Source organism: Lederbergia graminis, from assembly GCF_042655485.1.
In the GTDB taxonomy this organism is placed as follows: Bacteria; Bacillota; Bacilli; order Bacillales; family Bacillaceae_C; genus Lederbergia; species Lederbergia graminis.
The window spans coordinates 115343-173013 of record NZ_JBHSMC010000027.1 but is presented as its reverse complement, the minus strand read 5'-3'; the positions used below and the strand labels follow the sequence as shown (position 1 = coordinate 173013).

The window sequence follows — 57671 nt, the reverse complement described above, 5'->3', positions numbered from 1 at the left end:
CTCCTTCACTTAATGCAACTTTTATTAAAGTATACAGCATCTACTATTGCTATTCAGTAAAATCTTTTTTTTTGAAAAAATATATTGAAAGCGATTACTGAAAGTGCTATAATAGATTCATAGAAACGTTTCAATAAATATCAAGGAACTAAAGTATTATTTTTTTTAGACTATTTCGAAACGTTTCGAGCTAGAGCAACAGGAGGGATATTGCAGACTTAAATGGGGGAACTATAAGGTGTTTTATTCTAGTAAAATTATAAAAATAGGGGATGATATTTCATGAAAAAGGTATTTTCATTATTAGCTATTTCGGTACTTATTTTCGTTTTAGCGGCTTGCTCTGGCTCTGAATCGTCAGGTAAAAATGACAGCGGTAACAAAAAAGGAGATTCCAACGACAAGAAAGAAGAAGTGACAATTTCATATGCACACTGGAATCTTGGAACAGAAGAAGAAATGAACTTAGAACGCCTTATGTTAGAACAATTCCAAAGAGACTATCCGCATATTAAAGTTGAACTTTATGAGATTTCCGGAAACTGGAATGAACAATTAGCTGCGGCAGCAAGTGCAAATAATATGCCGGACGTTTTTGCTGTTCCTGACCTTCCACTAGCACTATCAAATGATTGGGTGTTAGATGTTACGGTAATGGCAGAAAATGATACTGATTTTGGTAATGTACCTCAAGTTGTACGTCAGTCAACAGAATATAATAAGCAAATTGTAGCTTTACCTTTTGCACAGCATTTCCTTGGATATTTTGTTAACAAAGACCTTTATAATGAAGCAAACTTAGATTATCCAACAATGGATTCTACAGTGGAAGAATTTGAAGCTGCAGTAAAAGATATTACAAATGTTCAAGCAGGAGTAATTGGACTTCAAAATGCTGGATCTATTGCTGACTGGTATCCTGCTGCTGCAAATCCAGATTCGGGTTGGTACACATACACAGATGGTAAGTATGAATTAAATAGTTCAGAATACATTGCAGGTGTAAAATTTGCAAATGAAGTAGTAACAAATGGCTATTCCTATGATAATTTAACAGATGAACAAAAAGCAAACTTTAAAGGTGAAGATGGCAACCAAGTTTGGTTTGAAGGTGACATTGGTATTAAATGGGATGGTTCTTGGGCAGTAAGTAGTTTAGTTGAAAATTCAAGCTTTGAATTTGACTTTATCGGAATTCCAGGAGGTAAGATTGTAATTACAAATGACTTACTTGGAATTTCACAAACAACTAAGCATGCAGAAGAAGCATTTATCTTTGCTAAGTATATGTCCTTTGGTAAAGAAGGATTTATGAAGCGTATGGAACTTGCAGCTGAGAATGGTAAAGTCGTAAACACATTACCAGTTAATACTGATCAAGAAATTTTAGACGAATATTTTGCACAAGCTCCAGTACCTGGTATTCAAAAGGCATATGAGAGATTAGATGAGGCAATTCTAGAGCCTGTTAAAACAGTTCCAGGTTATGCACAATCAAGATGGCATGCTCCAACTGGCGTAAAAGTTGGCGAACATGAAAATGCTACTATTGGGCAGTTACTTGATGCTATCATAAAGGGCGAGTTGAAAATAGAGGATTACGCAACACAGCTTAATGATCTTGCAAATGCAAAATATGAAGAAGCAGTAGCTGCTTTAGAAAACTAAGTTAATACGTTTAATGACCTCCGGTAATATAAAATCGGGGGTTGTTTTTCTTAGTGAGTTAATCAAATGTTTCTATATATAAAGTAGTGGAAGTATATTGTTTAATAGAATTGTATAATAGTTGAAAACAGTACCAGGATATGTTCAATCTAGATGGGCAGCTCCAACAGGTATTAAAATTGGTGATATTGAAAATGCTCCAATGTCTGATCTAATCAATGAATTTATTACTGGTGATATAAAAATCGAAGATTACGCATCAGAAATCAATAGAATTGCAAATGATAGATATCAAGAAGCTTTAGATGCATTAAAATAACAAATGTAGACAAAAGGTCCTATTTTATATAGAGCCTTTTGTCTATAAAAATATAATAAATTTCAAATATAAATATTGAAAGCGTTTACTCCCTGTGATATAATATATCTATAGAAACGTTTCGAAATAATATGAATTGTATATTTTTTACATTCATTTTGAAACGTTTCACATAATCTTGGGGGTGAAGGGATAGTATTTGCTTTCGCTGGTTAATGCTATGAGAGCGTTGGGGGGCCCTGAAAAGGGAATAATCATTTTGGCATAAAAAAATAGAGCAGGAGTGATTTTAATGAAAAAATTGTTCTCGTTATTAGCTGTTTTATGTTTAGTATTTGTCCTAGCTGCATGTTCTGGTTCAGAGAAGACAGAGAAAAAAGATGAAGGTAAAAAAGGGAATTCAGACGAAGAGAAAACAGAGCAAGTGACAATCTCATATTCTAACTGGAGCGTTGGAACAGAAGAAGAGATGAACTTAGAGCGTCTTTTAATTCAACAGTTTCAAAGGGATTACCCAAATATTAAGGTAGAAATTAAAGAAATCACTGGAGATTGGAATGAGCAATTAGCGGTAGCAGCTAGTGCGAATAATATGCCGGATGTTTTCGCTCTTACTAATATGCCATTAGGACTGGCGAATGATTGGTTATTAGATATAACTGTGATGGCAGAGAATGACCCGGATTTCCAAAACGTTCCGCAAATTGTTCGTCAATCAACAGAATTTAATAATCAAATTGTTGCAGTACCACATTCACAAAGTATGTTAGGATATTTTGTTAATAAAGATCTTTTTAACCAAGCAAATATAGATTATCCTACGATGGATTCATCTGTAGAGGAGTTTGCACAAGCTATTAGAGATATAACAAATATTAGTGAAGGTAAAATTGGAACGCAAGATGCAGGATCTATTCCTGATTGGTATCCAGCAGCAGTTAATCCAGATTTAGGATGGTATACGTATAATGATGGTTCCTATCAATTAGATAGTAAGGAGTTTATTGCAGGTGTGAAGTTTGCTACTGAACTAGTAACTAACGGTTATGCATATGCTTATTTAACAGATGAGCAGAAAGCTAATTTCTCAGGTGAAGATGGAACTCAAGTTTGGTTTGCAGGCGACATGGGCGTTAAATGGGACGGTTCCTGGGCTGTAGGTGGTTTTACAGAAAATGCTGATTTTGATTTTGACTTTATCGGACTTCCTGGAGGAAAAGTTGCGATTACGAACGACCTTCTAGGTATATCTAAAACTACAAACCATCCGGAAGAAGCATTTTTATTTGCTAAGTACATGTCATATGGTAAAGAAGGCTTTATGAAACGTATGGAAATCGCTGCAGAAAATGGAATGGTGGTTAGTGGATTACCTATTAACACGGATCAGGAGATTTTAGATGAGTATTTTGCTCAAGCACCAGTTCCAGGAATTCGTAAAGCATATGAAAGAATTGATGAAGCTATTTTAGAACCATTTAAAACCGTTCCTGGCTATATCCAATCAAAATGGGAGGCACCAACTGGTGTAAGTGTTGGAGAACACGATAATGCAACGATTGGCCAATTGATGGATGCGATATTGAACGGGCAATTGAAAATTGAAGATTATGCGGATCAATTGAATAAATTAGCAAACGACAAATATGCTGAAGCAATGGCTGAATTACAGTAATATATACAATAGAAACCCCTAGGAATTCAATTTCCTAGGGGTTTCTATTGTTCGTAATACCGCTTTCAAACTTTCTTTTTATGAAAGTTTTTGAACCGATTCTCCTTCTAATAATTCCACTGAAATTTTTTGTCGTTCTGTTTTTTCTTTCTTGATTAGTTTTAAAAGCTGTTCAGCTGCTGCTTTTCCCCAATCTTCTTTTGAATAATGAATAGTGGCAAGACGTGGACGTGTATAGTTAGATAGTTCGATATTATCAAATCCAATGATATGAACATGTTCACCAACATTGTATTGAGATTGTTCTAAGTAGTTATATATTCCAATTGCCATTTCATCATTAAAACTAAATACTGCAACTGGCTCCGCATAATTTGCAAGGATGTGTTTAGCTGCTCTTTCACCAGATGCTTTGTCAAAGTCACCTGGAATTATGGTGAGGTTAAGTGAAGGGTATCGAGAAAAAATCTCCTTAACAGCTTTTAATCTTCTGTTAGAGTCATATGATTCCTTAGATCCAGTCAAGATTACAAAGTTTTTATGTCCATTATTTAATAGGAAGTTAATTGCTAGTTCTGCACCCATTTCATTGTCTAATAGAACACGTTCAATATTAGGATGATCTATTTCACGGTCTAACACGATAATACGGTGACCTCTATCAGCATACGTAATGATCTCTTCATCGGGGAAGTGAGCATCTAATATAATGGCCCCATCAATAATACCTTCTGGGAGAAAGCGATGCGATTCTTTTCCAGTACATACAATTAAATCATAGCCTTTTTCGTTTAATGTTTTACGCATACCTCTTAGTAATTCCCCAAAGAAGGAACCACCATAATCTGTTAAGAAAGCACCGATAATTTTTGTTTTTCGTTTTTTTAATGTTCTTGCTGCTGCATTTGGAACGTAATTTAATTCTTTTGCAACGGCAAGAATTTTTGCGCGTGTTTCTTCTGTTACTTTTGGACTGCCATTTAGTGCATAAGAAACAGTTGAAATCGCGACACCTGCTTGCTTTGCAATGTCTTTAATACTTACCATTATTACATTCTCTCCAATCCTACAATACCACCTATATTAAATCCTAAATCTATTCACAATATTTTACAATAGCAGAACGGTCATTTTTAACGAAAAAGCGACGGTATTGTGAACCGCCGCCTTTTAGATGTGCTTAAACCAGAAGATTACATTGAGATTTCAATAACATTCTTCTCGTTATTTAATAATGCTTCGTAGTTCTCTTTTGTAATGCTTAGTCCGCCTTTACGGTATGTGTTACCAATTCTTTCTCCTTCTACCGCTTTACCATTAATCTTAACAGAGAAGTCGTTACCGCTAGTTAAGTGGTAAACGAAAGTTACTGGCTTACCAGCAATTTCAAAGTTGAAGTGTAATCCATCAAGGTTTTCAGGAAGTACTGGGTCGATAATTAGATTTCCACCTTCAAAACGAATACCTAGTACGTTAGAAACTAATTGATTAACGTAGATTCCAGGGCCGCTTGAGTAGATTCTCCATCCACCTTTAACTGGTACAGAACCAGCTCTTAGTTCACTGAAACGCTCTTGTGCTTCATATCGTGTATTAAATTTACCATCAGAACTACTGAAGTAAGAATTACTTTGACGATATTCAGCGTTCGGAACTGCTTTCTTAATGCTAACTGGGTTAACTACTTCAAGGGCTTTCCATGCGTCTGTAGCTTTTCCTAGTTTCGCCATTGCTTCGATATAGCGAAGATGAGCGTGAACGTAAAGTACACCAACTTCACGACCGAAGTTTGCTGCTTGTTCTGCACGTTGGAAATGAGTACTTACTCCACCTTTGTAGTTTGCAGGGCGATCCATTAAGCGTACACCGTCAGGGCTAAGGAATTTTTCTTGAATAAGTTGATAATTTGCTTCCGCTTGTTCTGGAGTTAACATTTCACTAATAATTCCACGTTTTAATGGAAGTAAGCGATATTTAATTCCAGTTTTTGTATCATCTGGATGTAGCATTTTTTCTGGTTTATCTGGTGTTTCCATGTAGACAAATCCAGGAATGACTTTAGATGGTTCCATATATTTTTGGAAGTCTGCTTTAATATTCTCAGCAAGCTCGTGTAATTCTTTCGCTTCTTCTGGTTTATTGCTTTCTAATGCATTAGCAAGTTTGCTTATTGCTTGGTAAGTCAATGCAACAGTCCAGCTACTTGCCATATATTTCTTCAATTGTTGATTAGCTGGTTGTAATGTATCATCCCAGTCACCATCACCATAAGAAGATAAATACGTATCATGAAGGAAATTATTTTTAATATATTCAATTTCCTTTTGTGCATGTTCATAAATAGTTGCTGTTTCTTCTGTGAATTGGAATGAACCATGTTTCGTGTAAGGGACTTTTTCTTCTAAAATGCTGAAGTCTTTTGTAACAGCTAGATAGTCACCTAATACTTTCAATGGCCATACGATAATGTCACCATGGCTTTCGCCAGCTTGAATGTTTTGATAACGGTCAAACATGAACCATTGTGGCCAGTTACCATTGTCAATCCATTGGTGAGAATATACTCTTTTCAGAATAGTTTTTACGACATCCATTTTTTGAGTTGCCGTGAAGTATTCTACAGGTCCTTGCATAACATCACGTGTACCCCATGCAGCACCACTATATTGCTCTAGACCATGTGGTACAGAGTAATGTACAAGCATATTATGTGTATACCACCATGCAGTTGTATTGAATTTTTTAACTTCATCTGGAGTAGATTCTCCAAGAGTTAATTCAAAGCCATTCATTGTTTCTCTGAAGAATTCACGGTAACGCTCAATTTCCGTATTTTCATCAGCTTCTACTAATTCAGTTTCTTGACCATGAAGTAAACCTTGAATTGTAATCGACCAGTTTGCAGATGATTTTACATCAAGTACAAGTAATGATGCAGCATTTGGCTCTACACCTTTAGCAAAAACTGTTTCGTCTGCAACAGCGAAATCTGCACCAGATACACGAAGGCGATATGCTAATTCAGGATATGCATTTTTATTTAGTGCACCTTCTCCAGCAGTAAATGTTAATGTGTCATTATCTTGTTTCATTACATATGGTGCTTCATATTCATTAGCACTCATAATTACTTGATCAGTTACAAAGTATTCATAAGCTTTTCCACTTGCAGTACGAACGTTTAATTGAACTTGTTTTGTATCTACTGTTGTAAAGTTTGTAATGATAAATGTTTCTTCTTCTGTTTTGTAATACCATCTAGTATAGTTAAAGCCAATTTCAAATAGGGAAGGCATTGTTAGTAAGTGATATTTGTCACCTAATTTTACGTAGATGCGTTCGCCTGATGTTTTCATTACGTTTAAATGACTACGTGAATTTGTATTGAACTTATTGAATGAAGTGTTTCCAATAACTAATTGGCTGTTGAAAATACCATACATATAGGACGTAGTTGTAATCACTTCATCGATATTTTCAACATTATTACCACTCATTAAAATATGTCCATGTGGACGTTCAACTAATAACTCTTTTTCTTTTAACACTACATGCTCATGTGTATCTGTGAAGAATGCTAGTAATGTATCTCCGTCATATTCTTCTTGATGACGATTTGGGAATAGTTCTTTTACTTCGTCACTTGTCATGGAAACAGTTTGAAGTGGCTCTCCGAAAGTGGAAGTTTTTTCTACTTTATCAACAGCAGTAAAAGTAGGCTCTGGTTGTCCACTTACTTCTTCCCATGCAGCGGAAAGCTCGTCTTGGAATTCTAATGAAGTAACTGCATCATCATGAGTTTCTTTATATAGGCCATAGAAAACAAATTGTTCAGTACCTGAAAGAGTTACTTTTTCTGTTTGTAAAGCTGTATAAGCAAATTCATATTGATATACTTCGTTAGCAAGACTTTCATTATATAGAGCTTCTGGTTTATTTGTTTCTTTATAGGATTTTCCAAAGAATTGGAAACCATCTGTTGAATAACCAACAATTTTAGATAAAGAACCTTGTTGTAAGTAAGAGAAACCAGCTGGTTGACGTTGGTTTTGACGTGAGCAAACAATGTAGCCACGTTGGTCATCGTTAAAAATAGCATGGTCAATATATTGAGATACATATGCTTCGTTGTTACGAACTGCACCAATGCTAGCAATAGCAAGGTCTTGACCGTAAACGACGTCAATTTCTACGTCTGATCCTTCGACTTTTACATCCCAGAACCAAATACCTTTATCAGTAAGTGTAAAAGTAACTTGATAGCTTACACCTTTGTATTCACCTTTCCAAGCTACTTGATTGTCAGCTTGAAGGAATGTGCTTGGGGAATTTACGCCAAGTAAAGGAGTAACGTCGATATTGTTACCGTTGTGTATACGTAAGTAAATATTGTTTAAAGATCCGTCAAGTGGATTCGCAATCCATTGGTTAATCATTAAATGTTCATGTGTTGCTACTTTTAAGTCTCCGCTATTTAAAAAGGAAAACTCAATATTAGCAGCTTTAACGTTTTTAGTAGTCATGTCTATCTCCCTTTATAACATTGTTTTTTAATAGCCCTGTTGAAACAATAGGTTGTTGAGTTATAACATTGATTGGAGCGGAAGGCACGAGACTCCTGCGGGATAAAGGGTCAGGGTGAGACCCCACAGACGCGTTAGCGTCGAGGAGGCTCACCGAACCTTGTCTAGTTCAGGCTCCTAGTGGCTAGTGAATTTTCGGACACTTCCCTACGATAAGTCATCATCGACTCGTACCTCGTCGTGATTCCTTTATCTCAGTCAGTGTCCTAGAAAATTCATACGCCACTAGACAGTCGCCTTCACTTTTCGTAGCCCGCGGAAAGCGAGTGCCTGGCAGGCTAAAGTCGCCACGTCCTGTGGCAACGCCTGCACTAGCACATCCTATGCTTCGCAGCGGAAATCAACAACACTCTAAATAACCGTTATTTTTTTAATACAAAAGATAATGTTTCAACGTCACGGCTATTTGTACCGATGAATACTTCAAATCTTCCAGCATCACTTGTGAACTCAAGGTTGCTATGGTAATAACGAAGTTGTTCCTCTGTAATTGTGAATGTTACCGTTTTTGTTTCACCAGGTTGTAGAGTGATTTTTTCATAACCTTTTAGTTCCTTCATAGGACGTACAACTTCGCCAGCTACATCACGAATATACAATTGAACAATTTCTTCACCGGCAACTTCACCTGTGTTTGTCACTTGTACGGAAGCTGTAATGGAATCATTAACAGTTAATACATCACCTGATAAAGCGTGGTTACTATATTCAAATGTTGTATAACTTAAACCATAACCAAATGGAAGTAGTGGTTCATTTGGAATATCGAGGTACTTCGTAACATAACCTTCACCATTATTCAGATTTGGACGGCCAGTATTAAAATGATTGTAATAAACAGGAACTTGACCAACAGAGTGTGGGAAGGACATTGTAAGTTTCCCGGATGGATTTACATCTCCATATAAAATGTCTGCAATTGCAGCGCCACCTTCTGTTCCAGGGAACCATGCTTCTAATAAAGCATCTGCCTCGTCAATTACTCCGTGTAAATCAATAGGACGACCATTGAACAACACAATTGCGATTTTCTTGTTTAGTTTTTTCATTTCTTTAATCAATGTTAATTGTGCTTCAGGTAAGCGGATGTCTGCAAGACTAGCTGCTTCACCACTCATTCCTGGTGACTCACCAAGAGCTAAAACGATTAGTTCCGCATCTTTTGCAACTTCTAGAGCTTCTTGAATATCTTCCCCATTGTATGCCTCAATATCACAACCTTTTGCAACAGAGAGAAGGGAAGGATCAATTTTCTGCTCAATTCCTTGTTGAATTGTTACAGCATCTTCTGGTTGACCATGCCAAGACCAAGCACCAAGGATATTACCGCTATTAGCAAACGGACCAATAAGTGCAACTTTTGTATCTGTTGATAATGGTAATACTTGTTCATTCTTTAAGAGTACACAAGATTTTGCAGCTAATTCACGTGCAACTTTTCTATGTGGCTCAGAAAGGATAACTTCTTGTTCTAGTTGTTCATCTGCTCCACGATATGGGTTTTCAAATAAACCAAGTTTATCTTTCAATGTAAGAATTCTAAGAACTGCTTCATCCAGTAAAGCAACATCTAGCTCACCTGATTCAATTAGATCCTTAACGTTATTGATATAACACTCTGTCATCATTTCGATATCTACACCAGCACGTAATGCTTTTAACGCTGCTTCTCTAGTATCTTCGGCAACACCGTGTGGGATTAATTCCTTCACAGCTCCCCAATCAGAGATCATAACACCGTCAAATCCCCATTCATCGCGAAGAATATCGCGCATTAAGAATTCGTTACCTGTTGCAGGGATACCATCAACTGTATTAAAAGCAGTCATTACCATTTCACAGCCTTCATCAAGTGCTGCTTTATAAGCTGGTAAATAAGATTCACGTAATTGGCGTTCTGACATGTTTACTGTGTTATAATCACGTCCACCTTCAGGAGCACCATATGCAGCAAAGTGTTTAACACAAGCAGCAACATGATTTACATCTTCTTTAAGGTTCTTGCCTTGGAACCCTCTAACAAATGCTCTTGCATATTCACTATTTAAATATGGATCTTCACCAGTTGATTCCATCACACGGCCCCAACGAGGATCGCGTACAAGGTCCACCATTGGTGCAAATGTAACATGTACACCAGAAACAGCAGCTTCCTTAGCAGCAACCTCAGCACTTTTTTGTGCTAAGTCTAGGTCCCATGAGCTACCAATTGCTAGCGGTATAGGAAAGATAGTTTTAAATCCATGAATGATATCTGCCATCATTAATAGTGGGATACCGAGGCGATTATTTTTTAAGTGGGCATCTTGAATGTTTTTTACTTCACGCGCACCTGAACCACCAAGTACAGAACCAGTATTACGAACGTCTTCTTCTGTAAGTCCCATTTCATTCATTGGCCCAGTTATATGACCTCTATGTGATGCACCTTCAAAGAAAGGCATTGCAAGCTGGAGGAGCTGGCCAACTTTTTCGTCAATCGTCATTTTCTTTAATAAATCTTGCAATTGATTTTCTTGCATGAATAAACCTCCAAAGTATAATAACGAACATTATCGAAACGTTTCGACATAAGTCAAGTATATACGCTTTCATTATAAGAGTCAACGTATTAGTGAAACGTTTTTATTATTTTTTTTATGGGAAAATTACAACATTATTATTATGCTACTTTTTTTATTATTTTATGAATGTATACTAGACATAAATAGGTTAAAATTATGATAAAAGCTAGAGTATAGAATGGTGGGAAATGATATGGAAAAAGTGAAAACCGGTATTATAGGTTGCGGTATGATCAGTGAGATTTATATTAAAAACACAAGCTCCATCTATCAAAATCTTGAAGTAGTAGCTGTTGCGGATATTGATATCGAACGAGCGAAAGCAAGAGCAGAGCAATTTAATATTTCCAAAGCTTATTTACCAGAAGAATTATTGGCGGATGATGAAGTTGAAATGGTGATAAATCTAACCATTCCAGTTGCGCATGCACCAGTAACATTAAAAGCGCTAGAAGCCGGAAAACATGTATTTGTGGAAAAACCATTAGCTATTAAAAGAGAAGAAGGTTTAAAGATTCTCGAAGTAGCAAAGGAAAAAGGGTTATATGTAGGATGTGCGCCTGATACATTCCTAGGTGGAGGATTACAAACTTGCCGTAAACTAATTGATGATGGTTGGATTGGAGAGCCTTTAGGGGCTACAGCCTTTATGTTAGGGAGTGGTCCGGAAGGGTTCCATCCAAATCCTGACTTCTTCTATGTAGAAGGTGGAGGTCCAATGTTTGATATGGGGCCGTATTATTTAACAGCACTAGTACATTTATTAGGTCCGATAAAACGAGTGACTGGTTCTACAAAAGCTACATACTCAGAAAGAACAATAGGATCAGGACCTAGAAAAGGTCAAAAGGTACCAGTAGAAATTCCTACACATATCTCTGGGGTATTCGATTTTGAAAGTGGTGCAGTTGGTTCCATTATTACAAGTTTTGATGTATGGGGATCGCAACTCCCAAGGATTGAAATATATGGGACGAATGGAACGTTAATTGTTCCAGATCCTAATACGTTTGGTGGACCAATTTATATAAAGAGACCAGGAGATCCTGACTGGTCGTCTGTTCCATTGACATATGGCTTCACTGAGAATAGCAGAGGTATAGGGGCTGCTGATATGGCTAATGCCATTAGAACAGGTGGAGAGAACCGAGCAAGTGGTAAACTTGCATTTCATGTACTAGATGTAATGCATGCTTTCCAAGATTCTTCTGAAGCTGGAACACATATTACAATTACGAGTGGTTGTGAACGACCTGAACCACTACCAATGAATCAGTATCGACTTTTTGAATAATGACATATATGCCCTGTTATCGAGTAACAAGATAACAGGGTTTTTTTGTTAGATATATAGGATGTGATGTTGCTTTATGTTATTATTAAAGAGTATAACATCACTATGTATTTGGGGAGGGTGTAAGATTCGATGACTTATAGTTTTGTTTCGCATCTCTATTGTCCAAAATGCACAAAAACTTACAACTTAGAATCAACACACCAATTATGTACATGTGGTTCACCATTGTTAGTAAAATACAACTTGCATTTACTTACACAGGAATTGAAACCGTCTGATTTAAAAGGAAGAAGAAATGATCTTTGGCGTTACCATGAGCTATTACCAATAAAAAAGGAAAAAAATATTGTATCCATGGGAGAAGGAATGACTCCTTTGCTTCCTATGGATAGAATTGGAAAGCAAATGGGGATTAAACAATTGTTTATGAAGGATGAAGGAATTATTCCGACAGGGACTTTTAAAGCACGTGGGGCTGCCGTTGGAGTATCCAAAGCAAAAGAACTCGGAGTGAAACAGTTAGCAATGCCGACAAACGGGAATGCGGGTGCAGCATGGTCACTGTACGCTACACGTGCTGGAATCTGTGCAACAATTGTTATGCCAATGGATGCACCGAAAATTACAAGAAATGAATGTGCAGTTGCTGGAGGAAATCTTTATTTAGTAGATGGATTAATTAGTGATGCTGGAAGGATAGTAGCGGGGTTAGTACAGTCATCTGATATATATGATGCATCCACGTTAAAGGAGCCCTACCGGATTGAAGGAAAGAAAACAATGGGGTTGGAAATAGCAGAACAATTTAATTGGGAAGCTCCAGATGTTATTCTATACCCGACAGGTGGCGGTGTAGGTTTAATAGGGATATATAAAGCATGGAAGGAATTACAAGAGCTCGGATGGGTTCATAAAGAGAAAATGCCACGTTTAGTAGCTGTTCAAGCAGAAGGTTGTGCACCAATAGTAAGAGCATGGGAAGAAGGCAAGCGAGAGTCGGAGTTTTGGCCAGATTCACAAACAATCGCTTTCGGAATTAATGTTCCGAAAGCTTTAGGTGACTTCTTAGTATTGGAAGCATTATACGAAACTAATGGTTGTGCAGTATCTATAGATGATCGTGAAATTGTAGCTGAGCAAAAAATAATTGCTGAGAAAGAAGGTACATTCATTTGCCCTGAAGGTGCTAGTGCATTTGTAGCAGCACGCAAATTACGGAAGCAAGGGTGGATAAAAGATAATGAACGTGTTGTAGTCTTAAACACTGGAGCTGGAATAAAATATCCGAATACCGTGAATGTGGAAGTACCAATATTACAGAAAGGTGACTCCATTCCAATTCGAACAAATATATAATTATAAAATGAGGAGAAGGAAAAAATATCCTTCTCTTTTTTATATGAAAGCGGGAATAAATAATATTATTTATATGATTTTTTAATTAATTCAATCAATCAACTTGTTAAAGTACCGAGAGAAATGTATGATAAAATCAAAATATGAAGAATGCTGACTGTTTTCCTGCAAATCAGTCACAGGATTTACTCACAACAGAGGGAGGAAGTTTAGTATCATGGCAAAACAGCAAATTGGTGTTATCGGTCTTGCAGTAATGGGTAAAAACTTGGCTTTAAACATTGAGAGCCGTGGATATTCGGTTGCAGTATTCAACCGCTCATCAGAAAAAACAGAAGACTTCATGCAAAACGAAGCAAAAGGTAAAAATTTCGTTGGTGCATTGTCGATAGAAGAATTCGTAAATTCACTAGAAAAACCACGTAAAATTTTACTTATGGTAAAAGCTGGGGCAGCAACAGATGCAACAATTGAAACTTTAAAACCTCATTTAGATAAGGGCGATATTTTAATTGATGGAGGTAACACGTTCTTCCAAGATACAATTCGTCGTAATAAAGAATTAAGCGAAGCAGGATTACACTTCATTGGAACAGGGGTTTCAGGTGGAGAAGAAGGTGCACTAACTGGTCCTTCCATTATGCCAGGAGGTCAAAAAGAAGCTTATGAGCTTGTAGCTCCTATTTTTGAAGCAATTTCCGCTAAAGTGGATGGAGATGCTTGTACTACATATATCGGTCCAGACGGTGCAGGTCACTATGTGAAAATGGTTCACAACGGTATTGAGTATGGCGACATGCAATTAATTTGTGAAGCATACTTTATTATGAAGCATGTATTAGGTCTTGGTGCTGAAGAGCTTCATGAAGTGTTTGCTGATTGGAATAAAGGTGAATTAGATAGTTATTTAATCGAAATTACTGCAGATATCTTCAAGAAAGTGGATGAAGAAACTGGAAAACCACTAGTTGATGTTATCCTTGATACTGCAGGCCAAAAAGGAACAGGTAAATGGACAAGTCAAAACGCGCTTGACCTAGGTGTTCCACTACCACTAATTACAGAGTCAGTGTTTGCACGCTTTATTTCTGCAATGAAAGAAGAACGTGTAGCTGCTAGCAAAGTATTGGCTGGTCCAGAAGTAGCACCTTTTGATGGAGATAAGAAAGAACTCATTGAAGCAGTACGTAAAGCACTTTATATGAGTAAAATTTGTTCCTATGCACAAGGTTTCGCGCAAATGCGTGTAGCTTCTGAGGAATATGGCTGGGATTTAAAATACGGTGATATTGCAATGATCTTCCGTGGTGGTTGTATTATCCGTGCGCAATTCTTACAAAAAATTAAAGATGCATATGACCGTGATCCAGAATTAGCTAACTTAATGCTAGACCCTTATTTCAAAGAGATTGTGGAGAGCTACCAAAAAGAATTACGTAAAGTAATTTCTATCGCTGTAGAGCGTGGAATTCCTGTACCATCATTCGCAAGTGCAGCTGCATATTATGACAGCTACCGTACAGAAACGTTACCTGCAAATCTTTTGCAAGCACAACGCGATTACTTCGGTGCACACACATATGAGCGTATTGACAAAGAAGGTATCTTCCATACTGAATGGATGGATAAATAATATACAACAAGAAGGCTGCCCTCTAAGTAACAAGGGCAGCTTTTCGTTTATAGAATAGGAGGTGGGGATTATATGGAATTAGTCGTTGGTTTGGATATTGGAACAACGGCAGTGAAGGCTGTTCTTTTTCAACGTGATGGTACAGTGTTGGCGATAGCGGAAAAGTTGGTAACCACTTATTATCCAGAACCAGGTTGGGCAGAGCAAGATCCTGTTGAGGTGGAGAGCAAAGCACTTGAAGCATTACGTGATGTAATCCAGCATAGCGCGGTCAAGCGTGAATCGATAAAGGCAATCGGTATTTCCTGTGCGATGCACTCACTTATTTGTGTCAATGAAACTGGTATTGCATTATCCAACGCGCTTATTTGGTCAGATGGAAGAGCAAAAATGCAAGCGGATGCATTATCAAAGAAGGAAATCGGTGCACGTTTGTATGACAAAACGGGAGTTCCAATTCACCCAATGTCTCCTCTTGTAAAACTAATCTGGATGAAAGAAACTGGATTTAATGCATATAAACAAGCAAGCCACTTTATATCACTGAAAGAATATATTTTATTTCATTGGTTTGGTGAAAGAATGATAGATTATGCGATGGCGTCTGCAACAGGTTTATTTAACAAAGATACATTAAGCTGGGAGCAAGAAGCGTTGGTATTAGCGGGGATTACGGAAGCGCAGTTGTCCAATGTTGTAGCCCCTACAGAAGTATTGAATGGCATAAGAGTGGAAGTGGCAGAAAAAATAGGGATTCAAAAAGAAACTCCTTTTGTCATTGGAGCTGCAGATGGACAATTAGCCAATTTAGGTATAGGAGCAATTTTGCCTGGAGAAGTAGCGATTACTGTTGGAACGAGTGGAGCAGTGAGACAGCTTGTGAAAGATTCTCGTCTAAGTAAGCAGCAGGGAACATTTTGTTATGCTTTTACAGAGCAATATAAAATTGTTGGTGGACCGACAAATAATGGCGGGATTGTAGTGCAGTGGTTAAAGGAAGTATTACATAACGAAGATGAGATGGAGGATTTTCTAAAAAAAGCTGAAACTGTTAACGTAGGGGCAGATGGTTTGTTTTTTATTCCGTATATTAATGGGGAAAGAGCACCAATTTGGAACCAAAACGCTACGGGAAGTTTCTATGGTCTAAAAATTACACATACACAAAATTTTATTATTCGCGCAGTGTTAGAGGGGATTACACTCAATTTATATGAAATATATCAAGATGTTAAACAAATTGCTGGCGAGCCCGAGCGGATTTTTGTAAATGGGGGGTTAGCTAGATCAAAGACTTGGTTGCAATTAGTAGCCGATATATTTGGAAAAGAGGTTTGTATTGCAGAGAGCCCGCAAAGCTCTGCATGGGGAGCGGCATGGATAGCACTTGTTGGTATAGGCGTTGAGCATACGTTGGAAGCAATTAAAGACTCCATCCATATTGAAAAAGTTATAAAACCAAATGTTGAAAATCACTCCAAATACAAAAGAATATATGAAGAGTGGAAGAAACTCATACCAAAATAGGTAGCAACATTTCGTTGCTACCTGTTTTTGTATTAAACTTCGCTAGCTTTTAATTCAACTTCGCTCAAAGGAATTCCAAGTGCATCTGCTACACCTTGGCCATATGCTGGATCAGCAAGATAGCAATGCTTGATGTGACGCAATTTAATATGCTTTTCAACACCTTGCATATTACGAGCAGTATTTTCGAACAATACTTGTTTCTGTTCATCACTCATTAAGTTAAATAGTTTTCCTGGTTGTTCGAAGTAATTATCATCATCTTCACGGAATTCCCAACGGTTTGCATTTCCGTTAATAGCAAGATCTGGCTCTCTATATTCTGGTTGATCTCGCCATTCTCCGTAACTATTAGGAGCATATGCAAGTCTACTTCCATGGTTGCCGTCGACACGCATCGCACCATCACGATGGAAGCTATGGAATGGACATTTCGGTTGGTTTACCGGAATTTGATGGTGGTTTACGCCAAGACGATAACGCTGTGCATCACCATAAGAGAATAGTCTTCCTTGTAACATTCTATCTGGCGAGAAGCTGATTCCTGGTACAACGTTAGCTGGTGTGAAAGCAGCTTGTTCTACTTCAGCAAAATAGTTTTCTGGATTACGGTTAAGTACCCACTCTCCAACTTCGATAAGAGGGAAGTCTTTCTTATACCATACTTTCGTTAAATCAAATGGATTGTATGGCATGTTGTTTGCTTGTTCCTCGGTCATCACTTGAATATACATTTTCCATTTAGGGAAATTACCATTCTCAATTGCTTCATATAGATCTCTCTGATGGCTTTCGCGGTCTTTACCAACAAGATCTGTTGCCTCTTCGTCCGTTAAATTCTCAATACCTTGTTGTGAGCGCATATGGAATTTTACCCAAACACGTTCATTTTTATCATTAATCATACTAAAAGTATGGCTTCCAAATCCATGCATAGTACGGTAAGACTTTGGAATTCCTCGGTCACTCATTACGATTGTAACTTGGTGTAATGCCTCAGGTAAGGATGTCCAGAAATCCCAGTTCGTATTAGCGTTTCTCATATTTGTGCGTGGATCACGTTTTACCGCATGGTTTAAGTCAGGGAAAATTAACGGATCTCTAAAGAAGAACACAGGTGTGTTGTTTCCAACAAGGTCCCAGTTACCTTCCTCTGTATAAAATCTCATTGCAAATCCACGAATATCACGTTCAGCGTCAGCGGCACCACGTTCACCAGCAACGGTAGAGAAGCGAACAAACATGTCAGTTTGCTTACCGATTTCAGAGAAAATTTTTGCTTTCGTATATTTCGTAATGTCATTTGTTACTGTAAAAGTACCGTATGCACCTGAACCTTTTGCGTGCATACGACGTTCAGGAATTACTTCTCTATCAAAGTGAGCTAGTTTTTCTAGTAACCAAACATCTTGTAATAAAATAGGCCCACGAGGTCCAGCTGTCATAGAATTTTGATAATCAGTAACTGGAGCACCAGCAGCTGTAGTTAATTTCTTTTTATTATTATTATTCTCATTTACGCTCATTTAATGAGCACCTCCTAGAATATTAATCTCTTACTTTATAATAATTATTATATCAGAGTGAATTTAAAAATGCTAGACTAATCTTTACAGTATTGTGAATTTGCTAGATTACCCTGTAATTCAAGCTTTCTCAATAACAATCGACATTCTCAATTGCAAATTCGACACAATACTATGTTAAAACTAATATAAATTGGCGAAAACAATAAAAAAGTGTCTGACCCGAAACAATTTTAAATTGTTCAGGGTCAGACACTTACATTATCAATCGTTATTTAGTTTTAATACGTTTAGTATTTTAAAGAAGATACTTAGGAGGATTGCTACGATAGTTGCAAGACCCATTCCTTTTAATTCAACATCACCGATATTAATAACTGCACCGCTAATTCCGATTACGAGTACAACACAAGTTAAGATTAAGTTTTGTGAATTACTATAGTCTACTTTTGATTCAACAAGCATGCGGATCCCGCTTGCAGCGATGATACCGAATAGTAGTAATGAAATTCCACCCATTACTGGACTTGGGATACCTTGAATAAGTGCTGCTAACTTACCGCAGAAGGAAAGTACAATGGCGATAACTGCTGCACCACCGATAATCCAAGTAGAATATACACGCGTAATTGCAAGAACTCCGATGTTTTCTCCATAAGTTGTATTTGGTGTAGATCCAAAGAAACTGGAAAGCATCGTGGAAACACCGTTACCAATCATAGAGCGATCAAGTCCAGGATCTTTCACTAAGTCTTTCTTTACAATATTTCCTGTTACAACTAAATGTCCAATATGCTCTGGTATTAAGACGAGTGCAGCAGGTAGTATGATTAAAATATCTGACCAGTTAAATTGCATTTGATAATATGTTGGCATGGAAATCCATGCTGCTTCTTTCACAGCAGTGAAATCTACAAGTCCGTAGAAGTAAGCAATGATATATCCAGAAACAATACCGAGTAAAATTGGAATGATTTTCAAAAATCCTCTTAATGTTACCCAACAAACAATTGTAATTAAGAGTGTTAATAAGCAAACGATAATATAATCAGGATTTGCAATCCAATCTTCTGCTGCATCAGAAGGTTTAATTAAATGTCCCATTCCTGCAGCAACTGGAACAAGTTCAAGTCCGATAACTGCGACAATTGCACCCATAGCCGCTGGTGGGAAAATAACATCAATCCATGATGTTCCTACTACTTTAATGAGAAGACCGACAAGTGTTAATACAAGACCTACGACAAGGAAGCCGGCAAGTACATAACCATATCCATCGCCACCTGCATATTTACCTAATACAACGGATACTGGTGATATGAATGCAAAGCTAGAACCAAGATACGCAGGGATTTTACCTTTTGTAATAAAGATATATAGTAATGTTCCAATTCCGTTCATTAAAAGAATAGTTGCTGGGTTTACACCAAACAAAACAGGTACTAAAACTGTAGACCCAAACATTGCGAATAAGTGCTGTAAGCTTAATGGTAAACTTTGTAATAATGGTAGTCGTTCATCGACTTGGATTTCTCTTTTCATCCGAAATCTCCTCCTAATCATTGTTGGCTGAGATCAGATTGTGCCATTGGTAAGGTACAGCAAAAAGCACCTTGCCCAATGACTGGCAAGGTGCATAAATGAGCGGAAAATAATAGAATAACCGTTCTATGCAGAATTCATGCGCACAAAAAAATATTACGCATGCAACCTTGTCAGCCTCACGGGACTGTTTTAAAGGCAATCTGATTCATTTGTCATATGTATTATGACAAGGACAAAAGCGAAAGTCAACAACTTTTTTAAAAGTGTCTTCACAGAAATAGATTTCATTTGCTTGTGAATAACAAGGGGAATCCTAGCATACATTGGATTTACTCACCATATATCCCATCATACTGAATCTTCACAAATGTATCATCGACTTGAACAGCAAGTGCTTCTTTCTTACTAACATCCTTAATTTCATAAATCTTTGTTCCTTTTGTAAAAGTATTGGAACTGACAGTTTTGCCATTTATATCAGCATCAAATTCGTTATCAGAATAGAAGGTAACCTTTCCGATGGAGGGACCTATATCTTCTTTATCAATATATTCCAATGTTTCGATGTACTTAGCTCCATCATTCAACACTACAAATCCATTTTTCCAGTCAGGACTACTATTTTTGTTCGAACAACCTGAATAAATAATACAAGCTACCAGGAACAAGGGAATGAGCTTTTTATACATAACGAACCTCCTATAAAAGGTGATTTATGTCAGTGGATGAGCCATTATAGATTTTTTTGTAGTACTAAAACAATATGTCTTCTAATTACCATTATGTACCATAATTTAAATATATTGAATGATTGATGACATTACTAGGGGTGTTGTTAAAATATGACCTAAAAGAGGTTGGGGCAAAGGAATATGGTTGCAAACAAAAACCGAACTATAACTTGATCTCAGGACAAGGTAGTTCGGTCGTTTTATGAATAATAAAAATTTTTTAGTTACCAGCGGAGGAAATACACGAAGACTCCTACCATGGAAATAAAGCTTTAAAAAGTTAGCTCTGTTAAACACTGTTGTTGATTTTCGCTTCTGTACACTCGCTTTCCGCGGGCACGGCCTCAGCTAACTTGGCAAAGAAAACCGCTTTGCCAAGTGGATCTTCAGCTCGTGCTGTTCCCGCAGGAGTCTCGTGTACATCCGCTACAATCAACTAAATTGTCAACAACAATGAACTTTAACAGAGCCAAAAAGTTAAATCTAACTTATACATGCATCGTATAGACCTACCCTAGCACATTTCCATTCCCTGTGGTGTATTTTTGGATACATGGTTGACTGCGGGATGTACGATAGCCGGGAGACCCCACAGGCGTGTTCAGCGCCGAGGAGGCTCCCGAACCGCCCGCGGAAAGCGTAGTGTATTTCCGAAGCGGTATAGTACACTTACATTCAATTTATCTTACAATTATGCCCGTTCCTCAAATAAGCTTGCAATCTTCACAATGACTTGAACAGCTTTTTCCATATTCTCAACTGAAATAAATTCATATGGTCCATGGAAGTTCTCTCCACCAGTAAAAATATTTGGTGTAGGGAGCCCCATATAGGAAAGCTGAGACCCATCTGTACCACCGCGAATTGGTTCAATTACTGGTGTAATATCTAGACTTTTCATTGCATCAGAAGCAATCTCGATAATTTCTTTCACAGGTTCAATTTTTTCACGCATGTTGTAATATTGATCGTTCATATTGATAATGATGCGGTCGTGTCCATATTTCTCGCGCAGGTGTGCGACTATTTTTTTCACATTTTCTTTTTTTGCTTCAAACTTATCGCGATCAAAGTCACGAATGATGTAGTTGAGTTTTGTTGTATCTACATCACCATGGAATGAAAGTAAGTGGTAGAAGCCTTCGTATCCTTCTGTTAATTCAGGTGCTTCCTCGGCTGGCAGGGAATTATGAAACTCCATAGCAATCTTAGCTGCATTGACCATTTTTCCTTTCGCTGTACCAGGGTGGATGTTTGTTCCCTTAAAAGTAAGCTTTAATCCTGCTGCATTAAAACTTTCATATTGTAGTTCGCCTAGAGGACCGCCATCGATTGTATATGCGTAGTTGGCACCGAATTCATCTACATTAAATTTATGTGGTCCACGGCCGATTTCCTCATCTGGCGTAAAAGCAACTCGGATCTTGCCGTGTTTAATTTCTGGATGTTTGATTAAATAATCCATTGCCGTCATGATTTCCGCAATTCCGGCTTTATTATCGGCACCTAGAAGCGTTGTACCGTCAGTTGTAATTAACGTATGACCTTTATAGTTTGTTAGAGCAGGGAAGTCCTTTGGAGTAAGAACGACATTATCATTTAGCTTAATTTCTTTACCATCATATTGCTCCACTATTTGTGGGTTAACACCTTCACCAGTAAAATCTGTTGCCGTATCAACATGTGCTAAAAATCCTATAACAGGAACTTGCTTTTCAGTATTGGCTGGAAGTGTTGCCATGACATAAGCATTTTCGTCGATCGTAACTTCCTCCATGCCAATCGCCTTTAACTCATCAACGAGCATTCTTGCAAGCGTCCATTGGCCGTCTGTGGAAGGACATGTGTCGGAGTTCTCGTCTGATTGTGTATTTACTTTTACATATGAAGTGAAGCGTTGAATAATATCCTGTTTCAATGTGCTAATCCCCTTTACGATTAATTAACTACATATTACCTTAAATGTTAGCTAAAAATAAAGAAGCCGGTACTTCTGAATGAAGTACCGACCTAATCATTATTCGTAACTTTCTCGTTCTCTATTTCAATCCAATCTTGTCCCCATTTTTCAATCTCTTTCATTAATGGTGCCAGTGCTAGGCCTTTTTCCGTTAATGAATATTCAATACGGACAGGGGTCTCAGGATATACTTGGCGTAAAACAATTCCTTCTTGTTCCAAGTCTTTTAATCTTTCGGATAGAACGCGTGCGCTTATTGGCATTGCGGCTTCCACTGTACAAAAACGTTGTGGTCCATTTAGTAATTGATAAATTATTAATCCGGACCAGCGTTGTCCTAATATACTCATTGCCTTTTCAAATCTTGGACACATAGTTGGTGTATTCAATATAATCACCTCTCTTACTTAATTATATCACGATAGATATTGATTACCAACTTTTATTTCGCGCTAAAGTTACTTGACTAAATCTAATTTTTAATATATAGTTACTTACATAAAGTAAGTAAAAGAGACGGAGGAAAAATAAATGAACCTTAAACAACATCCGGTTATTAGTAGTGTTAATTTGTTAGTAGAAAATTTACAACGTACGATGAAGTTTTATATAGATGTACTTGGTTTTAAAGTACTTGAAGAAACAGATACGGAAGCTACATTAACAGCTGACGGTAAAACTCCAATCTTAACCCTGGAACAACCAAGTGATATTCAAAAACGGACGCGTTCTACTGGATTGTACCACATTGCTTTTTTGCTACCAAATCGCTCTGATTTAGCAGATATTATTCACTATTTTATTAAAACGCAATATCCATTACAAGGTGCATCTGACCACCATGTGAGTGAAGCACTATATCTTGCGGATCCTGAAGGGAATGGAATTGAGATTTATATAGACAGACCTACAGATCAATGGAAGTGGGATGGTGATCAAGTGCATATGACGACAGTAGCACTTGATATTGAAAGCATATTAAGGGAAGCATCGACAGAAGGCTGGAAAGGAATGCCGGAACAAACGTTAGTTGGTCATATACATTTACAAGTCAATGAATTGCAAAAAACAAAACAGTTTTATTGTGACTTACTTGGTTTTGAACCAGTATTGAACTATGGAAGTCAAGCTCTGTTTATTTCAAAACATCGTTATCATCACCATATTGGAATGAATACATGGGGAAGTGCAGGTGCACCAGCTCCAGCAGAAAACAGTGCAGGATTAAAATGGTTTACAATCTTAGTACCAGATGAAAATGAGTTGCAAGCAGTGAAAGATCGTTTGCAAGCTGCTGGTGAATATATAGCAGAAGAGCAGGGAAGCTTCATTACGAAAGATCCTGCGGGAATTCGTGTGCGATTATCAGTAAAATAACAATGTCAGAGTGTCGATATAATGGCACTCTCTTTTTACGTTGATTCAGAATACCGTAATGACATTGTTTCGCTTTTCTTATGCTATAATGGGGGCAAACAAATAAAGGAGAGAACGATAGTGGCTGAAAAATACATAGGTTATGCAGGAACGTATACAAGACAAAGCAGTGAAGGAATTTATCGTTTTGTTTTAGATGTAGAAGCAGGGAAACTAACAAATGTAGAAGTTGCTGCAAAAGTTGGAAGTCCAACATATGTAGCAGTGAGTGAAGATAAACAATATTTATATTCAGTAGCACAGCAAGATAAATTAGGTGGAGTAGCTGCATATAGCATTAAAGATGGAGAGCTAACTTTTATCAATGAAGATCTTCAGGAAGGTGCACCGCCATGTCATTTGGAGATCCATGACGATGCGTTAGTTACAGGGAATTATCATAAAGGTACGGTTAGTTTATACAAAACAAAAGAAGATGGAGGAGTTCAACCTTTAGCATTTGAAGTGCAGCACGAAGGGACAGGCCCTCATCAACGCCAAGAAAAATCACATGTGCATTTTACAGGCTATACACCAGATAAAAAGTACTTTGTAGTTGCTGATTTAGGTATTGACGAAGTAGTTACATATAAAGTAGTTGGGGATAAGCTAGAGAAAGTTAGCACGTTAAAAGTTAAAGCAGGAAGTGGCCCGCGCCATCTTACATTCCATCCAAATGGAAAAATTGCTTATTTACTAACAGAGTTAAGCTCTGAAGTAGTCGTGTTAGATTATGATGCAGAAACTGGTGTTTTTACAGAAAAGCAATATATCCGTGCAATTCCAGAAGACTTTAACGAAACAAACGATGCAAGTGCAATCCACATTTCAAAGGATGGCCGTTTTGTTTATACAGGAAACCGCGGTCATAATAGTATCGCAGTATTTTCAGTCGATGAAGCTTCAGGCGAATTAACGTTTATTGAACATACTCCTTCTGGTGGTGAGTGGCCACGCGATTTTGTATTTGATCCAAGTGGTGCATTTTTAGTAGCTTCTAACCAACATACAGGCAACTTAGTATTATTTGCTCGAGATCAAGAAACAGGGAAGTTAACAAAGCTGGATTCAGAAGTAGAAGTGCCAGAAGTAGTTTGTGTAAAATTTTTATAAGTCGATAAAATAAGAGTACCCCGAACCTTTGGATGTTCGGGGTATTTTATTTAGATTCGATTTCCTTGGTCGCATGATGTAATTAGGGATAGGTATGTGAGCGATAGTTATGAGAAGTGGTCGAAAGGGAGATTGTTATACGACGGGTTTGGGCAAGGATATGAGTTGAACTGGTCGAGAGGGAGGTTATCACGACGGATTTGCGTTAGGTTACGGGATGAAACGGTCGAGAGGAAGCTTGTCACGACGGGTTTGGGCAAGGTTACGGGATGAAGAGGTTGAGAGGGAGGTTGTCTCGACGGTTTTGAGCTAGGTTACTTGGTGAACTGGTCGAGAGGGAGGTTATCAAGGCAGGTTTGGGCTAGGATATGAGTTGAACTGGTCGAGAGAGAGGTTATCATGACGGGTTTGAGCAAAGTTGTAGGTTGAAATGGTAGAGAGGAAGGTCATCACGACGAGTTTGAGTTAGGTTACTGGTTGAACTGGTTGAGAGGGAGGTTGTCACGACGGGTTTGAACTGGGTTACTGGTTGAACTGGTTGAGAGAGAGGTTATCATGACGGGTTTGAGCAAAGTTGTAGGTTGAATTGGTCGAGAGGGAGGTTATCAAGGCGGGTTTGGGCTAGGATATGAGTTGAACTGGTTGAGAGGGAGGTTGTCACGACGGGTTTGAGCTGGGTTACTGGTTGAAATGGTCGAGAGGAAGGTCATCACGACAATCTGAACTAGAATACATAATGAAATCGTCTTGATAAAGCTTCTCTAAACGAGTATCAACTATTATTCTATGAAAAGTGGTCGTGACGATGGTATCCACGACTACTTTTCATAAATAATCGTCATAGGACATTTATAAAACTATTTTTTCCTTTCTTGTGTAGCTTTTACCTGGATGATGATCAGGAAGTTGTGGGCCAGCACCAAATAAGTTACCTCTTAATGTTGTTTCCTCATATCCAATTGGCACTCTGCCTCTAGCTTGTAAAACAGGTACAACAAGTTCGGCGAAGTCCTTGAACGTTCCTGGTGAAACTGCATATGCAATGTTAAATCCATCTACACCAGCTTCATTTACCCATTCTTCAATTAAATCTGCAATTTGCTCTGGAGTTCCAACCATATTGATTCCCATGCCGCCAATCCCAATCTGTTCAGCAATTTCCCCAACAGTCCATTGGCGTGTAGGATCCACTTTCGTATAATTTTCTAGAGCGGAGCGGATAGAGTCGTTTTCCACATACTTTACAATTGTAGAAGGGTCATAACCAGATAAGTCGACACCAGTCCAACCTCCAAATAAAGCAAGAGCACCTTCATAGCTAATATGCTTTTTATACTCATTATATTTTTCTTGAGCTTCTTCTTCCGTTCTTCCAACAACTGGAGTGACCATCGTTAATATTTTCACTTCATCGGGATTTCGACCATACTTAACTGAATCATCTCGTAATTTTTTCACTGTTGCTTTGGCAATAGTAAGTGTCGGTGCTCCAATAAAAACTAGTTCAGCATTCTTTACAGCAAATTCTCTACCTTTGTTTGATGCACCTGCTTGGAAAAGTACTGGTGTTCTTTGTGGGGAAGGTTCACATAAATGAGCACCAGGAACTTTATAATATTTCCCTTCATGGTTAATATCATGGACTTTATCGGGGTCCGTATATATACGATTCTCTTTATCTACTTTTACAGCATCATCTTCCCAGCTGCTCTCCCAAAGTTTATAGCAAACTTCTAAATATTCCGCAGCAATATCATAGCGTTCATCATGATTAATCTGGTCTTCTAATCCCATGTTTACTGCAGCACTTTTTAAGTATGATGTAACGATATTCCAACCTACTCGTCCTTTTGTTAGGTGATCTAGAGTCGACATTCTCCGCGCGAATGTATAAGGGTGTTCATGTGTAACCGATGCAGTAACCCCAAAACCAAGATGTTTTGTTACGGATGACATAAGTGGAACGACAAGCAGTGGATCATTGACTGGTGATTGTGCTCCTTGGCGAACGGCCGCATCCCTTGAACCATTGTATACATCATATGTCCCTAGTACATCTGCAAGAAAAACAGCATCAAAACGTCCTTTTTCCAAAATTTTGGCGAGTTCAATCCAATAATCACTATCCTTATATTGATGGGAGCGGTCGTCTGGATGTGTCCATAGTCCAGGTGATTGGTGGCCAGCACAATTCATTTCAAATGCATTTAAATAAATTCTTTTTTTGGTCATCATTATTCTCCTTTGTTAAATGGTATAGTGTTCCGGGATTGGGTTGCTTTGTTTTTTGATAATTTCAGTAAAATAATCAAGTTGTTTTTTGGTTCTTGCTAATGTGTCAATGTCTAATATAGGTTCTAAGCTTTCCTTATCCACTTCCTGATCTGTCAGGTATATTCCCTTTAAGTTTTGGCCTTTTAGTGTTGCTAATAGCGGTTTTAGGGAAAACTCTAGTGCTAGTAAGTGGGACTTGCTGCCACCAGTCATTAAAGGTAAAACTGGTTTTCCTTCTAAAATTTCTTGCGGTAAAATATCAATCAATGTTTTTAATACTCCAGAAAAAGCAGCTTTATAAACTGGAGAACCGACGATGATGCCACTCGAATCACGGATTTGTTTAGCGATTCTTTCTACTACTGGGCTATTGAAGTTTGCGAAAAATAAATCATTATGTGGTACGTCACGAACGGAAATATGTGTAACTTGAAAGCCCTTTTGTTGTAATAAGCGCCCTAAGTATCGGAGTACTTGATCTGATCGCGAACTTTCAAATGGACTACCAGATAGAATTACAATTTCACTCATTGAAAATTCCCTCCTTTATAATTAACTAAACATAGATGTATACTTGGATTTTTGTGAATAAATTTACAATAAAAAAACCTCCTCTCAAAAGATGAGAGAAGGGTAGGGGATTTGAAGGAAATCAAACCATAACTGTTCTCATCTTTAGAATACAGTGTATTCTTCTGAAATTAGCACCATGCAATGTTGCTGGTTGCTGAGGTTTCGCAGGGTCAGTCCCTCCACCTCTCTTGATAAGAGTAAAATATTGGATTTTCTTACTGGTTTTTATTATAAGTAACTCAATCGGATTAATCAACAAATAATTGTCGACAAGATTCGAGTTACATCTTTTTGAAAAAAGATAAAGGCCCCGTACTAGGAGACCTTTATCCTCGAATGATCTTATTTTTTTCTAATAAACCAAACAATCAGCGAAATAACAAGGGATACAATTGTATAAAATGTTGCCCAACCAAATAGCGCTTGCCAACCAACGTTCTGGACCATTGGTAGAATGATAGTAAGGATATTAAGACCAATGAATAGAATAATTGGTACGATAAAGTAGCGTTTAAATTTAATCGTTACCAACAAAGAAAAAAGTAAAGTTGCAATCGGCGCTACTATTCCATAAAAAGCAATTTCCCACATGAAAAATCACCATTCCTTTTTATTTTTATTTTGAATGTTCATTAATAACACGTAAGGAGATATCAGTGTCCTTATCGAAGTTTACGGTGTATTTAGCGTAGTCTTTACTTCCTTTTGCATAGACAAAACCCTCAATCTTTGCATCATTATAAGGATATTTACCATTATTCAATGTTTTTTGAATTACTTGAACTACTTCTAAAGTTTGCTCCTTTGAAAGATTTGTTACATCAAGCGAAAAGTTAATATCAAACGGTTCAATTAACTCTATATCATGACTCCATTTTGTATCAGGAGGGTATTTTTCCTCTAGTACATCAAGATAAAATTCAATCTGTGTGACAATCCCTGGTATTTCTGAATCTATTCCTTCGTAAAGCTGCTCTTTAATTTCTTTTCCGAACTTTGCTCCTAGCTCATAATCAGTATTAACAGGATAGTAGTGGATGTCTGTTGGCTTCACCGCTCCCCACACTTCAAAAACATACTCGATTTCGTCGTCCCCTCGAAACTCTGTAACATCAAATCCATACATGCCAAAAGTAAAATCATAAACCCCATCACCATTTATGCGATACTCTGAATCAGGAAATTCTTCTTCCAAAAAATCTTCTAACCCAGCTTTTAAATAATGTTTTGAGACGGGATTTCCGTTGAAGATTTGATATAGGAAAAGGATAATTACAACAAGGATTATTAGTAGAATGATATATAAAATCTTTTTCTTTTTAATAGCAATCACTCACTTTCATGATAAATGATGTATCTTAGCTAGTTCAGTTCCTCAGTCTTTATATTCGCTAATACTTTCTATCGTAAGTTTTGTATGATGATTAAATTTGATTGAGTAAAGGGAATATTCATCGATTCCTTTTTCGTAGCCTTCCACTCTCGCCTCTCCATAAGGATAATCTTGTAAGGTACCTTGAATGATCTGAGCCGCTTCTAGTGTTTCTTCTTTCGTTAGAGTAGTCACATCTAGTAAGAAAAGAATATCGAAGGGGCGAATCAGTTCAATATCATGACTCCATTTTGTATCGCTTGGATATTTTCCTTCTAATACCTCCGTAAAAGGTTCAATATATGTGACAATCCCTGGTATTTCCTTTTCCAATACCGCTTTAAGTTCATCTGTGATCTGATCATTAAACTTGATTTGAAGTGTTTCATCTACATTCGTAGGGTAGTAGTGAATCTCTTTTGGTTTTATTAGCCCTCTCACTTCAAACTCGTATTCAATCCTGTCATTATCCCGAAATTCTGTAACACTATAGATGTAATTTTTGAACTTAAAGTTATATACCCCATCATCATTGATCCGATATTCTGAATTTGCAAATTCAGTTTCAAGAAATTCATTTAATCCCTTTTTTAGGAAATACTTGGATCCAGGGTTGCCATTAAAGGAAAAATAAAGTAATAAAATAGGAGCAATCAAAACAATTAATAAAATAATATATATTAATTTTTTCAGGTTCATTATCATCACTCACTTTCCTTTAACTTAAGAATTAACAGGCCAACAAGAGAGCCAATAAATGCAAATATGAGATGTATTGCTCCAATGAAGAAGGCACCTGGAAACCCTAGGATTAATTGGTTGAAATTTATATGACCGTTGAAATAATTTATAAAAGAATCAACGAGTGACCATATGAATAGAGGTAAAAAAGTAATCGCTCCAACAATCCAAAAGCTCTTATAAAATAAATACGTAATAACCCCCAAAACAGTATAGGACAATATAAACTCAAGACTGTTGTTTAACATCGAAGTTTTTATTGCAAAGATAAATGATATTGCGACGATGATAATCTGAAAAATAGATAGTTTTAATTTGATTTTTGTAAACATCTTCTCATTATCAATAGTTGACTCAATTGTTTCCTTCGCCACTGGTTCCTTCGATATTTCTGCAAGTTCACGACAGTTTTCGCATGTTGCTAAGTGAGACTCGAGCCATTCGACGGTTACGTCCTGGAGTAAGCCTTCATTATATAAAGGGAGTAGATCCTCAGCGATAAAGCAGTCCTTATTCATCCTTCGACCTCATTTCCTTTTGTAGCTTTATTTTTGCACGGTGGAATGTTACACGCGTATAGTTTTCACTTTTACCTAACAATTCTCCTATTTCTTGAAAGGACAGTTCCCCATATATACGGAGAGTGACAATCTCTTTGGAGATGTCATCTAATTTATTCATGTGCTTAGCAAATTCCAAGTTTATTTCCTTCAATATATACAGATCCTCAGGGGAAGGAGGCACTGGATTCTGGTCTTCTGTAAGCATATTTTCAAGATTGCGATAATATTTTTTAGATCTGTAATATTTCTTAAGGACATTTTGTGCTATTGAAAATATCCATGTTTGAATAGATGATTTTCCTTGGAAAGATGAAAAGCCTTTTAATGCATGATAAAAAACGTCATGTGTTAAATCTTCTGCAATGGCAGAATCCGTTGTTTTTACATAAAAGAATGCGAAAATCCTAGGTTGAATTTCCACATATATTTTTTCGAGCTCGTTCATGGTGCCTCCTTTCCAACGCGCGTTCACTAAATTAGTACCACGAGTTAAATTTTCGTTACAAAAAAATAAAACTTTTTTGTGTTAACCTTTTTAGATTTATAGGTTGACACAAATGATAATATTATATTATTCTCTTAATTATAGTAAATTTACGGGGTGAGATGATGGGGAGTTTGACAGTTCATACAAAAAATAAACTTGGGGCATTGGAAATAGTGTATGTTGGTATGTTCTCTGCTTTAATGATGATCGGAGCAAATATTACTTCTTTTGTTCCATTTATGGTGATAGGTGGAGTGCCAATCACATTACAAACATTTTTTGCGGTTCTAGCAGGGGCATTTCTAGGTAGTCGTCTAGGTGCGATTTCCATGGCTGTTTATGCTTTTATTGGTTTAGTTGGTGCACCTGTTTTTGCTAGGTTTAGTGGGGGATTTGGAGAAATACTAAGTCCAACTTTCGGATTCGTAATTTCATTTATTATTACTGCATATGTAACTGGGAAGATTATCGAGAAAAACAACCATATAGTTTCTTATATTATTGCTGCTTTGGTTGGTACAATCATAAATTACCTAATTGGAACAAATTGGATGTATGCAGCATATAAGCTTTGGTTTACAGCACCTGAAGCATTTTCTTATAAAGTAGCTTGGCTATGGATGGCACTACCATTTCCGAAAGATATTGTTTTAGCTGTATTAGCGGGGATGTTTGCACATCGAATGCAGAAGTTAGTAAAAAGAAGAGGGAGCGGACTAGCGTAATCCCTCTTCAAATACAAATGTTAAAAATTAGTGAACTTTTTATTTGCATTCTAAATAAATCCATGTTATGATTAAGAAACTTAATAGGTATAATCTTATAATTCACATGTTTTCACGGAATTATATTATTAATAAATGTAAGTCGTGAAAGCATGTGAATTTTTGTTTTACATCGTTATTAAGTAACACATTTTTGGAGGTTTTTTATAATGAATCAAGGTACAGTAAAATGGTTTAACGCAGAAAAAGGTTTCGGATTTATCGAAGTTGAAGGTGGAGAAGACGTATTCGTACATTTCTCAGCTATCACTGGCGACGGATTCAAAACTCTTGAAGAAGGTCAAAAAGTAAGCTTTGACATCACTCAAGGTAACCGTGGAGACCAAGCAGCTAACGTTGTAAAACTATAATTAAACTTTAAAAGCATGGAGGAGATCATACTCTTCCATGCTTTTTTTGCGTTCTATAAGATGATGATAGGTTTGAACGCGAGCTAAAGAGTGGTTAGTGCCCTACATTAAGAATAAAAAGAGGATAGGTCACTATTGAGGCTGAATAACGCCCTTAAGAATGTGAAAATGGAGAAGAGGTAACTATTCAGCGAGAATAGTGCCCTGGATTAAGGAAATACAAGAAATAGGTCACTATTGAGGCTGAATAACGCCCTTAAGAATGTGAAAATGGAGAAAAGGTAACTATTCAGCGGGAATAGCGCCCTGGATAAAGAAAATAAAAAAAGCGGTCACTATTACATTAACGGGTTCGGTTGGCGGAGAGAAAACAATAAATAACAGTATAATTAGAGGGGGAAATCGCACTAGAATTAGCCTCTCTCTTTTTATTATTATATTAAGGTATTGTGGTTACTTAGTTATGAATTGACAAGTAAATTAGCATACTCTTTACCAAGAATACAATAAATATTGTAAAGCTTTCAAAAGGTATGTTAAATAGTTTGTTAATTGAATTGCTAATCTCTATTTTGATTGATAAATAATCTTAAATTTTCATCAATAATCTAAATACTTAGGTACAATAAATTCAGAAGCTTAAAGTAACAATAGAACAAATTACGAATAACAAATGAGGGGGATTTATATGAATTCATTTATCGAAGTAACTGATAAAAAGTCAAAAGAAAAAATACTGATTAACACCTTGTTAATAGTGGATGTACGAGGAAATTGCATAACAACAACCAGTGGTGCCACTACGAAACTAGGTTTTACTAATCACAAATACGAAACTCTAGAAACTTATGAAGAAATAATGAAAAAATTAAGCGTCAGATAATATTCTTACTGCTTCACAATTCGAACCTAAAGTGCATTAAATGAACAAAGCAGTGGACAAAATTTATTCCACTGCTTTTTTACGTTTATTTTTACTGTTAATTTCTATGCAGTTTTACTTGCTAATTTGATTGAGATTTGGATTTTTCTCTCCCTGAACCGAACCCCTTACTATTACATATGATTCCCATTAAAGGAGGAAACTCAGATGAATGGAAATCAAAGCGGTCATATGATACCCATAAGGAGAGAGCCCCAGGGAGAACGGGAAACAAAGTGCTTGTATGATTCCCATAAAACACCCAAAGCAACTAAAAGGAATCAAAGAACACATAAAATGCCAATTAAAAAAGCAATCCCTCCCTTAGGAAGAATTGCTCCTCATTAAATTACGCCTTGCATCATCATTGCATCTGCGACTCTTTTGAATCCTGCAATATTAGAACCAATTACGAGATTACCTGGTTCACCGAATTCATCTGCAGCTTTAATGCTGTTGCGATATATATTTATCATGATTTTCTTAAGTTTGCGATCAACTTTTTCGAATGACCATGGTGTGCGTGAGCTGTTTTGAGCCATTTCAAGAGCAGATACTGCTACTCCACCAGCGTTTGCAGCTTTTGCAGGTGCGAAAAGTACTTCGTTCTCTAGGAAAAGATCAATAGCTTCTAGAGTTGAAGGCATGTTAGCACCTTCACCAATTGCTTTAACTTTATTATCAATAAGGATTTGCGCTGAATTTGCATCGATTTCGTTTTGTGTTGCACATGGAAGTGCGATATCACAAGGAATCGTCCAAATGCCAGTGCTACCTTCCACATATTGTGCATGTGGATGCTCGATTACATAATCAGAAATACGACGACGTTCTACTTCTTTTAATCTTTTTACAGTATCAAGATTAATGCCGTTTTCATCATAAATATAGCCGTTAGAATCACTGCACGCTACTACTTTCGCACCGTATTCTTGTGCTTTCTCAATCGCGTAAATAGATACATTACCCGATCCAGAAACTACTACTGTGCTTCCAGCGAAAGATAGGCCTTTATCTTGTAGCATTTCTTCTACGAAATATACTGTTCCATAACCTGTTGCTTCTGTTCTTGCAAGACTTCCGCCAAAGCCAACGCTTTTACCAGTTAATACACCAGCATCGAAGTTTCCGCGTAATCTTTTATATTGACCAAACATATATCCAATTTCACGAGCGCCTACACCGATATCACCAGCAGGTACGTCTACGTCAGAAGCAATATATTTAGAAAGCTCCGTCATGAAGCTTTGTGTAAATCGCATAATTTCACCATCGGATTTACCTTTAGGATCAAAGTCAGATCCACCTTTTCCTCCACCAATTGCTTGCCCAGTTAATGCATTTTTGAAAATTTGCTCGAATCCGAGGAATTTAATAATACTTGCATTAACGGAAGGATGGAATCTTAATCCGCCTTTATAAGGTCCGATTGCACTATTAAATTGCACACGAAAACCACGGTTTACTCTTACTTTACCTTGGTCATCTACCCAAGGTACTCGGAATGTAATTAATCGCTCTGGCTCAACGATTCTTTCTAAAATTCCACTTTCCATATACTTTGGTTCACGAGCAAATACAGGGACTAATGATTGAAAAATCTCTTGTACTGCTTGTAAAAATTCATATTCATTTTCGTTTCGTTGCACCACAGTTTTATAAACACTATCCACATAATTTTGAGCCGCTACCATATTCGTATCATTTGAATTAATAACCATAGCCATTTTTTTCACTCCTTCATATATATACAATTAAAAAAATCTATCGAACAAAGTTCCTTGTTAAAAATAATTTTATCTTTTACAATTAATCTAAACAATATGGATTTGAGATAGTATTAATGCCTTCCTGAGATTGATGTCGAAAAAGGTGGTGTAAAGATGGAACTGAGACAAATACAATATTTCATTGAAGTAGCTAAACGAGAGCATATGACAGAAGCTGCAGACGCTTTACATGTCGCACAGTCTGCCGTAAGTAGGCAAATCGTAAACCTGGAAGCTGAGTTAGGAATTGATCTATTTATTCGAGAGGGTAGAAATATTCGTCTAACCCCAATTGGAAAAATGTTTTTGGATAAAATGGAGCAAGCAATGGATGTTATAGAGCAATCAAGAAGGGAAATTGAGGAACATCTAGACCCTGAAAAGGGAACTGTTCGTGTTGGATTTCCGAGTAGTTTAGCTGCACATTTACTTCCTACAGTAATATCTGCATTCCGTAAAAAACATCCAAAGGTTAAATTTCAACTACACCAGGATTCTTATCATAGTCTAATTGATTCTGTCGTAACAGGTCAAATTGATATGGCTTTACTCGGCCCACTGCCTTTAGAAGAGAGGCGAGTAAAGAGTGAAATAATGTTTTTAGAAAATCTTGTTGCTCTTGTACCTTCTACCCACGAGTTAGTTGGGAAACCTTCTATTACACTTGCTGATTTACGAAGTGATGCATTTATATTATCCCCAAAAGGGTATATACTTCGTGACATTGTTGTAAAAGCTTGTAAACAACATGGTTTTGAGCCCCTTGTTTCGTTTGAGGGGAAAGATATCGATGCAATTAAAGGTCTCGTTTCTGCTGGTTTGGGTGTTACATTGCTACCAGAAATTACACTTGTTGACAGTTTACCCCGGTCAACGATAAAAATTCGCATCGATGAACCAAAAGTTACTCGTACAGTAGGGGTTATCATTCCGAGGGACCGAGATCTTTTGCCAACGGAATTACTTTTTTATAATTTTGTGAAAAACTTCTTTGACACATTGAGTGGATATCAACAATAATATTTATATTCTAGATGCCTATATAAAGACAAAGCGAAATGTCGGAATATTTTTTCGGACATGTTTTCGCAATTTTTATGCTATGCTGAAAACCTAGAAATTACTTCAGGGAGAGAAGGTATGTCGAATGAAATTTGTGTATCAAGGTAAGACAAAAGACGTGTATGCTCTTGAAAGCGGAAATTACTTATTAAAATTTAAGGACGATGTGACAGGAGAAGACGGAGTTTTTGATCCTGGTGCAAATACAGTTGGCCTTCAAATTGAAGGGGCAGGGCAAGCAGGCCTTCGACTAACGAAGTACTTTTTTGAAATCTTACAGGAAAAAGGTATTCCTACACATTTTGTGGATGCAAATATTGAAAATGCAGAGATGACGGTCAGACCAGCAAATGTATTTGGAAAAGGTCTTGAAGTGATTTGTCGTTATCGTGCTGTTGGCAGCTTCTTGCGTCGCTATGGTGCTTATGCAGAGGAAGGACAAGCTTTAGATGGCTTTGTTGAAGTAACACTGAAAGATGATGAGCGTCAAGATCCTCCAATAAGTGCAGAAGCGTTACATATGCTAGGGATTTTAACGCTTAATGAATATGATGAATTAAAAAACCTAACTAGAAAAATTTCTGATGTGGTTAAAACAGAATTAGCGAAAAAAGGTATTGAATTGTATGATATAAAACTTGAATTCGGGAGAGATGCAGAAGATAATAGCATTCTTCTAATTGACGAAATTTCAGGTGGAAATATGAGAGCATATAAAGATGGAGAGTATATTGAACCATTAGAATTAGAAAAACTAATGGTGCAGTAAGAAGAAGGCCAGTCCTCTACACGAGATGACTGGCCTTTATTCATTGGCTACTTCTTTTTCACCCTTCACATAACGCAATAATACGATAGGGATGATGACCATTGCTGCTGATATAAATGGTGCATATAAAAGTCCGTCCTGTTCGATAATAATCCCACCAATTAACGCACCTAATCCTATGCCTATATTTAATGCAGACATATTTAAGCTTAGCGCTAATTCAGAAGCACGTGGATTTATATGAATCAGTGCGTATTGAATAGCAGGGTTTGTAGACCATTGTACAAAATTCCAAATAAATACGATGACAGAGAACAAGAAAATAAATGGTAAACTAACTCGTAGTAATAGCATCATGAGCGAAAAGACGATACTTGCAACGAGCAGTGATTTTTTTGGTCCAAATATATCCGATGCAGAACCGCCTGCACTAGTCCCAATTGTTCCAGCTATACCTGCAAGTAGTAAGATAAAGCTAACAGCAGATAATGAATGTCCTGCATTCGTCATGAGTGGACTAATGTAGGAATATACAATGTAATGGGCAGCTAACAATATGGTTGTAATGGAAAGTAACGCCATTACTTGCTGATTTTTAAAGGCAGAGGTCATCTTTATTTTGCTCGCTTCTTGTTCTCCTTCTGTTTTTGGTAGAAGGATCATGATAAGAACAAAGCAAATAATAGACAGTGTGGCAATTAGCCAAAAGGTAGAACGCCATCCAAAAGCTACGCCAACATAGGTGCCAGCAGGAACACCAAATACATTTGCAGCACTAAAACCCATGTATACTAATCCTAAAATTCTTCCTTGTTTTGCTGGATCTGCAAGTTTGGCTGCAGTAGATAACACTACTACAATAAAAACCGCTGCTGATAAAGCCGTTATAACACGTACAATGGCCAGCATAAGGTAGGATGAGCTTAAAGCAGAAATGATATTACTCACGATAAAAATAAGTAGTGATGTCAGTAGTACCTTTTTGCGCTCTAATTTCGCTGTTTTTACAGATAAAATAGGAGCTCCGATGGCAAAGGAAAAGGCGTATATCGTTATTAATTGCCCAGATAGCGACTCACTGATATGGAGATCAGAAGCAACAAGTTCTAATATGCCAGCAATAATTAATTCTACTGTGCCAACGACAAAAGTGCTCATGATGAATAAAAATAATAGCCTTTTTTTCATGTAATCAATCTTCTTTCTTTTCGATTTAAACAATTAGGCGAAAGTGTTTTCAGTTTGTTAAAATGGATGATATGAGTATCAACAAAATATTGTATCGAAAATAAATAGAGAAAGTAAAGAAAGGAGCAGGATATGAGTTCAACTCTTTCAAAGAAAAAGAAACAGAGAATAATAATAGGAATTCTCCTTGTTTTTGCCATTACGCTATTTATTCCAACTCCATATTACATATATCGACCAGGTACGGTGGAAGAATTAGCTTCCAAAGTTACGGTAGAAGATGGCGATAAAAGTGCTGAAGGAAGCTTATATTTAACGACGGTCTTATCAATGCGTGCAAGTAATATTTATTATTTAGCATATGGCTTACTTGCTCCCCATACGGACTTGCGTAAGGTAAAAGAAGTAAGGGGAAATATGAGTGATGAAGAGTATAGTCGTCTACTGGAACATATGATGAACACATCTCAGCAAAATGCCTATGCTGCAGCATTCCAAGCAGCAAATGAAGAGATTACAATTACACCAAAGGGAGTATTCGTCCGCCAAATTACGGAAACATCTGATGCCTTCCATAAGTTAGAGGTTGGTGATGTAATTACTCAAGTGGACGAACAACCTGTAAAGGAAGCAACAGACTTTATAGATTATCTTGCACATAAAAAGGCTGGAGATACAATCAATCTTACTTTTGTTCGAGATAGCTCCGAAAAAACAGAGAGTATCAAACTGATTCCATTAGAAAATGGAGCAAACTCAGCGGGAGTAGGGATTGTTACTGAAACGAAGTATACGGTGGATACAGTGCGAAATGTTAATATAGATGCGGAAGATATTGGTGGTCCTTCTGCAGGTTTAATGTTTTCACTGGAGATTTACAACCAGCTAACTCCTGGTGATATTACGAAAGGCTATGAAATTGCTGGTACAGGTACAATTGATATGAATGGAAATGTCGGTCAAATAGGTGGAATACGTGAAAAAATAACGGCTGTGGATCGTGCTGATATCGATATCTTCTTTTGCCCTGCTGATATCGGGGAGTATGATACAAATGAAAAAGAAGTGTTGGAAAAAGCGAAGGAAGAAGGATACGACGTAACCATCGTTCCTGTAAAAACATTACAAGAAGCGATTGATTACTTACAAAATCTACCGGAGAAAAAGTAATTGGTAGCAAAATTTAATAATTGGAAGTTACTTCAAGGTGCTCAACGCACAGAAGAGAACTGCTTCCAATACGGAATTAGGTATAATCTAGTACTAATAATGAAACATCTGCAGCGGAATCAACCGACACCTTTATGAAAGAAATAATTGCAAAAATTACTTAAACAAAAAGCCAAGCTATCTTGAACTGTTTCAAGTGATAGTTTGGCTTTTTTACTTATCTACATGCTTCAGTCCGTAAGTTTTAATGAAATACCAAGATGATAATAAAATACACAACCATGGCTGCTAGTCCGATGGGGAGTCCGATGCGTGCCCATTCGCGGCTTGTGATGTTGAGTTTTCCAGCGGCGATGATGTTAGGGATATTACCTGGGATAAGCATTCCACCACTAATGAGCAGACCTAAAAGAATGGCTTTTATTGTTGGTCCATCCATTGCAGGACTAACTTCTGCTGCGGCAAGCGTTGCATTATCGAGAACTGCAGAAATCATATTAATCCAATAAAGGATAAGTGGACTAAGTCCGAGTAGGAATCTTTCAATAAATGGTTCAAATCCAGCACCAAGTAAAGTTAACCCCATAACAAAAAGGTAAATTTTCACAGTACGAAAAATAATTTCTTTATAAGATTCCGGTTTTAATGAAGAAGAAAGTCCAGGTCCTTCTGATTTTGGTTTAACAAAGAATGCAGCCATTAATGCGAAAATAATAACACCAGGAATGACATCTGCACCAATTAATTTAAGTAAATAGAGGAAATCCTCGTCCAATTTATTAACAACAATAGTAGAAAGTGGTTCACCAATTGGAGTTAATGCAGCGCCAAGTCCAATGGCAAAGCAAGCAAGAACAACAAGATATAACTCAGATTTGCGGTCTAACTTTAATACACTTACTACGAGCACTAGCACAATTGCTGCGATGATTGCAGTAATGATACTAGAAAGTAACCCTAAGATAGCTACAAATAATGCAATGAATAGTCGAAATGGGATTGCTTTACTCATTCCTAGTATCCCTTTTTCTAACGGTGCTTGTAACCAGCGGAATAATAGTCCAGCGATAAGGACAGCTAATGTAATATGAATAGGATCCTCTAATGCTTTTACGAATAAATCCTTATTAAGAACTCCACTAATTGCTGCTGCTGCGATTCCCATTGCAAACAGAAAAATTTCCAAGTTTTCTTCCACTACTTTTATAGTGAAAGGTAAAAATAGAACGAGCAATAAGATAATAGTTAATCCAATAATCATGTATTCAACCTTCTTTAAAAATAAGATTTCCCTCTAGCAAGGATGTTTGCCTTTACATAATATTCTTAACTCTTCCTACTTGTCCACTCTCGAGCCTTACTTTAATTCCATGTGGATGAAAGGAAGACTTCGTCAAAATATCTTTTACAGTGCCCTTTGTTAATTTCCCTGTACGTTGATCTTGCTTTAAAACAATCTCGACTTTCATACCAGGAGAAATATCGTTTCGATTTTGTCCATTCATATTATTATCATTCCTATTCTAATGTCATTCGTATAACAAATGGTGTAATAACCTATCCTTATCATCGAAGAATTGCTTCATTAGCATATAATGTTGTGTTTCTTCGAGAGTTTTTTCTGCAATGCCATCAAGTGAAAATTCATAAATAATCGAATTGGGATATGCCATTATTATTGGTGAATGGGTAGCGATGATAAGCTGAGATTCTTGTTGAGCAAGCTCGTGAATTCTTGCTAACATGGAAAGTTGGCGTAAGGGGGATAAAGCGGCCTCAGGCTCATCCATGATGTACAAACCCTCCCCGTCAAAGCGATTTGAAAAAGTCGCAAAGAACGATTCCCCATGGGATTGTTCATGTAAAGAAACTCCGCCATAGCGTTCGATTATTTTAGGACTCGGACTAGGCTCACGATCTAATTCTTCAATATTAGTAGCTACATTATAATATGATTCTGCCCTTAGAAAAAATCCATCTTTAGGTCTTTGAATCCCTTTTATTAATCGGATATATTGTTCTAATTCAGAATGAGAATCATGAGTAGAGAAGTTAAAGTTAAAGGAGCCTCCTTCAGGGTTAAAGCCCGCACATATCGCAATTGCTTCCAGTAATGTAGATTTACCCATCCCATTTTCACCAATTAAATATGTAACCTGTGGGTGGAATTCAAGTTCATCCAATTCTTTTATTATCGGTAAATTAAAAGGGTATTTATTATGTGATGATATGTATTCTCTAAGAAGTTTTACACTTCGTATATATTGATTTATCTTTGATAAGTACATAACTACCACTCCATATGATAAACTGTCTATTTTCAGTTTAGCTTATTCACCAAAAAAGGACATTAGGAAATGTTGAAATGCGTCATATTTCCTCGGAAATATTCGAAAAAGCAATCATTATTTTCTTATATAATGAAAACTATCCCATATACATAATAATGGTGAGTGGGAAGGAGAGGTAATGAGTGGATTATAATCATGGGAAATTATTAAATAAAGGTGATACGGTTGGATTGACTGCACCTGCTGGACCAGTAAAGGCAGATAAGTTAGAGGCGGCTATTAATGTAATAAAGGAAATGGGATTCGAAGTAGAAATTGGTCAAACATGTTTTGTGAATTATGGTGGTTATTTAGCTGGTCCACCAGAGCTTAGGGCTCGTGAATTAAATGCAATGTTTGCTAATCCAAATATATCTGCAATTTTTTGTTTGCGTGGTGGTTACGGATCTCCGCAACTATTACATATGTTGGATTATGAACTGATTTTTCGTCATCCAAAATTATTCATTGGATATAGTGACATAACTGCTCTCCATATTGCTTTACAGCAACAGAGTAAGCTGGCTACAATTCATGGACCAATGCCGGCATCAGACTTGATAGAAGCAGATGAGTTTACGAAAGCACATCTCCAGAATGTATTAATGCATCCGAGGCAATTAAGAGTAATGAAAAACCCAGGGGAGAAACAAATCGGTTGTCTCGTACCAGGCTTTGCCCAAGGTATTTTAACAGGAGGGAATTTAACCCTTATTACGAGCCTGCTAGGCACCCCGTATGAAATTGAGACGAAGGGTAAAATACTTTTCTTAGAAGATATTGCAGAAGAACCATACAAAATTGATCGGATGTTAACTCAGCTTGCTTTAGCAGGGAAGTTTTCTGATGTAGCTGGAATAATTTTAGGAACTTGGACTAATTGCACTTCCAAAGAAGGACAGGAAAGCTTTCAGGTGGAAGATTTATTTGAAAAAATCATCGCCCCATATAATAAGCCTACGATTTATAATGTTCAAGCTGGTCATTGCAAACCAGCACTAACGTTACCTTTTGGAGAAGTCGCTTATGTGGATGCAACGAATAAAACCTTTTTGTTAGGAGTTTAGCTTGCTTATTTTTTTTCCTATCCAGTATGCATTAATTAAACCACCAATTAATAGTACAGCTGCTGATAAGTAAAACCAAATCATAAGTACAATGATACTTCCAATCTGACCGTACAGTTTCGTATAACTTGCAAAGGTAACATAGTAGGAAAAAGCAACAGATACACTTTGCCAGCCAATCGTAGCAAATATAGTACCAGGTATGATATGAACTAACTTAATCTTGGTGCTAGGTACGAACTTGTATACTAATAGGAAGAAGAAAAATAAATAGACCGAACCAAATACCCATTTTAATAGGAGCCACCATTCTTGAATGGTGGCAGAGTATTTGATATGAGAGGAAATATACACACGTCCTATTTCTTCTCCAACCGGTACTAAAAGCGAAACAGTTAAGGTAATCATTAAACTGGCAGTTAGTATAAGGTCTTTACCTAAGGCAAGAAAGAATCCTTCTTTACGCTTAATTTGATATGCATCGTTCATGGCTCTAACAAGTGACTGAACCGCCATAGAGGCAATCCAAAAGGATGCGAGTAAACTTAAGGAAGCAAGTTGGGTTTGCTGTTCACCAAGAATACCTCGTAAATTCGCTTCAATTAAAGAGAAACTTCTTTTTGGGGCATATGGCTCAATCACTAAGAGTACATCCTCCGTCTTAACAGGTAGGAAACTAATTAGTGATACTGCAAAGATGAGAAAAGGAAAAATGGAAAGCATAAAATAATATGCCATATGAGCAGATTGATCATGAAAACGTTCTGTGAAAAAACGTTTAATAATTAATAAAACACTACTCATTTACATTCTCCTCACATCATTTCCTCCTTTATATCTTGTACAAAAGTGTCAAAAAAATGTTCGTTAGCCATTAACGCGTAATACGATCTTCCCTGCATTTTTATTTGCTTCCATATGCTGGTGTGCATCATTCACTTCTTGCCAATCCCATACTGAATCAATGATAGGTTTTAAGGAACCATCGGCAAATTTTAATAATGAATAAGAGGCAAACTCTTTTGTTAATGCAATTTTTTTCTCAATTGGTTGTACACGTAGAGCAGTGCCAATTACTTGTACTCTTTTAAAAAGTATTTTTCCAAGATCAACATTCTCTAATGTTGAACCACCCATTGTTCCTACGAGAATTAGTTTTCCGTCTAATGCTAGGGAATCAATATTTTGTTCCCAATATGGTGCTCCAATAAAATCAAGAATCAGATTTACACCTTTACCGTCTGTTGCTTCCAGTACTTTTTCAGCAAAAGGACCTTCCTTGTAATCAATTGCGACATCTGCACCAAGTGATGTACAAAGAGCGCGCTTTTCTTCAGTTCCAGCAGTAACGATTATTTTCGCACCAATGTCCCGTGCAAGTTGGATTGCTGCAGTCCCTACACCACTTGCACCTGCATGGATGAGTATCGTTTCTCCTTGTTTTAATTTTCCGAGCCAAATGGTATTTAAATAGGCTGTTAAGAAAACTTCTGGAATGGCAGCAGCTTCTTCAAATGAAAGGTTTTCTGGGATGGGTATCGCCATATCAGCAGGAATTGCTGCATATTCAGCATAACCTCCTCCAGGGAGTAGGGCACAAACACGATCCCCTTTTTTCCAACCTGTTACATCACTGCCAATCTCCTCAATCACGCCACTCATTTCCAATCCAATAATCGGAGAAGCTCCTTTAGGAGGTGGATAATGTCCTCTTTTTTGTAAAAGATCAGCACGATTCAATGCAGTAGCTTTTACCTTGATAAGCAAATCCTTATTTCCAATCGTTGGTTTTTCTACCTTATCGAAAAACATGCTTTGTGTATCTTCGTTAACGAGCAATGCTTTCATCATCAGAAATCATCTCCTTATAAAATAAAAGTCAAAAGCCCCATTATATGTTATCGTATAGAAGCAAGTAGAAACTTACAAATATTTCGAATGGACAATCTATATTTTGGGATAAATGAGGGTACATAGAAGATGACAATCAAACATAGCAGGCTTCAAAGCTTTATTTTAATTTTAGGCATCATATTTATTGCATTTAACTTACGTCCAGCGATCACATCTGTTGGTCCTTTAATTGGCGATATACGTGCTGATCTTGGCATCTCCAACGGTGTTGCGGGTATGATCACAACTTTACCACTATTAGGATTTGCGGTATTTTCACTAACAGCGCCAAAGATTGCTAGAAATCTTGGTACAGAGCGTACAATCTTTTTCAGTCTAATTGTGTTGTTAATCGGGATTTTTGTACGAAATACGAGTAGTGTTGCCATTTTATTTTTGGGAACTGCTTTAATTGGAATTGGTATTGCTATTTGTAATGTGCTACTTCCTGCAATAGTGAAAAAGTATTTCCCAACTAAAGCAGGCATCATGACAAGTGTGTATTCTACCTCGATGGGATTATGTGCAGCGGTAGCATCCGGTATTAGTATTCCGATTGCAACAGGGTTAGGGGTAGGCTGGAAACAAGCACTGCTAGTATGGGGAATAATCGCCTTTCTTGGAATTGTGATATGGCTGCCACAGATTATCAACCACAACAATCGATCTGTTGACCGTAAAACGAATAAACCATCAGCAAAATTATGGACATCAACCTTAGCTTGGCAAGTTACTTTCTTTATAGGGTTGCAGTCGATTCTCTTTTACTGTTCCATCGCATGGATGCCACAAATCTTAATGGATCGTGGACTCAACATTTCGAGTGCAGGCTGGATGTTATCGATTATGCAATTTGCAAGCTTACCTGCTAATTTTATTACACCAGTACTCGCTGGAAAACTAGAGACTCAACGACCAATCGTTTTAGTAAATGGAGTATTGTATGTATCAAGTTTATTAGGAATATTGATAGGTGAGGGGAGTGTTTTTCTAACAGTTTGTATCATTCTCCTGGGAATTGCGCAAGGATCAAGTATAAGTTTAGCGTTAACATTCTTTAGTTTACGGGCTCGGAATGCAAGTAGTGCTGCACAGTTATCAGGAATGGCTCAGTCAGTAGGCTATTTATTGGCGGCAATAGGACCATTACTGCTTGGAATTTTATTTGATTTTACCCAATCATGGACATTACCGCTTATCACATTATTAATTGTTGCAGGAGCTACAACTTTGGCTGGAATCGGAGCAGGACGCAATGAGTATGTGGATACTCATAATGCTGAGATGAAATATTGATATAATATGAACTGATGGATAACTTAAATGATGAGGTGCACTAATGAATAAAAAAGAAATCGAATATAAGATTGCAGACTTAAAAGCAGACTATGTAAGATTACAACATGATTTGGAGAAGCTAGAATATGTGAAAGGGAATCTCCATCCGTTAGAACGACAATTAGAACAAATTGAAAATGAACTACGTGAATTAAATAAACAGCTTGATGAACTAGACGATAGCCAATTCTAATATTGGACGTTGCCAAGCATTCGTGCATAGCCTAAATAGAATCATCCTTCAAAAAGGAGTTGACAACAATGAGTGCGAATATCTTAAGGTATTTTGCGGGTGGGAATACAGCGAAAGGTTTCTATAATTTATATGATTCCAATTTAGCTGGATTAGAGCGTGTTTTTATCCTATCTGGAAAGTCAAAAGTAGAAAAATCAAACATAATTGAACGCTTAGTAACGAAATGGGAAGACGGTCCATATCCATTAGAAATTATTCATAGAGCAAGTGATCCAGAGCGGGTCGAAGGTTTTATCATTCGACAGCTTGGAGTAGCGGTGTTAGATGGTGATCATCCAAGTGTAGTGGGCGATGAATTTGTTGGATCACAATGGGAAACGATCGATTTAGATCAAAATCAGTTGCATGCTAGGTTGGATGAAAAAGCAGATATCATTCACGATATAAAAACGAAAATGGAACGCGCATTTAATAATGCCTACGCAGCATATGCAGAAGGCCTCCGTGTCCATGACGATTGGGAAGATATATACATTGGAAAAATGGATTTTAATAAGGCCAATGAAGTGACAAATGGGTTAATCGCTCACATATTGCCAAAGGTGAACAAAAGAAATGAGCCAGCGACTAGTACGGATCTATTAATTAAAAGAAGATTTCTTGGAGCAGCCACTCCCGAAGGACCGGTAGACTTTGTCGATAATATTACAGAGGGACTTGGAAAAAGATTTTTTCTAAAAGGAAGAGCAGGAACTGGAAAGTCTACATTGCTGAAGAAGATTGTTGCAGAAGCGAAGGAGCAAGGGTACGAAACAGAAGTATATCATTGTGGTTTTGCACCTGAGAGCTTGGATATGGTACTAGTAAGAGAACTTGGTTGGGCTGTATTTGATAGTACTAGTCCACATGAGTATTTTCCGAGTAAACCAAATGATGAGATTGTGGATATGTATGAATTAACCGTTGCCCCTGGTACAGACGAAGCATTTGCAGAGGAAATCGCTAAAATTGAAGCGAAATATCGTGAATACATGGCAGAAGCGAAGAGCTTTTTACAAGAGGCAAAAGGGTTTCAAGATCAATTAGAAGACATCTATCGAGAAGTGACTGACAGTTCCCATCTCGATGAAATATATCAAGGGTTGGATAGTGAGATTCAAATAATTGCAGATAATACGGAGCAAAAATAATGCCTTCTTACTAACAAGTAAGAAGGTTTTTCTTTTTGTTCAGGAGCAAAGATTTTTTGCTATACTAAAGCTAATGAACAAAATGGAGGTTTTTGTATTGTTGCCGAAAGCACAGGAATTACTGCAATCCAAATTTGGATACAGTCAGTTTCGCCAAGGTCAGGAGGCGATTATCCAAAAAATAATGGATGGCAAAGATACACTTGGGATTATGCCAACAGGTGGGGGGAAATCGGTCTGTTACCAAATTCCCGCAATGTTAATGCGTGGCGTTACAATTGTTGTTTCTCCACTAATATCATTAATGAAGGATCAGGTAGATGCGCTTGAGAAAACAGGGATACCATCTACTTATATAAATAGTGCGATTAGTAACGATGAAATGCAAGAACGTCTAGCTAGTATTTATAACGGAGAATATAAACTTGTCTATATTGCTCCTGAACGTTTAGAAACACCTTCTTTTTTAAGACTATTAGAAGGAATTTATGTCTCTTTTGTTGCCATTGATGAAGCACATTGTATCTCGCAATGGGGACATGACTTTCGTCCAAGCTACTTACATATAAAAAAATTAATTGGACATTTGCGTCCAAAACCGACTGTGCTAGCTTTAACAGCTACTGCAACGCCGCAAGTACAATCGGACATCAGTGATTTACTTGAGGTTCACGAAGAAGATGTAGTCGTCACAGGTTTCGAGCGAAAAAATCTCCACTTTCAAGTTGTTAAAGGCCAGGATCGTGATCACTTTTTGCTTGATTATATTGAAAAGAATAGGGAGCAAGCAGGTATCGTTTATGCAGCAACACGGAAAGAAGTGGACAGGATCCATCACTTTTTAGAAGCAAGAGGATTGCGAGTCGGAAAATATCACGCAGGACTGTCTGAACAACAACGGAATCAGCAACAAGAACGTTTTTTATATGATGATATCTCCATTATGGTGGCAACGAATGCATTTGGGATGGGGATTAATAAATCAAATGTGCGCTATGTGATCCATTATCATATACCAAGAAATATGGAGGCTTATTATCAAGAAGCCGGGAGAGCGGGAAGAGATGGAGAAGAAAGTGCCTGTATTTTATTGTTTGCTCCACAAGATACCCACATCCAATCTTTCTTAATTGATCAATCTGATATGGATGAAGCTCGGAAAGAAAATGAATATGCGAAATTACGAAAAATGGTCGCCTATGGTCATACTGAATCATGCTTACAACAATATATTCTTCATTACTTTGGTGAAGAAAATGCCCCAGAATGCGGAAAATGTGGTAACTGTACAGATGACCGTGCCCAAATCGATGTGACTGTTGAGGCACAAATGGTGTTATCATGCATTCGCCGTATGAACGAACGCTTCGGAAAAACAATGATTACAAAGGTACTAACAGGTTCTGGCGATAAAAAGATTAAAAGTTTTGGTTTTGATAAGTTAACGACATACGGAATTATGAAAGAGAAAACACAAAAAGCCGTAAATGAGTTTATAGACTTTTTAACTGCAGAAGGATATTTAAGGCCAACAGATGGAGCCTACCCTGTATTAATGATAACGGAGAAATCTGGTGATGTACTCCGTGGAACCGAGAAAGTGTATCGGAAGGAAAGAGTGCGAATCGCTCAAATTGTGAAGGATGATGAGTTGTTTGAGCGGTTGCGAATGGTACGGAAGGAAATCGCTGAAGCTGAAAAAGTTCCTCCATATATCATTTTCTCGGATGTTACATTAAGAGAAATGAGTGCAAAACTCCCAATGAGTAAGAGTGAACTTTTACAAATAAAAGGGGTAGGGGAGCGTAAACTCGAATCCTATGGGGAAGCATTTTTGCTGGAGATCCAACAATACAGTGAGGAAAATAACATAGAGAGAGAGGTGGAAATCGAGAGGGGGAATACACCAATTTCAAGAACCACAACAACGAAAAGTGATAAGGAAAAAAGCCATCACACGACATATGATCTTTTGCAAGAAGGATTTACAATTGCTGAAATAGCTACACAGCGTGGTCTATCGGAAAGAACGATTGAAAATCACGTTATTAAATGTGCAGAAGAAGGCATGGATGTTAATTGGGATTCCTTCATACCAGAAGGAGCAGAGGAACAGATTGCAGCTGCGGTCGAAGAAGCAGATTCCGAGCGCCTAACCCCGATAAAACAACTGCTTCCTGAAGATATAAGCTTTTTTATGATAAGAGCTTACTTGGAAAAACAAATGTAATGAAATACAAAATATTTTATTGCTATAAAAACACTCCTGAAATTCAGTGAGCCTTTCGGGTGCACATGGAGATATATCTTTTACTTAAATGACGACTTAAACATTACATTTGTGATTTTTAAGTCGTCTTTGCATTCATAAAGGATATTTTAAAATACTGTTTTAAATAGACCATTTAGACGTCTATTCATTGTAAGGAGTTGCTCGATAAGTATCTTAAATTTTTTTACAGACTTCGTTGATTGGAGCGGAAATCAGCTATATGAATGGAAGAATCATTCAAAGGTCTACAATGGTATCGCGCTTCGAACTGAGGAGTTACACCAAAGTTTTTATAGTGAGGATAGAAAAAGCAGTCACGAACAAAATGCTCGTGACTGCTTAGAAATTAAAAGATAAAATGTGCAATTGCTGTAATGATTGGCAATGTAATGATTGTACGTAATAGGAAAATGATAATTAAATCCTTCATACCTACTGGAATCTTAGAACCGATTAGTAGTCCACCAACTTCAGACATGTAAATGAGCTGTGTGACAGATACTCCAGCGATGACGAAGCGAGTTAGTTCTGATTCAATACCTTCCGCTAATATAGCAGGTAAGAACATATCGGCAAAACCAACAACCATTGTTTGTGATGCAGCTTTCGCCTCTGGAATTTGTAGTAACTCTAGAAGAGGAACGAACGGTGTTCCTAGCCATTGGAAAACAGGTGTAAATTCTGCAATTACTAATGCCAGTGTTCCTAGTGCCATAACAATTGGTGCAACACCAATCCACATATCTAAAATATTTTTAGAGCCGTCTTGGAAAAACTTTTTCACACTTGTACTTTTTTGAGCTTGTAGTTGTGCTTGTTCTAATCCAAATTGGAGACGTGAATATCCTTCAGGAATCAACTCTGATGTATGATCATCTTCTTTATCGTTTATGAATGTATTTGGCTTCTTTGCTAGTGGCCATATACGTGGCATAATAATTGCTGCAATAAAACCAGCAAAAGTAACTGCTAAATAAAATGGGAAGAAATAATTCATTAAGCCAACTTGACCGATGATAACGATACAGAACGTAATCGATACAATCGAGAAAGTAGTTCCAATAATGGCAGCTTCTTTTTTAGTATAATGTCCGTCTTCATATTGCTTACTTGTGAGAAGCACCCCAATCGTTCCATCTCCAAGCCATGAAGCTATCGCATCGATCGATGAACGTCCAGGTAATTTAAATAATGGACGCATAAATTTCGTTAACAATGCCCCAAATAATTCTAGTAAACCAAAATTTAATAATAATGGAAGTAATAGGCCAGCAAATAAAAATACGCTAAAAAGAACTGGTAATAAATCATATAGTAAAACTCCACCTGTATTTTCAGACCAAATAGCTTCTGGGCCTAATTCGAAATAAACCATTACAGCAAATATTGCTGCAAGTACACGTGCGATAACCCAAATAACAGGAATATCGAATAGAGCAGTAAAGAATGGAGAGTTTTTAATAAAAGCAGGCTTTACTGTTTTTGCAAGGATAGTCCCTAGTAAAGCTACGATAATAATGACAAGCATAATAGCAGGTATGCTTGACCCTAGTAGTTCTTGCAAAAAGTTTGCCATTGCAGCAACTGGAATCGTAATCCCACTTTCTTTAGATGGAAGTGGAATCATGAATAGAAAAATACCAAGTAAGGAAGGGATTAAAAATAGTAAAAAGTGCGATAGATTAAATTGTTTTTTATTCAATGGAGTTCACCTTTTCGTTTATAAATATTCAATAAAACTTATTTTAATGCATAAGTGCTAAAATTGCTAGTCTTATTTTTATGGAAAATAGTAGAAAACTAAAGTTGTGCAATTGAATAAAATATGAATTTTCTATAAACCGCATTTTTGCAATGTTATCGATAATTAGCTAGAATTACAATATATACAAATTGCAACACGAAGGAGCTAATACTATTGATTAAATGTATAGCATCAGACATGGACGGAACGTTGTTAAATGAACGCCAAGAAGTAAGTGCAGCTACGATTGAAGCAATAAAAGCTGTACAAGCCAAGGGTATAGATTTTGTTATTTGTTCAGGAAGATCTTATAGAGAAGTACGTTTTGTATTAGATAAAGCAGAAATCGAGTGCCCAGCTATTTGTGTAAATGGTGGAGAAATTCGTGATGAAGAGGGGAATATTACTTATTCTGCCTACTTAGATGGAGTTACATCCATGAAAATTACAAATGTATTTGAAAGTGTTGATATGTACTTTGAACTGTATACACCAAAAGGGACTTTTACATCTGATCGCGAAAGAGGAATTCAAGCAATTGTTGATGTTTTTCATACAGCTAATCCTTCTGTAGATGTAGAGGAAATAATTGAAGCTGCAGAAGAACGATATAAAAATCGCCTTATCCAAGTTGTAGATGATTATCGGAACATATACGATGCGAAGGATTGCGAAGTGAATAAGTTTCTAGCATTCTCTCTAGATGAACAGCTATTATTTGATGTCACGGAAAAATTAAAAAACATAGAGGGAATCGAAGTAACATCCTCAGGACGAAATAATATTGAAGTCATGCATAAGGATGCTAAAAAAGGACTAGCTTTAAAAAGATATGTAGAAAGTAAAGGCATCTCGCTTGCGGATACGATGGCGCTTGGAGATAACTACAATGATCTTTCCATGCTAGAAATCGTAGGTCACTCCGTTGCGATGGGCAATGCCGAGCCAGCTATAAAGACAGTATGTAAACATGTTACAGAAACAAATGAAAATGAAGGTGTCGCAAAAGCGATTATCAAAGTATTGGAAGAAATGTAGTAATAATAAACATGCATAGAAGAATGTAGGTTATAAAAGCCGAACTATCTTGAACCTATCAAGTTAGTTCGGCTTTTTAATTAGTAAAATCACTCTTGTTTGTATCAAGAGGGGAAGCGACTGAAATCAACTTTATGAATTAATTCAATCATTTATAGCTTTTTCCCATTTTTATTGATTGGTTGTACATAAAAGATATGACAGCTGTCATATGTAATTGCTGATAGGTGTGAATTCTCCGTCTTTCTTTCAACATTTAAAATAAAGATAACAAATCTTTATTAGAAAAGAGTGATGCAAATGAGGACACAGAGGATTCGACTATTGGATATCCTGCGTGGATTTGCCGTATTAGGAACACTTGGAACAAATATTTGGATTTTCGCTTACTTTGGTGACCTATCCTATATTACAACATATGCCTATACATCATGGTGGGAGCTGGATGACCTAATTCGAATGATTGTGTTGTTTCTTGTAAATGGAAAGTTACTTGGTCTTCTGACAATTATGTTCGGAGTAGGACTCGAACTAAAGTATCGACAAGCACTTAAAAGAGGGAATGCGTGGCCAGGTATTTATATATGGACTTCCTGTATATTAATGATAGAAGGGTTAATCCATTTTACACTTGTAATGGAATATGACATTTTAATGAGCTATGGAGTGACCGCAATTATTGTCTCCTATATTATTAAAGGAGGAGATAAAGTTATTTCTAAAGTAATGAAATGGATTGCAGGCATCCATGGAGGCCTTATCCTATTTATTCTAATTGTGAGCTTTCTCGGGGCAAATATGTCATTGGGAAGCTTTGATGAAGTTGTATTATTATATAAAGAAGCAACATGGCTTGAACAGGTACAGTACCGGTTATCTAACTTTCTAATATTAAGAAGTGAAGCTATTCTCATCATTCCGATGAATATTTTCCTCTTTTTACTAGGAGTGCGAATGATGCGGACGGGTGTCTTTTCCCCAGATGAAAGTGGTAAACAGAAACGAGCAAAACTACTTAAAATAGGGTTATACTTTGGGGTACCACTAAACATGCTTATCTTTGTTCCTGGAGGCATGTTCGATATGCCAGTTCGTTATCTTTTTGCACCGCTTCTCTCATTAGGTTATATTGCCTTGATTGCAAGATTAGTAGAGATGAAAGAGCAGTTTTGGCTGTGGAAACGGCTAGAAGATGTCGGAAAAATGTCTTTAAGTTGCTATGTACTTCAAAATGTACTTGCTTCCATCCTTTTTTACAAATGGGGCTTCGGACTTGGTGAAACGCTGCATTCTATTGCTGTTATTTTCATTTGGCTACTGATTTCTGCTGTGCAAATATTTTTTGCAGCTGTTTGGTTGCGGAAGTTTCCGTTGGGTCCAATGGAATTAGCACGGAAGCAGGTAGCGAGTGTAAGGCTCATTAGATAAGTTTAGGAGGTGTTGTATGTTTAGTAAAATCTATCCAAGCGATCAAATACGAAGGTACCTAATATTAGATGTTGCAGGAATTATCTTTCTGTTTTCATTTGTGCTAAGTACTAATCATACAATGAATCTCTTTTATAAATTGCTGCTACTAATTCTATTTCTAGGATCGTTTTATATTAGTCTCTGGCATAGAGATTGGCTTTTATTAATGGGGGTAACAATCGGGTACGGTTCTCTTGCTATATTGGCATATTTTTTCGGCCCCTCACTATTATTATTTGGTTTCTTTTTTGCAGATTTGCTTGGGAGAGCAAATAAAAGGAAGATAATTGCCATTGGAATTCCGATAATGGCAATATTCGCTACATTCGTTATTTGGCAGGGGGAAGGAAGTTACTTTACTGTAGAAAACCCTGCGCTGCTACCAATTTTAATTGTCCAATTACTGTATCCAATATTAATTCATATACGAATGAAAGCAATCAATTTGCAAACTGAATTGGATGCTGCGAATGAACAAATTGAACAATATATACAAGAAGAAGAACGGCACCGAATAGCAAGGGATCTCCATGACACTCTAGGGCAGACATTAACAATGATTAAATTAAAAAGTGAGTTAACAACTAGATTAATAGATAAAGACCCAAAACTAGCTAAGCAGGAGCTGAATGATATTTTAGGGACAGCACGAATTGCCTTGAAGCAAGTACGGGAACTAGTGACTGATATGAAGTTTGTTTCATTGGAAAGTGAAATTGAAAATGCACAAAAACTACTAGGGACAGCAGGGATAGATGTCGTTGTGGAAAGAAAAGGACAAATCCATGTTTTATCTAGTGTCGATGAAACGATGCTCGCACTTGCTGTTCGCGAAGCAGTTACGAATGTGATGAAGCATAGTCAGGCGCAAGAGTGTAAGCTAGTTTTACAAGCAATTAATGAAAGTTATACTGTAACGATACAAGATGATGGAATTGGATTATTCCATAAGAATAGAGGAAACGGGATACAATCGATGAGAGAACGAATGCAGGCGATACAGGGGACGATGGACGTTGATAATGTTCCTGATGGAGGTACGATAGTTACATTAAGTGTACCGATTTATTTGCGAAAGGAGAACCCAGTTTTATGATTCGAGTATTGATTGCAGAAGATCAAAGCATGCTTCGTGGTGCTCTCACTTCGCTTCTGAAATTTGAAGAAGATATGGAAGTTGTTGCGGAAGTTTCAGATGGTCAGCAGGCACTAGAAGCAATCGAGAAGTTGTCACCGGACGTTTGTCTCTTAGATATCGAAATGCCACATATAAGTGGACTTGAATTAGCGGGAAAACTAAGAGACTCCGGGAATAAATGTAAGATTATTATTGTAACTACCTTTGCACGTCCAGGCTATCTACAAAAGGCAGTCGATGCAAAAGTAGAAGGATACTTATTAAAAGATGAACCGATTGAATACTTGATAGAATCTATTCGTAAGGTGATGAACGGAGAACGAGTGATTAGTACTGACCTCGCAGCAGCCCTCTTTTTAAAGGAAGAAAGTCCGTTGACGGAGCGGGAAGAAGAAGTATTGCGCTTAGCAAATGTCGGAATGACAACAGATCAAATTAGTAAACAACTATTTTTAACAAAAGGAACAGTAAGAAACTATTTTTCTACCGCTATTCAAAAGCTACATGCTGAATCCAGACAACAGGCAGTAAATATCGCGGTGGAAAAGGGCTGGATTTGAACTCGTATAAAGTAATCCCAGCAACACTATGTTGCTGGGATTACTACTGCGTTACACGCCTTTTCATAAAATTCGATTGGACCAGCTTCACCGATAATCGCATACTCATAGCCAATTTTCTTCATGTCTCTTAAACAATGATGAAGTAGCTGATATCCAATTCGGTTTCTTCGCTTCGTAACTCCCATCGGTCCGAAGTAACATTTTTTATTTCGGTAAACGTCATAAGCGGCAAAGCCGACAATTTCCTTCTCATCTACTGCTATATAAATGGTAGGTTGCTCTTTTAAGAAACCATTCTTTATCGTTTCAGACCAATCATGAGAAAAATTGCTAGAAACAAAGGAAGTAAGTGCTTGAAAGTCTTCTTGTGTTACCCTTCTAATCATGGGAGATTCCATTTGTGGGAAGGTATAACTTCCTAGATGTGTAATCATATCGCGTGAGGTTGTCCCTAACGATAATATCATCTCTTTATTTTCTTCTGTTAGAAAATGGTCTACTACGTTTGTTGTCATTATTGCCTTAAGTAAATGTCCTTCGTTTAAATAAATCTGATTATATTTCCTCATATATTGAATCGATTGATTGAATACTACAAGTACTTCTTTTGTAATAGCAGTGTTAACAAAAGGATGTTGTAAACTATCATGTTCAGAAGGAAGTGTCTGCTTCCATGATTGAATATCGATATCACATTTTAGAAAAATTTCACCGAGTACACCTGTCTTTTCTAATAAACAGGAAGCGAGTAAATGAATAGGTGTCACTACTGCGTTCGCTGCCGCAGCTTTTTGCTCTGCTCTCCTAATTATCCTCTGAACTCTATCTGTTAGTAGAACATTTTTCATGTTAATCTCCCCCTTACATAAGAAGGGTTCGTTATGAATCTTGAAAAATCCTTTCATCCGTTTGAGCTAGTCCGATATTTTCTAAAAACTGGCTAGAAAGGGCTTGTCCTCAGCCCTTACGTCTACCTGCCATCATTTGGAAAATAAAGACGATTAAAGCAATAACTAGTAATACATGTACTAGGTTACCTGCAATATCAAATAGGAATCCTAATAGCCATAATACGAAAATAATACCTATAATGGTCCATAACATAACTTGATCCTCTCCTTTACTTTTAGTGATATATACCTTTTCATCCTATTGATTAAACACAGTACTTTTCTTTTTTTGATGGTAGAAACAACTTGGAGGAAAAGTATGAATGCATTAAGATAAAATTATCCGATAAAATAGTCAGGAGATTCGTGATGAAAATATTACTTGTAGAAGATGATAAAACAATCGCATCTGGTTTGGATTATTCACTACAACAGGATCAGTTTTCCACTATTCTTTGTTATGATGTGGAATCTGCAAAAAAGATAATTCAAGAACAGTTAAACGATATTTCTTTATGTTTATTTGATTTGTCTTTACCGGATGGTAGTGGCTATGAACTATGTAAACTCGTCAAGGAACGGGCAGATGTTCCGGTTATTTTTCTGACTGCTGTCGATGATGAAGTAAATGTTGTAATGGGACTTGATATGGGAGCGGATGATTATATTACGAAACCTTTTCGCATTAGGGAGTTACTATCTCGAATAAAATCAGTGCTACGTAGATATCAAAAGCATTCGCAATCCAACTCCATGATAGAGCTTGGAGATGTCCGCATTAATTTGTTAGAAGGAAAAGTGTATAAACATGGGGAAGAGGTTGTGTTAACAGCACTAGAGTATCGGCTATTACTTGTATTTGCCAATCATTTGGGGCAAGTAATGTCCAGAAACCAATTGCTTGAGCAGATCTGGGATGTTGCAGGCGACTTTGTGAATGACAATACTCTTACCGTATATATCAAAAGATTGCGCGAGAAATTGGAGGATGATCCGCAATCCCCAACTATAATAAAAACAATTCGTGGATTAGGTTATAAGGTTGGTGATTAACGTGCTACGGAACCGTGAAGTGCAAATATTCCTGCTTGTAACCGTCTCTATTGGGATTATTATTACAATAATTGCTAGTATTTTCTCAACAGCTGCAGCAATCTTTTCCGCATTCACATCGATATTATTAATTACTGCAGCGATCATCTTTACACGCTGGAGATATCGCGAAATTGAAAAATTAGCCTCGTATTTACGAAAAATTAGTAGCGGAGATTATACACTGGATATACGCGATAATTTTGAAGGGGAACTTAGTATTTTAAAAAGTGATATTTATAAAGTAACGAAGATGCTATCAGAGCAACGTGCTTTATTACAGCAAGATAAGTTAATGCTGACAGATGCTATTTCTGATATTTCGCACCAGCTTAAAACACCATTAACGTCGATGATGGTGATGGCTGACTTATTAAGTGACTCGAACTTGCCAGATGAAAAAAGAACGGAATTCACAAACAATATTCGTATTCAACTGGAACGAATTGAATGGCTCGTGTCATCTTTACTTAAGCTTTCTAAAATTGATGCAGGGACCGCCCAGTTTAAAA

At 37.1% G+C, this 57671-nt stretch carries 52 protein-coding genes and 1 riboswitch (1 of these 53 cut by a window edge); of the genes, 27 read left to right on the top strand and 25 right to left on the bottom strand.

The genetic code is table 11. The features are described 5' to 3' along the window. Positions 1-282 precede the first annotated feature (282 nt). The 3 genes from ACFPM4_RS17795 (at position 283) to ACFPM4_RS17785 (ending at position 3662) form a co-directional block, all read left to right on the top strand. Positions 283-1668 (top strand): ABC transporter substrate-binding protein, encoded by a 1386-nt coding sequence (locus tag ACFPM4_RS17795; protein ID WP_382354790.1) that lies wholly within the window; start codon positions 283-285, stop codon positions 1666-1668. A 121-nt stretch (positions 1669-1789) separates the two neighbouring features. Next, positions 1790-1987, top strand: a complete 198-nt coding sequence (locus ACFPM4_RS17790; protein ID WP_144925861.1) for a hypothetical protein — start codon at positions 1790-1792, stop codon at positions 1985-1987. A 292-nt stretch (positions 1988-2279) separates the two neighbouring features. Continuing rightward, complete coding sequence (locus ACFPM4_RS17785) at positions 2280-3662, top strand: ABC transporter substrate-binding protein (RefSeq protein WP_382354787.1); 1383 nt, start codon at positions 2280-2282, stop codon at positions 3660-3662. Positions 3663-3740: 78 nt separating this feature from the next. On the opposite strand, the gene ACFPM4_RS17780 is transcribed toward ACFPM4_RS17785, so the two are convergent. From ACFPM4_RS17780 to ACFPM4_RS17770, 3 genes are all read right to left on the bottom strand, one after another. Further along, positions 3741-4709, bottom strand: a complete 969-nt coding sequence (locus tag ACFPM4_RS17780; protein ID WP_144925855.1) for a LacI family DNA-binding transcriptional regulator — start codon at positions 4707-4709, stop codon at positions 3741-3743. Between the two features lie 146 nt (positions 4710-4855). Continuing rightward, positions 4856-8185, bottom strand: coding sequence for a GH36-type glycosyl hydrolase domain-containing protein (locus ACFPM4_RS17775; RefSeq protein ID WP_382354783.1), 3330 nt, complete (start codon positions 8183-8185; stop codon positions 4856-4858). A gap of 422 nt (positions 8186-8607) precedes the next feature. Then, a complete protein-coding gene (locus ACFPM4_RS17770) occupies positions 8608-10767 on the bottom strand; it encodes a glycoside hydrolase family 3 N-terminal domain-containing protein (RefSeq protein ID WP_382354780.1) in 2160 nt (719 codons plus the stop codon). 235 nt (positions 10768-11002) lie between these two features. Between ACFPM4_RS17770 and ACFPM4_RS17765 the strand changes: the two genes are divergently transcribed. The 4 genes from ACFPM4_RS17765 to ACFPM4_RS17750 all read left to right on the top strand — a co-directional run bounded on the left by ACFPM4_RS17765 (position 11003) and on the right by ACFPM4_RS17750 (position 16622). Further along, positions 11003-12103 carry a Gfo/Idh/MocA family protein gene (locus ACFPM4_RS17765; protein ID WP_144925846.1) on the top strand — a complete coding sequence of 367 codons (1101 nt, stop codon included), beginning with the start codon at positions 11003-11005 and terminating at the stop codon, positions 12101-12103. Between the two features lie 132 nt (positions 12104-12235). Then, on the top strand, positions 12236-13462 hold the full coding sequence (locus tag ACFPM4_RS17760; RefSeq protein ID WP_382354777.1) for a threonine synthase: 1227 nt from the start codon (positions 12236-12238) through the stop codon (positions 13460-13462). 217 nt (positions 13463-13679) lie between these two features. Beyond that, on the top strand, positions 13680-15095 hold the full coding sequence (gene gndA, locus ACFPM4_RS17755) for an NADP-dependent phosphogluconate dehydrogenase (protein WP_144925840.1): 1416 nt from the start codon (positions 13680-13682) through the stop codon (positions 15093-15095). 72 nt (positions 15096-15167) lie between these two features. Continuing rightward, positions 15168-16622, top strand: a complete 1455-nt coding sequence (locus ACFPM4_RS17750) for a gluconokinase (protein WP_382354774.1) — start codon at positions 15168-15170, stop codon at positions 16620-16622. Positions 16623-16654: 32 nt separating this feature from the next. Here the strand turns inward: ACFPM4_RS17750 and ACFPM4_RS17745 are convergent, their stop codons facing one another. The 5 genes from ACFPM4_RS17745 to ACFPM4_RS17725 form a co-directional block, all read right to left on the bottom strand. Continuing rightward, positions 16655-18148 (bottom strand): catalase, encoded by a 1494-nt coding sequence (locus ACFPM4_RS17745; RefSeq protein ID WP_382354771.1) that lies wholly within the window; start codon positions 18146-18148, stop codon positions 16655-16657. A 264-nt stretch (positions 18149-18412) separates the two neighbouring features. Continuing rightward, positions 18413-19690 carry a uracil permease gene (gene uraA, locus ACFPM4_RS17740; RefSeq protein WP_382354768.1) on the bottom strand — a complete coding sequence of 426 codons (1278 nt, stop codon included), beginning with the start codon at positions 19688-19690 and terminating at the stop codon, positions 18413-18415. Between the two features lie 332 nt (positions 19691-20022). Further along, the gene (locus ACFPM4_RS17735; protein ID WP_382354765.1) at positions 20023-20382 is read right to left on the bottom strand and encodes a hypothetical protein; all 360 of its coding nucleotides are present in this window, start codon (positions 20380-20382) and stop codon (positions 20023-20025) included. A gap of 733 nt (positions 20383-21115) precedes the next feature. Beyond that, positions 21116-22342, bottom strand: coding sequence for a peptidase T (gene pepT / locus ACFPM4_RS17730; protein WP_382354762.1), 1227 nt, complete (start codon positions 22340-22342; stop codon positions 21116-21118). Positions 22343-22434: 92 nt separating this feature from the next. Then, complete coding sequence (locus tag ACFPM4_RS17725) at positions 22435-22773, bottom strand: winged helix-turn-helix transcriptional regulator (protein WP_382354759.1); 339 nt, start codon at positions 22771-22773, stop codon at positions 22435-22437. Positions 22774-22915: 142 nt separating this feature from the next. Here ACFPM4_RS17725 and ACFPM4_RS17720 point away from each other — a divergent pair, with 142 nt between their 5' ends. Continuing rightward, positions 22916-23761: a VOC family protein gene (locus tag ACFPM4_RS17720; protein ID WP_382354756.1), complete on the top strand. Its 846-nt coding sequence runs from the start codon at positions 22916-22918 to the stop codon at positions 23759-23761. Positions 23762-23881: 120 nt separating this feature from the next. Next, positions 23882-24913 carry a lactonase family protein gene (locus ACFPM4_RS17715; RefSeq protein ID WP_382354754.1) on the top strand — a complete coding sequence of 344 codons (1032 nt, stop codon included), beginning with the start codon at positions 23882-23884 and terminating at the stop codon, positions 24911-24913. Between the two features lie 849 nt (positions 24914-25762). Here the strand turns inward: ACFPM4_RS17715 and ACFPM4_RS17710 are convergent. From ACFPM4_RS17710 to ACFPM4_RS17680, 7 genes are all read right to left on the bottom strand, one after another. Then, positions 25763-27145, bottom strand: a complete 1383-nt coding sequence (locus tag ACFPM4_RS17710) for an LLM class flavin-dependent oxidoreductase (RefSeq protein WP_382354752.1) — start codon at positions 27143-27145, stop codon at positions 25763-25765. Positions 27146-27160: 15 nt separating this feature from the next. Beyond that, positions 27161-27718: an NADPH-dependent FMN reductase gene (ssuE, locus tag ACFPM4_RS17705; RefSeq protein WP_382354749.1), complete on the bottom strand. Its 558-nt coding sequence runs from the start codon at positions 27716-27718 to the stop codon at positions 27161-27163. 135 nt (positions 27719-27853) lie between these two features. Beyond that, positions 27854-27958: riboswitch (SAM riboswitch) on the bottom strand. A 144-nt stretch (positions 27959-28102) separates the two neighbouring features. After that, entirely contained in the window at positions 28103-28351 is a 249-nt protein-coding gene (locus ACFPM4_RS17700; RefSeq protein WP_144921433.1) for a DUF2651 family protein, read from the bottom strand. Positions 28352-28376: 25 nt separating this feature from the next. Further along, on the bottom strand, positions 28377-29093 hold the full coding sequence (locus ACFPM4_RS17695) for a YfjL-like protein (RefSeq protein ID WP_382354745.1): 717 nt from the start codon (positions 29091-29093) through the stop codon (positions 28377-28379). A 42-nt stretch (positions 29094-29135) separates the two neighbouring features. Then, complete coding sequence (locus ACFPM4_RS17690; protein WP_382354743.1) at positions 29136-29831, bottom strand: YfjL-like protein; 696 nt, start codon at positions 29829-29831, stop codon at positions 29136-29138. A 5-nt stretch (positions 29832-29836) separates the two neighbouring features. Then, positions 29837-30391: a zf-HC2 domain-containing protein gene (locus ACFPM4_RS17685; protein ID WP_382354740.1), complete on the bottom strand. Its 555-nt coding sequence runs from the start codon at positions 30389-30391 to the stop codon at positions 29837-29839. Next, positions 30384-30881 carry an RNA polymerase sigma factor gene (locus ACFPM4_RS17680; RefSeq protein ID WP_382354737.1) on the bottom strand — a complete coding sequence of 166 codons (498 nt, stop codon included), beginning with the start codon at positions 30879-30881 and terminating at the stop codon, positions 30384-30386. The genes ACFPM4_RS17685 and ACFPM4_RS17680 overlap by 8 nt, the downstream gene beginning before the upstream one ends. Before the next feature lie 164 nt (positions 30882-31045). Between ACFPM4_RS17680 and ACFPM4_RS17675 the strand changes: the two genes are divergently transcribed. The 3 genes from ACFPM4_RS17675 to ACFPM4_RS17665 all read left to right on the top strand — a co-directional run bounded on the left by ACFPM4_RS17675 (position 31046) and on the right by ACFPM4_RS17665 (position 32941). After that, entirely contained in the window at positions 31046-31648 is a 603-nt protein-coding gene (locus ACFPM4_RS17675; RefSeq protein WP_144921445.1) for a biotin transporter BioY, read from the top strand. A 209-nt stretch (positions 31649-31857) separates the two neighbouring features. Next, entirely contained in the window at positions 31858-32058 is a 201-nt protein-coding gene (locus ACFPM4_RS17670; RefSeq protein ID WP_144921447.1) for a cold-shock protein, read from the top strand. A gap of 688 nt (positions 32059-32746) precedes the next feature. Beyond that, positions 32747-32941 carry a hypothetical protein gene (locus ACFPM4_RS17665; RefSeq protein ID WP_382354732.1) on the top strand — a complete coding sequence of 65 codons (195 nt, stop codon included), beginning with the start codon at positions 32747-32749 and terminating at the stop codon, positions 32939-32941. A gap of 383 nt (positions 32942-33324) precedes the next feature. Here ACFPM4_RS17665 and gdhA read toward each other — a convergent pair whose 3' ends face one another. Next, a complete protein-coding gene (gene gdhA, locus ACFPM4_RS17660) occupies positions 33325-34707 on the bottom strand; it encodes an NADP-specific glutamate dehydrogenase (RefSeq protein ID WP_382354729.1) in 1383 nt (460 codons plus the stop codon). A gap of 156 nt (positions 34708-34863) precedes the next feature. Between gdhA and ACFPM4_RS17655 the strand changes: the two genes are divergently transcribed. Then, a complete protein-coding gene (locus ACFPM4_RS17655) occupies positions 34864-35769 on the top strand; it encodes a LysR family transcriptional regulator (RefSeq protein ID WP_144921449.1) in 906 nt (301 codons plus the stop codon). 127 nt (positions 35770-35896) lie between these two features. Continuing rightward, the gene (locus ACFPM4_RS17650) at positions 35897-36580 is read left to right on the top strand and encodes a phosphoribosylaminoimidazolesuccinocarboxamide synthase (RefSeq protein ID WP_382354725.1); all 684 of its coding nucleotides are present in this window, start codon (positions 35897-35899) and stop codon (positions 36578-36580) included. 36 nt (positions 36581-36616) lie between these two features. Here ACFPM4_RS17650 and ACFPM4_RS17645 read toward each other — a convergent pair whose 3' ends face one another. Continuing rightward, positions 36617-37768, bottom strand: a complete 1152-nt coding sequence (locus tag ACFPM4_RS17645) for an MFS transporter (protein ID WP_382354722.1) — start codon at positions 37766-37768, stop codon at positions 36617-36619. 132 nt (positions 37769-37900) lie between these two features. Between ACFPM4_RS17645 and ACFPM4_RS17640 the strand changes: the two genes are divergently transcribed. Both ACFPM4_RS17640 and ACFPM4_RS17635 read left to right on the top strand, forming a co-directional pair. Further along, positions 37901-38938, top strand: coding sequence for a SepM family pheromone-processing serine protease (locus ACFPM4_RS17640; RefSeq protein ID WP_382354719.1), 1038 nt, complete (start codon positions 37901-37903; stop codon positions 38936-38938). After that, the gene (locus ACFPM4_RS17635; protein WP_382354716.1) at positions 38939-39076 is read left to right on the top strand and encodes a hypothetical protein; all 138 of its coding nucleotides are present in this window, start codon (positions 38939-38941) and stop codon (positions 39074-39076) included. A gap of 106 nt (positions 39077-39182) precedes the next feature. Here ACFPM4_RS17635 and ACFPM4_RS17630 read toward each other — a convergent pair whose 3' ends face one another. Genes ACFPM4_RS17630 through ACFPM4_RS17620 form a run of 3 tightly spaced genes read right to left on the bottom strand, consistent with a single transcriptional unit; the run spans position 39183 to position 41226 of the window. Further along, positions 39183-40199 (bottom strand): DUF1646 family protein, encoded by a 1017-nt coding sequence (locus ACFPM4_RS17630; RefSeq protein ID WP_382354713.1) that lies wholly within the window; start codon positions 40197-40199, stop codon positions 39183-39185. Positions 40200-40251: 52 nt separating this feature from the next. Further along, positions 40252-40443, bottom strand: a complete 192-nt coding sequence (locus ACFPM4_RS17625; RefSeq protein ID WP_382354710.1) for a YwbE family protein — start codon at positions 40441-40443, stop codon at positions 40252-40254. 24 nt (positions 40444-40467) lie between these two features. Beyond that, a complete protein-coding gene (locus ACFPM4_RS17620; protein WP_382354707.1) occupies positions 40468-41226 on the bottom strand; it encodes an AAA family ATPase in 759 nt (252 codons plus the stop codon). 185 nt (positions 41227-41411) lie between these two features. Here ACFPM4_RS17620 and ACFPM4_RS17615 point away from each other — a divergent pair, with 185 nt between their 5' ends. After that, positions 41412-42335 (top strand): S66 peptidase family protein, encoded by a 924-nt coding sequence (locus ACFPM4_RS17615; protein ID WP_382354704.1) that lies wholly within the window; start codon positions 41412-41414, stop codon positions 42333-42335. Here the strand turns inward: ACFPM4_RS17615 and ACFPM4_RS17610 are convergent. Both ACFPM4_RS17610 and ACFPM4_RS17605 read right to left on the bottom strand, forming a co-directional pair. Further along, on the bottom strand, positions 42324-43139 hold the full coding sequence (locus ACFPM4_RS17610) for a YihY/virulence factor BrkB family protein (protein ID WP_382354701.1): 816 nt from the start codon (positions 43137-43139) through the stop codon (positions 42324-42326). The two genes, ACFPM4_RS17615 and ACFPM4_RS17610, sit on opposite strands and share 12 nt — an antisense overlap. Before the next feature lie 63 nt (positions 43140-43202). Next, the gene (locus ACFPM4_RS17605) at positions 43203-44186 is read right to left on the bottom strand and encodes an NAD(P)H-quinone oxidoreductase (RefSeq protein ID WP_382354699.1); all 984 of its coding nucleotides are present in this window, start codon (positions 44184-44186) and stop codon (positions 43203-43205) included. A gap of 129 nt (positions 44187-44315) precedes the next feature. Here ACFPM4_RS17605 and ACFPM4_RS17600 point away from each other — a divergent pair, with 129 nt between their 5' ends. From ACFPM4_RS17600 to recQ, 4 genes are all read left to right on the top strand, one after another. Then, a complete protein-coding gene (locus ACFPM4_RS17600; RefSeq protein WP_382354696.1) occupies positions 44316-45524 on the top strand; it encodes a CynX/NimT family MFS transporter in 1209 nt (402 codons plus the stop codon). 43 nt (positions 45525-45567) lie between these two features. Further along, positions 45568-45759: an SE1832 family protein gene (locus ACFPM4_RS17595; protein ID WP_144921470.1), complete on the top strand. Its 192-nt coding sequence runs from the start codon at positions 45568-45570 to the stop codon at positions 45757-45759. 68 nt (positions 45760-45827) lie between these two features. After that, positions 45828-46952: a hypothetical protein gene (locus ACFPM4_RS17590; protein ID WP_382354693.1), complete on the top strand. Its 1125-nt coding sequence runs from the start codon at positions 45828-45830 to the stop codon at positions 46950-46952. Between the two features lie 97 nt (positions 46953-47049). Beyond that, on the top strand, positions 47050-49182 hold the full coding sequence (recQ, locus tag ACFPM4_RS17585; protein WP_382354809.1) for a DNA helicase RecQ: 2133 nt from the start codon (positions 47050-47052) through the stop codon (positions 49180-49182). A gap of 388 nt (positions 49183-49570) precedes the next feature. On the opposite strand, the gene ACFPM4_RS17580 is transcribed toward recQ, so the two are convergent. Continuing rightward, complete coding sequence (locus ACFPM4_RS17580) at positions 49571-50926, bottom strand: YjiH family protein (RefSeq protein WP_382354690.1); 1356 nt, start codon at positions 50924-50926, stop codon at positions 49571-49573. 216 nt (positions 50927-51142) lie between these two features. Between ACFPM4_RS17580 and ACFPM4_RS17575 the strand changes: the two genes are divergently transcribed. The 4 genes from ACFPM4_RS17575 to ACFPM4_RS17560 all read left to right on the top strand — a co-directional run bounded on the left by ACFPM4_RS17575 (position 51143) and on the right by ACFPM4_RS17560 (position 55174). Next, positions 51143-52006, top strand: coding sequence for a Cof-type HAD-IIB family hydrolase (locus ACFPM4_RS17575; RefSeq protein WP_144921476.1), 864 nt, complete (start codon positions 51143-51145; stop codon positions 52004-52006). A gap of 294 nt (positions 52007-52300) precedes the next feature. Beyond that, complete coding sequence (locus tag ACFPM4_RS17570; RefSeq protein WP_382354806.1) at positions 52301-53434, top strand: DUF418 domain-containing protein; 1134 nt, start codon at positions 52301-52303, stop codon at positions 53432-53434. Between the two features lie 16 nt (positions 53435-53450). Continuing rightward, the gene (locus ACFPM4_RS17565) at positions 53451-54572 is read left to right on the top strand and encodes a histidine kinase (RefSeq protein WP_382354686.1); all 1122 of its coding nucleotides are present in this window, start codon (positions 53451-53453) and stop codon (positions 54570-54572) included. Continuing rightward, the gene (locus ACFPM4_RS17560; RefSeq protein ID WP_382354683.1) at positions 54569-55174 is read left to right on the top strand and encodes a response regulator transcription factor; all 606 of its coding nucleotides are present in this window, start codon (positions 54569-54571) and stop codon (positions 55172-55174) included. The genes ACFPM4_RS17565 and ACFPM4_RS17560 overlap by 4 nt, the downstream gene beginning before the upstream one ends. A 26-nt stretch (positions 55175-55200) precedes the next feature. Here ACFPM4_RS17560 and ACFPM4_RS17555 read toward each other — a convergent pair whose 3' ends face one another. Both ACFPM4_RS17555 and ACFPM4_RS17550 read right to left on the bottom strand, forming a co-directional pair. Beyond that, complete coding sequence (locus ACFPM4_RS17555; protein ID WP_382354680.1) at positions 55201-56025, bottom strand: GNAT family N-acetyltransferase; 825 nt, start codon at positions 56023-56025, stop codon at positions 55201-55203. Positions 56026-56134: 109 nt separating this feature from the next. Continuing rightward, positions 56135-56281 carry a lmo0937 family membrane protein gene (locus ACFPM4_RS17550; protein ID WP_144921486.1) on the bottom strand — a complete coding sequence of 49 codons (147 nt, stop codon included), beginning with the start codon at positions 56279-56281 and terminating at the stop codon, positions 56135-56137. Positions 56282-56436: 155 nt separating this feature from the next. On the opposite strand from ACFPM4_RS17550, the gene ACFPM4_RS17545 reads away from it, so the two are divergent. Together ACFPM4_RS17545 and ACFPM4_RS17540 are read left to right on the top strand one after the other, a co-directional pair. Further along, a complete protein-coding gene (locus ACFPM4_RS17545) occupies positions 56437-57120 on the top strand; it encodes a response regulator transcription factor (protein ID WP_382354676.1) in 684 nt (227 codons plus the stop codon). Position 57121: 1 nt separating this feature from the next. After that, a protein-coding gene (locus tag ACFPM4_RS17540) for a sensor histidine kinase (protein WP_382354673.1) crosses the window boundary here: on the top strand, positions 57122-57671 show its 5' portion. It continues 452 nt past the right edge of the window; only the first 550 of its 1002 coding nucleotides appear in the window; it begins with the start codon at positions 57122-57124; its stop codon lies off the right edge, out of view.

Coding starts and splice junctions, on each gene's coding strand:
- ACFPM4_RS17795 (WP_382354790.1), top strand. CDS start 283: ATGAAAAAGGTATTTTCATTATTAGCTATTTCGGTACTTATTTTCGTT.
- ACFPM4_RS17785 (WP_382354787.1), top strand. CDS start 2,280: ATGAAAAAATTGTTCTCGTTATTAGCTGTTTTATGTTTAGTATTTGTC.
- ACFPM4_RS17780 (WP_144925855.1), bottom strand. CDS start 4,709: ATGGTAAGTATTAAAGACATTGCAAAGCAAGCAGGTGTCGCGATTTCA.
- ACFPM4_RS17775 (WP_382354783.1), bottom strand. CDS start 8,185: ATGACTACTAAAAACGTTAAAGCTGCTAATATTGAGTTTTCCTTTTTA.
- ACFPM4_RS17770 (WP_382354780.1), bottom strand. CDS start 10,767: ATGCAAGAAAATCAATTGCAAGATTTATTAAAGAAAATGACGATTGAC.
- ACFPM4_RS17765 (WP_144925846.1), top strand. CDS start 11,003: ATGGAAAAAGTGAAAACCGGTATTATAGGTTGCGGTATGATCAGTGAG.
- ACFPM4_RS17760 (WP_382354777.1), top strand. CDS start 12,236: ATGACTTATAGTTTTGTTTCGCATCTCTATTGTCCAAAATGCACAAAA.
- gndA (WP_144925840.1), top strand. CDS start 13,680: ATGGCAAAACAGCAAATTGGTGTTATCGGTCTTGCAGTAATGGGTAAA.
- ACFPM4_RS17750 (WP_382354774.1), top strand. CDS start 15,168: ATGGAATTAGTCGTTGGTTTGGATATTGGAACAACGGCAGTGAAGGCT.
- ACFPM4_RS17745 (WP_382354771.1), bottom strand. CDS start 18,148: ATGAGCGTAAATGAGAATAATAATAATAAAAAGAAATTAACTACAGCT.
- uraA (WP_382354768.1), bottom strand. CDS start 19,690: ATGAAAAGAGAAATCCAAGTCGATGAACGACTACCATTATTACAAAGT.
- ACFPM4_RS17735 (WP_382354765.1), bottom strand. CDS start 20,382: ATGTATAAAAAGCTCATTCCCTTGTTCCTGGTAGCTTGTATTATTTAT.
- ACFPM4_RS17720 (WP_382354756.1), top strand. CDS start 22,916: ATGAACCTTAAACAACATCCGGTTATTAGTAGTGTTAATTTGTTAGTA.
- ACFPM4_RS17710 (WP_382354752.1), bottom strand. CDS start 27,145: ATGACCAAAAAAAGAATTTATTTAAATGCATTTGAAATGAATTGTGCT.
- ssuE (WP_382354749.1), bottom strand. CDS start 27,718: ATGAGTGAAATTGTAATTCTATCTGGTAGTCCATTTGAAAGTTCGCGA.
- ACFPM4_RS17700 (WP_144921433.1), bottom strand. CDS start 28,351: ATGTGGGAAATTGCTTTTTATGGAATAGTAGCGCCGATTGCAACTTTA.
- ACFPM4_RS17690 (WP_382354743.1), bottom strand. CDS start 29,831: ATGAACCTGAAAAAATTAATATATATTATTTTATTAATTGTTTTGATT.
- ACFPM4_RS17685 (WP_382354740.1), bottom strand. CDS start 30,391: ATGAATAAGGACTGCTTTATCGCTGAGGATCTACTCCCTTTATATAAT.
- ACFPM4_RS17680 (WP_382354737.1), bottom strand. CDS start 30,881: ATGAACGAGCTCGAAAAAATATATGTGGAAATTCAACCTAGGATTTTC.
- ACFPM4_RS17675 (WP_144921445.1), top strand. CDS start 31,046: ATGGGGAGTTTGACAGTTCATACAAAAAATAAACTTGGGGCATTGGAA.
- ACFPM4_RS17670 (WP_144921447.1), top strand. CDS start 31,858: ATGAATCAAGGTACAGTAAAATGGTTTAACGCAGAAAAAGGTTTCGGA.
- ACFPM4_RS17665 (WP_382354732.1), top strand. CDS start 32,747: ATGAATTCATTTATCGAAGTAACTGATAAAAAGTCAAAAGAAAAAATA.
- gdhA (WP_382354729.1), bottom strand. CDS start 34,707: ATGGCTATGGTTATTAATTCAAATGATACGAATATGGTAGCGGCTCAA.
- ACFPM4_RS17655 (WP_144921449.1), top strand. CDS start 34,864: ATGGAACTGAGACAAATACAATATTTCATTGAAGTAGCTAAACGAGAG.
- ACFPM4_RS17650 (WP_382354725.1), top strand. CDS start 35,897: ATGAAATTTGTGTATCAAGGTAAGACAAAAGACGTGTATGCTCTTGAA.
- ACFPM4_RS17645 (WP_382354722.1), bottom strand. CDS start 37,768: ATGAAAAAAAGGCTATTATTTTTATTCATCATGAGCACTTTTGTCGTT.
- ACFPM4_RS17640 (WP_382354719.1), top strand. CDS start 37,901: ATGAGTTCAACTCTTTCAAAGAAAAAGAAACAGAGAATAATAATAGGA.
- ACFPM4_RS17630 (WP_382354713.1), bottom strand. CDS start 40,199: ATGATTATTGGATTAACTATTATCTTATTGCTCGTTCTATTTTTACCT.
- ACFPM4_RS17625 (WP_382354710.1), bottom strand. CDS start 40,443: ATGAATGGACAAAATCGAAACGATATTTCTCCTGGTATGAAAGTCGAG.
- ACFPM4_RS17620 (WP_382354707.1), bottom strand. CDS start 41,226: ATGTACTTATCAAAGATAAATCAATATATACGAAGTGTAAAACTTCTT.
- ACFPM4_RS17610 (WP_382354701.1), bottom strand. CDS start 43,139: ATGAGTAGTGTTTTATTAATTATTAAACGTTTTTTCACAGAACGTTTT.
- ACFPM4_RS17605 (WP_382354699.1), bottom strand. CDS start 44,186: ATGATGAAAGCATTGCTCGTTAACGAAGATACACAAAGCATGTTTTTC.
- ACFPM4_RS17600 (WP_382354696.1), top strand. CDS start 44,316: ATGACAATCAAACATAGCAGGCTTCAAAGCTTTATTTTAATTTTAGGC.
- ACFPM4_RS17595 (WP_144921470.1), top strand. CDS start 45,568: ATGAATAAAAAAGAAATCGAATATAAGATTGCAGACTTAAAAGCAGAC.
- ACFPM4_RS17590 (WP_382354693.1), top strand. CDS start 45,828: ATGAGTGCGAATATCTTAAGGTATTTTGCGGGTGGGAATACAGCGAAA.
- ACFPM4_RS17570 (WP_382354806.1), top strand. CDS start 52,301: ATGCAAATGAGGACACAGAGGATTCGACTATTGGATATCCTGCGTGGA.
- ACFPM4_RS17565 (WP_382354686.1), top strand. CDS start 53,451: ATGTTTAGTAAAATCTATCCAAGCGATCAAATACGAAGGTACCTAATA.
- ACFPM4_RS17560 (WP_382354683.1), top strand. CDS start 54,569: ATGATTCGAGTATTGATTGCAGAAGATCAAAGCATGCTTCGTGGTGCT.
- ACFPM4_RS17555 (WP_382354680.1), bottom strand. CDS start 56,025: ATGAAAAATGTTCTACTAACAGATAGAGTTCAGAGGATAATTAGGAGA.
- ACFPM4_RS17550 (WP_144921486.1), bottom strand. CDS start 56,281: ATGTTATGGACCATTATAGGTATTATTTTCGTATTATGGCTATTAGGA.
- ACFPM4_RS17545 (WP_382354676.1), top strand. CDS start 56,437: ATGAAAATATTACTTGTAGAAGATGATAAAACAATCGCATCTGGTTTG.